Here is a 55,640-nt window from a genome sequence, read left to right as displayed (position 1 = left end):
AACGCGGCCGGCGGCGCACCGGCGTCGGCTTGCGCGGCGCGCGCGAGGCCGAGCGCCGCGGGCGACGCGGACAGCACGCGCGCGAACGGCTTGCCGACCGGTTTCAGCGTGCCCTGGGCATGGAACCAGATCGAATTGACGGCCGGCAGGCCGCGCGCCTCGCGGGCCTCGTTGACCGGGTGCTGGAACCACGCCATCTGCACTTCGTTCTGCAGCTTCATCCACATCCGCGAGCGTTCGCCCGTATGGGCCTCGTGCGGCAGCCAGATCTCGATGTTGCGGCCGCTCGCGCGCAGCGGCGCGGCGCCGGCGAGGCGGGCGAGCTGCTCGCTCGACAGGTACCAGCGTGACGGGTGCGGCGCCTCGAGCCGGACGCCGAGCTCCTCGATCAGCGGCCGCGCGACCGCGAGCAGCGCGGCTGCGTCGCCTTCGTCGAGTGCGAGGGCTGCCGGATCGACGAGCACCAGGTGATCGTGCGCGATTTCGACGTGGACGGGTTCGACGCAGGCCCACGCGTGCGCGCCGGGGGCGCCGCCGTCCGCCAGCAGCATGTAGGGCGCGAGCGGCGCCTCGTCCGCGGCGTTGCCCTGGGTCGCGCCGAACTGGCGGGCCAGCCAGCGCTCGTGCGGCAGGGTGCGCTGGAAGTCCTCGCCGGCCACGCGCTCGACGAGGCTGGCGCGGGCGAGCAACTTTTCGAGCGCGGGGCTGTCCAGCGTGTGCAGGGACGAGGCCGCATCGGCCGCCGACGGCAGCGCGAACGGAACGAGAAAATGGAGGCGTCGGTCGTGCATGATGGTGCGCATTGTATGGCAAACTGCGCGCGTGATCGGGCCGGCTGACGGCCCGTTCGCGTCCGGCGGCCGTTTTCGACCGTGCCCGGGCCGGTGGCCGCCACCGGGCGGCGGTCCGGCCGCGGGGCGCCTCCCCGCCGTAACCAGCAGAAAGGATTCGCTTGAAACTTCCGTACGAATGGCAGATCGGCTGGCGCTACACGCGCGCCGGCAAACGCACGACCGGTAACGGCTTCATTTCCTTCATCGCGCTCGTGTCGATGCTCGGGATCGCGCTCGGCGTCGCGGCGCTGATCGTCGTGCTGTCGGTGATGAACGGCTTCCAGAAGGAAGTGCGCGACCGCATGTTGTCGGTGCTCGCACACGTCGAGGTGTTCTCGCCGACGGGCTCGATGCCCGACTGGCAACTGACCGCGCAGGAAGCGCGCCGCAATCCGTCGGTGATCGGCGCGGCGCCGTACGTCGACGCGCAGGCGCTGCTCACCCGCCAGGACGCGGTGAGCGGCGTGATGCTGCGCGGCGTCGAGCCGACGCTCGAGCCGCAGGTGTCGGACATCGGCAAGGACATGAAGGCGGGCCAGCTCGGCGCGCTCGTGCCGGGCCAGTTCGGCATCGTGCTCGGCGATGCGCTCGCCGGCAACCTCGGCGTGACGGTCGGCGACAAGGTCACGCTGGTCGCGCCCGAAGGGTCGATCACGCCGGCCGGCATGATGCCGCGGCTGAAGCAGTTCACGGTCGTCGGCGTGTTCGAGTCCGGGCACTACGAGTACGACAGCACGCTCGCGATGATCAACATCCGCGACGCCGAGGCGCTGTTCCGGATGTCCGCACCGACCGGCGTGCGGCTGCGGTTGAAGGACATGCAGAAGGCGCCGGACGTGGCGGTCGAGCTGTCGCATACGCTGTCGGGCAGCCTGTACATCCGCGACTGGACCCAGCAGAACAAGACGTGGTTTTCGGCCGTGCAGATCGAAAAGCGGATGATGTTCATCATCCTTACGCTGATCATCGCGGTGGCTGCGTTCAACCTCGTGTCGTCGCTCGTGATGACGGTGACCAACAAGCAGGCCGACATCGCGATCCTGCGCACGCTCGGCGCGCAGCCGGGGTCGATCATGAAGATCTTCGTCGTGCAGGGCGTGACGATCGGCTTCGTCGGCACGGCGTCGGGCGTCGCGCTCGGCTGCCTGATCGCGTGGAGCATCCCGTGGCTGATCCCGATGATCGAGCACCTGTTCGGCGTGCAGTTCCTGCCGCCGTCCGTGTACTTCATCAGCGAACTGCCGTCCGAACTCGTCGCGAGCGACGTGATCCGGATCGGGCTGATCGCATTCGCGCTGTCGGCGATCGCGACGCTCTATCCGAGCTGGCGCGGGGCGAAGGTGAAGCCGGCGGAGGCGCTCCGCTATGAATGATCGCGCGACCGCATTCGCGGATTCACGACAACACAACAGACAGGATTCGGCAGGTATGCAGGATTACGTGCTTCAGGCGCGCGGGGTCACGAAGGCGTTCGTGCAGGGCGGCTTCAACGTGCAGGTGCTCAACAATACCGAGCTGACGGTGCGGCGCGGCGAGAAGCTCGCGGTCGTCGGTGCGTCGGGGTCCGGCAAGAGCACGCTGCTGCATGTGCTGGGCGGGCTCGACGAGCCGAGCGCGGGCGAAGTGTCGCTGCTCGGCAAGCCGTTCACGCAACTCGCCGAGCGCGAGCGCAACGAACTGCGCAACCGCGCGCTCGGCTTCGTCTACCAGTTCCATCACCTGCTGCCCGAGTTCACCGCGCTCGACAACGTCGCGATGCCGCTGCGCATTCGCCGGATGACGACCGAGGACGCGCGCGAGCAGGCCCAGACGATGCTCGAGCGTGTCGGTCTCGGCCAGCGTGCGAAGCACCGTCCGGGCGAGCTGTCGGGCGGCGAGCGGCAGCGCGTCGCGATCGCGCGCGCGCTGGTCACGAAGCCCGCGTGCGTGCTCGCCGACGAGCCGACCGGCAACCTCGACGGCACGACGGCCGATACGGTGTTCAACCTGATGCTCGAACTGTCCGAGACGCTCGAAACGAGCTTCGTGATCGTCACGCACGATCCCGATCTCGCCGCGCGTTGCGATCGCATCATGCGGCTGCGCGACGGCGTGCTGCACGAGGAGCCGGCGCTGCCGGTGTAAGAAGCGAACGCGCTTGGCGTGCTGCCGGGGTCGTCCCGGCGCGGCGCCACGGCGCAGGGCTGCCGCCATGTGGATCGACACGCACTGCCATCTCGATGCCGCCGAATTCGACGCCGACCGCGACGCGGTCGCGCACGCGGCGCGCGCGGCCGGCGTGTCGCGCATCGTGATCCCGAGCGTCGGGCGCGACAACTTCACGACGGTGCGCGAACTCGCGCAACGCACGCCGGGCGCGGTCTATGCGCTCGGCATCCATCCGATGTATACGCCACGCGCACGCGACGAGGATCTCGACCTGCTGCGCATGGAGATCGAGGCGAGCCTCGACGATCCGCGCTTCGTCGCGATCGGCGAGATCGGCCTCGACTATTTCGTGCCGGGGCTCGACGAAGACCGGCAGCAGTTCTTCTACCAGGGGCAGCTGAAGCTGGCGCGGGAATTCGACCTGCCCGTGCTGTGCCACGTGCGCAAGTCGCAGGATCGCGTGCTGGCCGGACTGCGCCGTTTCGGCGTACGGCGCGGCATCGCGCATGCGTTCAACGGCAGTTTCCAGCAGGCGGAAGCGTATCTCGCGCAAGGGCTGCATCTCGGCTTCGGCGGCAACGTGACCTTCACGCGCGCGCTGCAGATCCGCCGGCTCGCCACGGAGTTGCCGCTCGACGCACTCGTCGTCGAGACGGACGCGCCCGACATCGCGCCCGAATGGGCGTACAAATCCCGCAACACGCCCGACCAGGTGCCGCGTATCGGCGACGTGCTCGCCGAGCTGCGCGGCCTCGACGCCGGCGCGGTGTCCCTATGCACTTCGGCTAACGCGCTCGCCGCGCTGCCGCGACTCGCACTTTCGTCCGCATAATCGTTGCCGGAAGGCGCCGCATTCGCAATGGCGGCGCCGGGTCGACGAGGAGGCGGGATGCGCGTGTGGTGGATCGCGTTCGCGCTCGGCGTGGTCGTACTGCAGCGGCAGGCGGCGTTGCCGGGTGCGCTCGCATGGACGATCGGTGCGGCCGTGCTCGCGGGTTGCGTGGTGCTGGGCGCGTGGTGCGTGCGTCGCCGGCGTACGCGTACGACCGCCGCGTTCGGATGGATACTGTGCGCGCTCGCGGCCTGCGTCGTCGGGTTTGGCTACGCGGCCGCGCGGGCCGAATGGCGGCTGGACGACAGCCTGCCCGCCGAGTGGGAAGGGCGCGACATCGTCGTCACCGGCTTGATTCGCGGGCTGCCCGTGGTCGACGAGACGGGTGCGCGGCTGCTGTTCGCGGTCGAGTCGAACGATGCGGGGCTGGCCCGTTTTCCGCCGCTGATCCGGCTGTCGTGGCGCGCATACGGCGCATCGGCGACACGCGATCCACTTCCCGATCTGCGCGCCGCACAGCGCTGGCGTTTCGTCGTGCGCCTGAAGCGGCCGCATGCGGAGGCGAATCCCGGCGTGCGCGACAGCGAGGCGGCGTGGCTGGCCGCAGGCATTCGCGCGATCGGGTATGTCAGCGCGCCCCGGCGGGCGGAATTGCTCGATGCGCGCGCAGCGGGATGGCGTGCATCGATCGATCGGCTGCGTGACGCGCTGCGCGCGCGTATCGGCGAGACGCTCGGCGGTGATGCCGGCCATCGCGGCATCGTCGCCGCGCTGGCGATCGGCGACCAATCGGGCATCGGCGACGACGACTGGCACGCGCTGCGCAGCACGGGCACGAGCCATCTGGTTGCGATTTCCGGCCTGCACGTCGGGCTCGTCGGCGCGATCGCGGGCGGGCTCGTGTCGATGGTCTGGCGCCGCCTGTGCTGGCGCGCCCGGGCCGCAACGCTCGTGTTTCCGGCACCGTACGCGGCCGTGCTCGCCGCGCTGGCGGCCGCGGCCGGCTATGCGGCGCTTGCCGGCTTCAACGTGCCGGCGCAGCGCGCGTGGTGGATGATCGCGGCCGGCGGCATCGCGTACCTGGCCGGGCGCAGCGTACCGACTTCCGCGGTGCTGTGCGCGGCGCTCGGCGGGGTGCTGCTTGCCGATCCGTGGGCCGTGCTGTCGGCCGGGTTCTGGCTGTCGTTCGGGGCGGTCGCCGTGATCCTGCTGGCCGTCGCCGGCTGGCGTGGCGTGCGTGAGGCCGATGCGGAAAACGAGGAGGACGTCGGCGCGGTCGGCTTGTCGAGCCGGTTGCGCGCGTGGCGCGCACGTGCCGGGCGCCGTGTCGCCGAGGCCACGCGCGTGCAGTACGCGGTGACGATCGGTCTCGCACCGCTCACGGCCGCATGGTTCGCGCAGATATCCCTGTCGGGCCCGCTCGGCAATGCGTTCGCGATTCCGTGGGTCAGCTCGGTCGTGACGCCGGTCGTGCTGGCCGGCATCGCGCTGCCTGCACCGCTCGATGCGTACGCGTTCCGGCTTGCGCACGCGGCGCTCGAACCGATGATGACGCTGCTCGGATACCTCGCCGACTGGCCGGCCGGCGTGTTCTGGCTGCGCATGCCCGACTGGCCGGTGATGGTGCTGGCCTGCGTCGGCGTCGCATGGGCGCTGATGCCGCGCGGTTGGCCGTTGCGCTGGGCGGCGCCGCTCACGTGGCTGCCGCTCGTCGCGCCGGCATCCGAGGCACCTCCGCCGGGCGGTTTCCGGCTGACCGTGCTCGACGTCGGGCAGGGCGCGTCGGTGCTGGTGGAGACCGCGCGACGCACCTTGCTGTTCGACGCAGGGCCGGGCGCCGAGTCGACCCACGCCGGCGCGCGGATCGTCGCACCGGCGTTGCGCGCACGCGGCATCGCGGTCATCGATGCGCTCGTGCTCAGTCACGCGGATGCCGATCACGCGGGCGGCGTGCCAGCCGTCTATGCGGCAGCCGACGTACGACAGCTGCTGGCCGGCATTGCGCCGAACAGCCGGCTTTGGCGTGACGCGGCAGCCGCCGGTGTCGCCGACCGGCTGCCGTGCGTGGCCGGGCAGCGCTGGACCTGGGACGGCGTCGCGTTCACGATGCTGTGGCCACGGGGCGGCTGGGGCCCGGGTTCGTCGAACGGGCAGTCGTGCGTGTTGCGCATCGACGCGGGCGGGACGTCCGCGCTGCTGACGGGCGACGTCGAGGCGCGCGCCGAACGCCAGCTCGTGGCCGCCGCGCGCGACGCGCTGGCCGCGCAGATCCTGGTCGTTCCGCACCATGGCAGCCGCACGTCGTCGGTCGAGCCTTTCCTCGATTCGGTCGGGCCGCGCGTCGCGGTATTTCCTGTAGGCTATCGTAATCGTTTCGGGCATCCGCACCGGACGGTTCTCGCCCGTTACGAGGCGCGCGGGATCCCGCTGCCGCGTACCGATCGCGACGGCGCCGTGCGGTTCGACGTCGCGCCGGCCGGCGGCGGGTTTGCGTTCGAACGTCATCGTGACGTTCGGCGACGGTACTGGATGGATCGCTGAGCGCGGTGCAGGCCGGCGTATCGATCAGGATGGAAGGCCCGGGACCCGCGCTCCATGCCGAAGCACGGGCCCGGCAGAACGCGAAGCATGAGATCGGAGCAAGCGCTAAAGCACCAACTCCGGTCGACCGCGAAGCATGGGACGAGAGTAAGTGCTAAAGCACTAACTCTCGTCGACAAAGGAGACATCGGCGTTTGAAGGACATCCTCCACTTCTCGCATGCGAACGGCTTTCCGGCGTCGACGTACCGCACGATCTTCGCCGAACTGGCCGACGACTACGAGCTGCGCTACATCGAACGGATCGGCCACGACCGCCGCTACCCGGTGACGCGCGACTGGCCGCATCTCGTCGAGCAGCTGCTCGACGACATCGGCAGCCGCTACGAGCGTCCCGTCTGGCTCGTCGGCCATTCGCTCGGCGGCTACCTGTCGCTGATGGCCGCGCTGAAGAAGCCGCAATGGGTGCGCGGCGTCGTGATGATCGATTCGCCGATCATCGCGGGCTGGCGCGCCGGCGCATTGCGTGCGAGCCAGTGGGCGGGGCTCGACGAGCGGCTGTCGCCGGCCGCCGCGACGCGCAACCGGCGCACGCGCTGGGTGAGCCGCGACGAAGTCTGGCGGCACTTCCGCGAGAAGCCGGCGTTCGCCCGCTGGGACGAACGGATGCTGGCCGACTACATCGACTACGGGATTCCGCAAGCCGGTGCCGACGGCGAGCGCTCGCTCGCATTCGACCGGCAGGTCGAATACCTGATTTACCGGACGCTGCCGCACACGCTCGGCCCGCGGCTCGCGCACGGCGCGCCGGTGCCGCTCGGTTTTCTCGCCGGCACGCGTTCGCGCGAGGTGCGCCAGGTCGGGCTCGATGCGACGCGGCGCGCGGCGCGCGGCCGCGTCGAATGGCTGGAAGGCAGCCACCTGTTCCCGATGGAGCGGCCGCTCGAGACCGCCCGCGCATTGCAGCGGATGCTGAATTCGCTGAAGGCGGCGGAGGGCGATGTGTCGCAGGGCGCCGCGCCGCTCGCGAAGCGCGCCTGACGCACGATTTGGCGGCCGGGCGCGCGCCCCCGGCACGCGCGGCTGCACCGGCCGGCGGGCGGCTTCGCCCCGGCGCGCATGGCTGGTGCGGGGCGGCGCGAAAGGGCGCGATCATCGAGTCAATTGCTGAGAGAAGGGCGGGCTTTACGGTATAATCCGTTTTTCCCGCGAGCATCCAGCGATGACCAAATATGTTTTCGTCACCGGCGGCGTAGTTTCTTCCCTTGGCAAGGGTATTGCCGCCGCTTCCCTCGCCGCGATCCTCGAATCGCGCGGTCTGAAAGTCACCCTCCTCAAACTCGATCCCTACATCAACGTCGACCCCGGCACGATGAGCCCGTTCCAGCACGGCGAAGTGTTCGTGACGGAAGATGGAGCGGAGACGGACCTCGACCTCGGCCACTATGAGCGCTTCATCAGCACGAAGATGCGCAAGGCCAACAACTTCACGACCGGCCAGATCTACGAATCGGTGATCCGCAAGGAACGCCGCGGCGATTATCTCGGCAAGACCGTGCAGGTCATTCCGCACATCACGAACGAAATCCAGGCGTTCATCGAGCGCGGGGCCGCGTCGGCCACCTGCGGTGAGCCGGATGTCGCGATCGTCGAGATCGGCGGCACGGTCGGCGACATCGAATCGCTGCCGTTCCTCGAAGCCGCGCGCCAGATGAGCCTGCGCCTCGGCCGCAACAGCGCGTGCTTCGTGCACCTGACGCTGGTGCCGTACGTCGCGACGGCCGGCGAGCTGAAGACGAAGCCGACCCAGCACAGCGTGCAGAAGCTGCGCGAGATCGGCATCCTGCCGCACGTGCTGCTGTGCCGTGCGGACCGCCGCATTCCGGACGACGAATCGAAGAAGATCTCGATGTTCTCGAACGTGCCGGAAGATGCCGTGATCTCGGTGTGGGATGCCGACAGCATCTACAAGATTCCGCAGATGCTGCACGACCAGGGCCTCGACCGCATCATCTGCGAGGAACTGAAGCTGTCGCCGAAGGACGCCGACCTGACCATGTGGTCGGAGCTCGTCGAGAAGCTCGAGAACCCGAAGCACGAAGTGACGATCGGCATGGTCGGCAAGTATGTCGACCTGACCGAGTCGTACAAGTCGCTGATCGAGGCGCTGCGCCACGCATCGCTGCACACGTCGACCAAGGTCAACATCGAATACATCGACTCGGAAGAGATCGAGACGAACGGTGTCGACAGCCTGAAGCACCTCGACGCCGTGCTGGTGCCGGGCGGTTTCGGCCGTCGCGGCACGGAAGGCAAGATCGCGGCGATCCGCTATGCGCGTGAAGCCAAGGTGCCGTATCTCGGCATCTGCCTCGGCATGCAGCTCGCGGTGATCGAGTTCGCGCGCGACGTCGTCGGCCTGAAGCAGGCGAACAGCACGGAATTCGAGCCGGACACGCCGGAACGCGTGGTCGCGCTGATCACCGAGTGGTACGACCGCGACGGCAAGGTCGAGACGCGCACCGAGGAATCCGATCTCGGCGGCACGATGCGCCTGGGTTCGCAACGCTGCCCGATCAAGCCCGGCACGATGGCCGAAGAGATCTATGGCAAGGACGTGAACGAGCGCCATCGCCACCGTTATGAAGTCAATAACCGCTTCGTGCCCCAGCTCGAAGCCGGCGGCCTTATCATCAGCGCCCGTACCCCGAGCGAGGATCTGCCGGAAATGATGGAACTGCCGCGTTCGATGCACCCGTGGTTCGTCGGCGTCCAGTTCCACCCGGAATTCACGTCCACGCCGCGTGACGGTCATCCCCTCTTCAAGTCGTTCGTCGAAGCTGCGCTTGTCAACAAGCAAGCGCGCGGAGTGTAAGCATGAAGCTGTGCGATTTCGAGGTCGGTCTCGACAAGCCTTTCTTCCTGATCGCGGGTACCTGCGTCGTCGAATCGGAGCAAATGACGATCGACACGGCGGGCCGCCTGAAGGAGATCTGCGCGAAGCTGAACGTTCCGTTCATCTACAAGTCGTCCTACGACAAGGCAAACCGCAGCTCGGGCAAATCGTTTCGTGGCCTCGGAATGGACGAGGGCCTGCGGATCCTGTCCGAGGTGAAGCGCCAGCTCGGCCTGCCGGTGCTGACCGACGTGCATTCGATCGAGGAGATCGAGCAGGTCGCGTCGGTCGTCGACGTGCTGCAGACGCCGGCGTTCCTGTGCCGCCAGACCGATTTCATCCATGCGTGCGCGCGCTCGGGCAAGCCCGTCAACATCAAGAAGGGCCAGTTCCTCGCGCCGCACGACATGAAGAACGTGATCGACAAGGCGCGCGAAGCGGCCCGTGAAGCGGGGCTGTCGGAAGACCGCTTCATGGCGTGCGAGCGCGGCGTCTCGTTCGGCTACAACAATCTCGTGTCGGACATGCGTTCGCTCGCGATCATGCGCGAGACGAGCGCTCCGGTCGTGTTCGATGCGACCCACTCGGTGCAGTTGCCGGGCGGGCAGGGCACGAGCTCGGGCGGCCAGCGCGAATTCGTGCCGGTGCTCGCACGTGCGGCGGTCGCGACGGGCGTCGCGGGCCTCTTCATGGAAACGCACCCGAATCCGGCCGAGGCAAAGTCGGACGGCCCGAACGCGGTGCCGCTGAACCGGATGGGTGCGCTGCTGGAGACTCTCGTCACGCTCGACCAGGCGGTGAAGCGCAATCCGTTCCTGGAAAACGATTTCAATTAAAGATCGAATGAACCTTGCGACGGTTTCGCGCGTCTGTAGCGAAAGCGGTTCAGGCGCGTGCGCCGTCGCAGTTTGAAGAATCCATCGTCATTCTCAGAGGAAACCCATGAGTGCAATCGTAGATATCATCGGCCGCGAGATTCTGGATTCGCGCGGCAACCCCACCGTCGAATGCGACGTGCTGCTCGAATCGGGCACGATGGGCCGCGCGGCGGTGCCGTCGGGCGCGTCCACCGGCTCGCGTGAAGCGATCGAACTGCGTGACGGCGAAGCCGGCCGCTACAACGGCAAGGGCGTGCTGAAGGCAGTCGAGCATATCAACACCGAAATCTCCGAAGCCATCATGGGCCTCGACGCGTCGGAACAGGCGTTCCTCGACAAGACGCTGCTCGAGCTGGACGGCACCGACAACAAGTCGCGCCTCGGCGCGAACGCGATGCTGGCCGTGTCGATGGCCGTCGCGAAGGCAGCCGCCGAAGAGGCAGGCCTGCCGCTGTACCGCTACTTCGGCGGTTCGGGCGCCATGCAACTGCCGGTGCCGATGATGAACATCGTCAACGGCGGCGCGCACGCGAACAACAGCCTCGACATCCAGGAATTCATGATCGTCCCGGTGAGCCAGCCGACGTTCCGTGAAGCCCTGCGTTGCGGCGCGGAAGTGTTCCACGCACTGAAGAAGATCCTGAGCGACCGCGGCATGAGCACGGCAGTCGGCGACGAAGGCGGCTTCGCGCCGAACTTCGGCAGCAACGACGAGTGCCTGTCGACGATCCTGCAGGCAATCGAGAAGGCCGGCTACCGTGCGGGCGAAGACGTGCTGCTCGCACTCGACTGCGCGGCATCCGAGTTCTACCACGACGGCAAGTACCAGCTCGCGGGCGAAGGCCTGCAACTGTCGTCGGCCGAATTCACCGACTACCTCGCGACGCTCGCCGACAAGTTCCCGATCGTGTCGATCGAGGACGGCATGCACGAAAGCGACTGGGAAGGCTGGAAGCTGCTGACCGATCGCCTCGGCAAGAAGGTGCAGCTGGTCGGCGACGACCTGTTCGTCACGAACACGCGCATCCTGAAGGAAGGCATCGAGAAGGGCATCGCGAACTCGATCCTCATCAAGATCAACCAGATCGGTACGCTGACCGAAACGTTCGCGGCAATCGAAATGGCGAAGCGCGCAGGCTACACGGCCGTGATCTCGCATCGCTCGGGCGAAACGGAAGATTCGACGATCGCGGACATCGCGGTCGGCCTGAACGCCGGTCAGATCAAGACCGGTTCGCTGTCGCGCAGCGACCGTATCTCGAAGTACAACCAGCTGCTGCGCATCGAGGAAGATCTCGGCGACATCGCAAGCTACCCGGGTAAATCGGCTTTCTATAACCTGCGCTAACGCGCTACTATCGGGTTCGTCATCTCGACGCCGCTCTGTGCATGTGCGCGGAGCGGCGCTTCTTATATCTGCGGTTCTTACATGCGGCTTGTCACTGTCGTCCTGATTGCCCTGCTGGCGCTCATTCAGTACCCCCTATGGTGGGGACACGGCGGCTGGCTGCGGGTGCATGAATTGCGTCAGCAGCTCGACGACCAGCTGCAGAAGAACGCGGACGAGAAGCTGCGCAACGAGCGTACTGCAGGCGAAGTGCAGGATCTGCAGAGCGGCACCGCGGCCATCGAGGAGCGCGCACGCTACGAGATGGGCATGGTGAAGGACGGCGAGGTATTCGTGCAGTTCGTGTCGCCGAATGCACCGGCTGCGCCGCTGAACAACACGCCGTCGAATACGTCGACGCGCGGCGCCGTATCCGCGGCACCGGTGCGTGTCGTGCCGAATCCGCAGTCGATCGCGAAGCCGTCGCGGCATCATGGCGGCGACAAGGGCAAGGCCGCGCATCACTGAGCACGGCTACTCGAATCCATTGAAAAAGCGCGGGAAATACCGCGCTTTTTTATTTCCTGCCGGTAGTCAATCGGCTGGGCAATGCACGCTCACCACCACCATCCCGGGTAGCCGTAGCTGATGCCCGAGCCCCAGCGATTGCCCCATCCGCCGTAATACCCGCCGTAGACGGTCACGGGCGGCGGCGAGTAATAGGCCCACGCGCGCGCGGCTGCTTCGGCCGCCATCGCGCTGTTCTGTTCGCGCAGCACCTGCTGGTCGATCTCGTCATAGCGCTTGCGTTCGGCGCTCGACAGCGCAGGCGGCTGGCCGCCCGATGCGCCGGGTTCGGGCAGGCGGCTCAGGATCGTGGAGGTCGGCGGCGGCATCGCGCAGCCGGCAAGCGCCAGCGTGCCGGCGGCAACGCTCGTCAGGACGATGGCGCGGAACGGGCGATGAAACGATCGATGAAGCGGGCGATTCATGTGTTTCTCCTGCAGCGCGCCGACGACGGGAAGCGGCTTGCGCCGAAGTGCGGGACTTCGGCGCGGGAGCCGTGCGTGCGACGCTCGAGCGTCATTATGCGCCCGTGCCCGGATGGCGGGCATCGGGCTGCTGCTCAGTGACGCTGCTCGGTCGCGGGCGCGATGCCCGTCTCGACGCCGGGTGCGGCGAACAGCTGCGCGACGTCGACCGGATCGAATTCATAGCGCTGGTTGCAGAACTCGCAATGGATCTCGACGTGGCCGCGCTCGACGATCACGCTGTCGACTTCTTCGCGGCCGAGCATGCGCAGCATCGCACCGACCTTCTCGCGCGAGCACGAGCACTGGAAGCGCGTACCGGCCGGTTCGAAGTGCTGCACGTTTTCCTGCCAGAACAGCCGGCGGAACACGACTTCCGGTTCGACTTCGAGCAGTTCCTGCGCGGACAGCGTGCCGCCGAGCGTGCAGACACGCTCCCACGTATCGGTATCGGTTTCGGCGTTACGCGGCACGATGCCGCCGTCGCCCGGCAGCTTCTGCAGCAGCATGCCGACCGCGCGGTCGCGATCGGCCGCGAGCCACATGCGCGTATCGAGCTGCTCCGAGTGATGCATGTAATGCTCGAGCACCTGCGAGACGGATTCGTGCGGGCCGTCGACGCCGTTCAGCGGCACGATGCCCTGGTACGGCTGCTGGCCCGGCAGCTTGTCGGCCGGGTCGAGGGTGATCACGCAACGGCCATGACCGCTCGCATTGACGAGCGATGCGAAGCTCGTGTCGTCGCCGATCGTCTGGGCGGAATCGCCGGCGAACTTCGCGGTGGCCCGCATCGACAGATCCGAACCGCACTGGACGACCAGCATCTGGACCGGCCCGTCGCCGAAGATCTGCATGATCAGGGTGCCGTTGAATTTCAGGTTCGCGGACAGCAGCGCGCACGCGGCCATCATCTCGCCGAGCACCGTGCGCACGGGGGCAGGGTAGTCGCGGCGGGAGAGCACTTCCTGCCACGTATTGCGCAGCGAAACGATCTCGCCGCGCACGGGCGCCGCATTGAACATGAATTTCTGTAACTGGTCGCTCACTCTTCTTCCTTGAAATCCGTGCGAATCACCCGATCCGCACGAGTTGCTCCTTGAAATGCGCACGCCGCTCGACGTACGTCTTCGCGTTCGTGCGCAGCCGCGCAATGTCTTCCGCCGACAGCTCGCGCACGACTTTCGCCGGTGCGCCGAGAATCAGCGAGTTGTCCGGGAACGTCTTGCCTTCCGTCACGACAGCGCCGGCACCGACCAGACAGTTGCGGCCGATTACCGCTCCATTCAAGACCACCGCCTGGATACCGACCAGCGAACCTTCGCCGATCGTGCAGCCGTGCAGCATGGCCTGGTGCCCGATCGTCACGTTTTCGGCAATCGTCAGCGGAAAGCCGGGGTCCGTATGCAGGACCGCGCCTTCCTGGACGTTGCTGCCAGCGCCGACGGTGATCGTCTCGTTGTCGCCGCGAATCGTCGCGCCGAACCAGACGCTCGCGTTTTCCTCGAGCACGACCTTGCCGATGATGGCCGCCGTATCGGCGACGAATACGCTTTCGTGGATCGTCGGGGCCGTATCGCCCAGCTTGTAGATCGTCACGGAGTCTCCTTGTCTCTTCGATGATGGGCGCCGGTAGAATGGCGCGTCCGGTTTGCCCGGCGCAGTCGCATTGCATTGCGCCGCGGAACAATCGCCTATTGTAAACCGTCGCGTGCGTGCGCTCCCGCGATGCGCACGCAGGGTGTCCCCGTTTATGAGCATGGAGTCTTCTTCTTTCGGCAATGCGCCCGCCTGCGTGCGCCGCGCCGCGCTGGCCGCGCTGCGTGACGCCGAGCCTGCGGCCAAGGCCGCCCAGGTGCGCGCGCTCTACGATGCGCTGCGGGCCGGGCAGGCGGCGATCGCCCCGTCGCTCCAGTTGGCCGAACCGGCCGATCTGCCCGGGCGCCCGGCGCGCCCGCCGCTCGTCGAACCGCGCCAGCTCGAGCGGCGCAGCATGCGTTCGCCCGAAGGGCGCGCCGTGCTGCTGCACGCGCTTGCCCATATCGAGTTCAATGCGATCAACCTGGCGCTCGACGCGGTCTGGCGCTTCGCGGATCTGCCGGATGCGTTCTATGCGGACTGGCTGAAGGTCGCGGCCGAGGAGGCCTATCACTTCACGCTGCTGTCCGACCGCCTGGCGGCATTCGGGCATGCGTACGGCGATTTTCCCGCGCACAACGGCTTGTGGGAGATGTGCGAGCGGACCAGGGGCGATGTGCTGGCGCGCATGGCACTCGTGCCGCGCACGCTCGAGGCCCGCGGCCTCGACGCGTCGCCGCCGATCCGTGCGCGGCTCGTGCAGGCGGGCGACGAGGCGTCGGCCGCGATCCTCGATGTGATCCTGCGCGATGAAATCGGTCATGTCGCGATCGGTAACCGCTGGTTCCGGCATCTGTGCGACGAAGCCGGCCGCGATCCCGTACCAACCTACCGGCAGCTTGCCGAGCAATATCATGCGCCGCGGCTGCGTGGCCCGTTCAATTTCGATGCGCGCCGCGATGCGGGATTCGAGCAGGCCGAACTCGACGAACTGGCGGCGCAGGACGGGGCGGACGGAAGCGCGCCCCGCTAGCCGGCGCGCGCTCGGGGGCGTTTCGGTTGCTGTCAGCCGTCCCGTGTGCCCGCCAGATGGCACTTCCCGGCGGCCCGTGCGTACTGGGGCCGCTAGAGCGGCGCCTCGACTGTCGGCTGCCGGAAAGAAGGCGTCGTCGCTATAATCGAACGATCATTCTTTTTTTGGCGGCTGCAATGAGTGCCTCGAGTTCTGTTTCCGATTTCGTCACGGTGCGCGGTGTCCAGCTGCATGTCCGGCGCTGGGGCCGGCCCGATGCGCCGACGCTGTTCATGCTGCACGGCTGGATGGACGTCGCGGCGTCGTTCCAGTTCGTCGTCGATGCGCTTGCGGGCGACTGGCAGGTGATCGCGCCCGATGCGCGCGGTTTCGGGCTGTCCGACTGGCCGGTCGCTCGGCAGGGCGGCGGCCACTACTGGTTCCATGAATACCTGGGCGACCTCGATGCGCTCGTCGACCACTATGCGCCGACCGGCGAAGTCAACCTGGTCGGGCACAGCATGGGCGCGAACGTCGTCTGCCTGTATGCCGGTGCGCGGCCGGAGCGCGTGCGGCGCGTGGTCGATCTCGAGGGTTTCGGACTCGCGCCTTCGCGGGCCGAGCAGGCCCCGCGAAGGCTGCGCGGCTGGCTGGACGAATTGCGCGAACCGCCGGCGCTGCGCCCCTATGCGTCACTCGACGACGTGGCGGCGCGCCTGACCAAGACCAATCCGCGGCTCGCCCCGTGCCGCGCGGCGTTCCTTGCCGCGCACTGGTCGAAGCGCGGCGACGACGGCCTCTACCACCTGCTGGCCGACCCCGCGCACAAGATGCCGGGCCCGCTGCTGTACCGGCTCGACGAAGTGATGGCCACCTGGGCGCAGGTGCGCGCGAAGGTGCTGCACGTCGAGGCCGTCAATTCGCCGACGCTGGCCCACATCGCAGGCGACATCCCGCTGCCGGAATTCAAGGCGCGTTTCAACGCGTTCCCCGACTGGCGCGAGAAGCTCGTCGAGGATGCCGGCCACATGGTGCATCACGACCAGCCCGAGCAGATCGCGGCGCTGATCGAGGCGTTCTGCGCGTAGGCGCGCGGCGGCAGCGGCGGGGCAGGCGGGCGGCGCATTGCCGCGTTGCAGTAGAATGAAGCCTTACCTGCCATGCCGACAATGAACGCCGATCTCCACTGCCATTCGAATGTTTCCGACGGGTTGCTGTCGCCTGCCGACGTCGCGCGCCGCGCCCATGCCGGCGGCGTGACCCTGTGGGCGTTGACCGACCACGACGAGATCGGTGGCCAGGCGGCGGCGCGCAGCGAAGCGGAAGCGCTCGGCATGCGCTACCTGAGCGGCGTCGAGATTTCGGTCACGTGGGCATCGCGCACCGTGCACATCGTCGGTCTGAATGTCGATCCCGCGAACCAGGTGCTCGTCGACGGCCTGTACCGTACGCGCCACGGCCGCGCGGCGCGCGCGGTGGCGATCGGCGAGCAGCTCGCCACGCTCGGCATTCCCGGGGCGTACGAAGGCGCGCTGAAGTACGTGTCGAATCCCGACCTGATCTCGCGCACGCACTTCGCGCGCTTTCTCGTCGAGAACGGTCATGCCACGTCGACGTCCGACGTGTTCGATCGCATGCTCGGCGACGGCAAGCCCGGGTTCGTCCCGCACCGCTGGGCGACGCTGCCCGACGCCGTCGCGTGGATTCGGGCGGCCGGCGGCGAAGCCGTGGTCGCGCATCCGGGCCGCTACCGCTATACGCCCGTCGAATTCGACGCGTTCTTCGGCGAGTTCATCGATCTGGGCGGCCGCGCGATCGAGGTCATCACGGGCAGCCACACGCCCGACCAGTACCGCGAGTACGCGGACGTCGCACGCCGCTTCGGTTTCGAAGCGTCGCGCGGCTCGGATTTCCATGCGCCAGGCGAGGGCCGTGTCGAGCTCGGCAGCCTGCCGGCGTTGCCGCCCGACCTGACACCGGTCTGGGAGCGCTGGCTCTGACAACAGGCGGCGGATTGCCGCCCGCGTTGCCGCCGGCAACGCACATTCGACTTTTCTCCCTTTACGACCCCCCATGTCCCAGTTCTTCAGGATTCATCCGGATAATCCGCAGCCGCGCCTGATCAAGCAGGCCGTGGAAATCGTCAGCAAGGGCGGCGTGATCGCGATGCCGACCGATTCGAGCTATGCGCTCGCGTGCCATCTCGACGACAAGGACGCGGTCGAGCGCGTGCGCCGGATTCGCGGCCTCGACGAGAAGCAGCACCTGTCGCTGCTCGTGCGCGACCTGTCGGAGCTCGCCAACTTCGCGATGGTCGACAACCGCCAGTACCGGCAGATCAAGTCGGTCACCCCCGGCCCGTACGTTTTCATCCTGCAGGCCACGAAGGAAGTGCCGCGCCGGCTGTCGCACCCGTCGCGCAAGACGATCGGGCTGCGCGTGCCCGATCACGCGATTACGCTCGCGTTGCTCGAATCGCTCGGCCAGCCGCTGCTCGGCACGACGCTGATCCTGCCGCCGGACGACGAGCCGCTCAATGATCCCGAAGAAATCCGCGAGCGGCTCGAGAAACAGGTCGACCTCGTGATCGACGGCGGTGCATGCCCGCGCGAGCCGTCGACGGTGATCGACCTGAGCGGCGACGAGCCCGAGCTCGTGCGCGCGGGGCGCGGCGCGCTTGAACCGTTCGGACTCTCGGCGGCGTAAGCGCGCCGTTCCATTTTTTGCGCGAGTGCGCTTGTTACAATAACGCGATATGGATGCTTCCCTGATACAGACCATCGCCGTCTACGCACTGCCCGTGATCTTCGCGATCACGTTGCACGAGGCCGCGCACGGCTACGCCGCCCGCCTGCTTGGCGACAACACCGCCTACATGATGGGGCGCGTGTCGTTCAACCCGATGCGTCACATCGATCCGCTCGGCACGATCGCGATCCCGCTCGCGATGTACTTCCTGACGGGCGGCGCATTCCTGTTCGGCTACGCGAAGCCGGTGCCGGTGTCGTTCGGCAACCTGCGCAATCCGCGCTGGGGCAGCCTGTGGGTATCGCTCGCGGGCCCGGCCTGCAACTTCGTGCAGGCGCTGATCTGGGGCGTGCTGACCCTCGTGCTGCCTGCCGTCGGCATCGACGAGCCGTTCTTCACGCGGATGGCGTTTGCCGGCGTCAGCGCGAACCTCGTGCTCGGCGTGCTGAACCTGTTTCCGCTGCCGCCGCTCGACGGCGGTCGCATCCTGGCGGCACTGCTGCCGACGAAGCAATCGATCGCGCTGTCGCGCATCGAGCCATACGGTTTCATCATCGTCCTCGTGCTGGTCACGACGGGCGTGCTGACGAATTTCTGGCTGCGCCCGCTCGTCAACGTCGGCTACGCCGTCCTGAGCGCCATCCTGTCCCCATTCGCCTCGCTCCTCTAACGACAATCATGTTCCCTGAACGTATTTTCTCCGGCATGCGACCCACCGGGTCGCTGCACCTCGGTCATTACCACGGCGTGCTGAAAAACTGGGTGAAGCTGCAGTCCGAGTACCCGTGCTTCTTCTGCGTCGTCGACTGGCATGCGCTGACGACGCACTACGAGACTCCCGAGGTCATCGAGAAGAACGTGTGGGACGTGCTGATCGACTGGCTCGCGTCCGGCATCGATCCGGCGCAGGCCACGCTGTTCATCCAGAGCAAGGTGCCCGAGCACGCCGAACTCGCGCTGCTGCTCGGCATGAGCACGCCGCTCGGCTGGCTCGAACGCGTGCCGACCTACAAGGAGCAGATGGAGAAGCTGAAGGACAAGGACCTGTCGACCTACGGCTTCCTCGGCTACCCGGTGCTGATGGCGGCCGACATCCTGCTGTATCGCGGCTCGCTCGTGCCGGTCGGTGAAGACCAGGTGCCGCACGTCGAGATGACGCGCGAGATCGCGCGCCGCTTCAATTACCTGTACGGCCGCGAGCCGGGCTTCGAGGAGAAGGCGCTCGATGCCGCGAAGAAACTCGGCGGCAAGCGCGCGAAGCTCTATCACGAGCTGCGCAACGCCTATCAGCAGGAGGGCGACGACGAGGCGCTCGAACAGGCGCGCGCGATGCTGCAGGAATCGCAGAGCCTGTCGATGAGCGACCGCGAGCGCCTGTTCGGCTATCTCGAAGGCGCGCGCAAGATCATCCTGGTCGAGCCGCAGGCGCTGCTGACCGAAGCATCGCGGATGCCGGGCCTAGACGGGCAGAAGATGTCCAAGTCGTATGGCAACACGATCGGCCTGCGCGAAGACGCCGAGACGATCACGAAGAAGGTCCGCACGATGCCGACCGATCCCGCACGCGTGCGCCGCACCGATCCGGGCGATCCCGACAAGTGCCCGGTGTGGCAGCTGCACCAGGTGTACACGGACGAAGCGACGCACGACTGGGTGCAGAAGGGCTGCCGCTCGGCAGGCATCGGCTGTCTCGACTGCAAGCAACCGGTCGTCGAAGGCATCCTGCGCGAGCAGCAGCCGATGCTCGAGCGCGCGCAGAAGTACATGGACGATCCGTCGCTGCTGCGCGCGATCGTCGCGGACGGTTGCGACAAGGCGCGCAAGTACGCGACGGAAACGATGCGCGACGTGCGCGACGCGATGGGCCTGTCGTACAACTGATCGTCCGCATGAGCGCATCCGTCATTGCCGCCGCGGGCGGCCACGTCGCCCAGGCCGAGCCGTCGCGCTGGGTCGGGCAATGGTCGCGGCTCGTGCCGCCAGGCGGCGCGGTGCTGGATGTCGCCGCGGGCGGCGGCCGCCATGCACGCTGGTTCGCGTCGCACGGGCATCCGGTCGTCGCGCTCGACCGCAACCCGGACGCACTGGCCGCGTTGCGGGCGATTCCGGGCGTCGACGCCCGCGACGCCGATCTCGAAGGTGCGCCGTGGCCGTTGCCGGCCGGCGAGCGGTTCTCGGCCGTGATCGTCACGAATTACCTGCATCGTCCGCTCTGGCCCCATCTGCTCGATGCGGTGGCGCCGGGCGGCGTGCTCATCTACGAAACCTTCGCGCAAGGAAACGAAACGGTCGGGAAACCGTCCAACCCCGCGTTCCTGCTCGCCCCGGGCGAGCTGCTGGACGCCGTGCACGGCCGCCTGCGGGTGGTCGCGTACGAGGACGGGTTCGTCGCCGCGCCGCGCGAGGCGTTCGTCCAGCGTCTCTGCGCAGTGCGCGAGGGCGCGACCCCGAAGGCGGGGGCGGGAATTCCACGTTACGAACTGCCCGGCTAATCCGCTACAATCTCAACGTTTACCGGTACATACTCTCAATCGCGTTTCATGGCTAACGGCACCCAAGACGGCATTCAAATCCGCGGCAGCATCCCCGCGATCGTCACCCCGATGCTCGAAGACGGCAGTCTCGACCTGCCGGCGTTTCGCAAACTGATCGACTGGCACATCGCGGAAGGCACCGATGCGCTCGTCGTGGTCGGTACGAGCGGCGAGTCGGCAACGCTCAACGTCGAAGAGCACATCCTGATGATCCGCACGGCGGTCGAGCATGCGGCGAAACGCATCCCGATCATCGCGGGTGCGGGCGGCAACTCGACCGCCGAGGCGATCGAGCTGACGAAGCACGCGAAGGCTGTCGGCGCGGACGCGACGCTGCAGGTCGTGCCGTACTACAACAAGCCGACGCAGGAAGGCATGTACCGTCACTTCAAGACGATCGCCGAAGCGGTCGACCTGCCGGTGATCCTGTACAACGTGCCGGGCCGCACGGTCGCCGACATGGCGAACGAGACGACGCTGCGCCTCGCGGAAGTGCCGGGCATCATCGGCGTGAAGGAAGCGACCGGCAACATCGATCGCGCCGCGCACCTGATCAAGGCTGCACCGAAGCATTTCGCGATCTACAGCGGCGACGATCCGACCGCGATCGCACTGATGCTGCTCGGCGGCCACGGCAACATCTCGGTGACGGCGAACGTCGCACCGCGCGCGATGAGCGATCTGTGCCGCGCGGCGCTGGCCGGCGACGTACAGACGGCCCGCGCGCTGCACATGAAGCTGCTGTCGCTGCACAAGAACCTGTTCATCGAAGCGAACCCGATTCCGGTGAAGTGGGCGCTGCAGGCGATGGGCAAGATGCAGGGCGGTATCCGGCTGCCGCTCACGGCGCTCGACGAGCGTTGCCACGAAGCCGTGCGTTCGGCCCTCGTCGAGGCCGGCGTCCTCGCCTGATGCCGAGGCGGCCGCGTCCTGCGGCCGCCGGCTCGAACCCTGATCAACCCGCACCGGCCGGCTCCGTCCGGCGCCGCTCCTGACGAGCGTTCTAGCAAGACGAAGGATTTCATGAAACGTTTCGCCTTTTCCTCTCGCGCCATCCAGATGTCGGTGATGGCGCTGGCGCTGGGCGCGCTCGCCGGCTGCGATACGCTGAACGACTACCTGGCCCCTGACCGGGTCAACTACAAGAACACCGGTTCGGCGCCGCCGCTCGCGGTGCCGAGCGACCTGAAGCCGGTGCCGACGACGCAGCAGTTCATCGCGCCGCCGACCAACGCCGGCCTTGGCACGCTGCCGCCGCGGGTCACGACGCAGGCCGGTAATGCCACCGACGGCATTCCGAGCGCGCAGGATCCGCTCGGCATGCATATCGAGCGCGACGGCGATCGCCGCTGGCTCGTCGTCGATGGCCGGACGCCCGAGCAGCTGTGGCCGATCCTGAAGGAGTTCTGGCAGGAGAACGGCTTCTCGCTGAAGACCGATGCGCCGTCGACGGGCATCATGGCCACCGACTGGGCCGAAAACCGCGCGAACATTCCCGACGACTGGTTCCGCCGCACGATCGGCAAGGTCATCGATTTCGCGTACTCGTCCGGCACGCGCGACCGTTTCCGTACGCTCGTGAACCGCACGTCGGACGGCAACACCGACATCTCGATCACGCACAGCGCGATGGAAGAAATGATGGTCGGCCCGCAGGGCGGCACGTCGTCGCGCTGGGAAGAGCGTCCGCGCAACCCGGTGCTCGAAGCGGTGTTCCTGTCGAAGCTGATGCAGAAGTTCGGTCTGACCGATGCGCAGGCGAAGCAACTGCTGACCGATGCGCGTCCCGCGACGGCACCGGCGCAGGTCAGCGACACGAGCAGCGGCGGGGCGACGCTGCAACTGGCCGAGTCGTTCGATCGCGCATGGCTGCGCGTGGGCCTGGCGCTCGACCGCACCAACTTCGCGGTCGACAATCGCGACCGCGAGAAGGGTGTGTACACCGTGCGCTATGCGAACACGATGGAAGAGCTCAAGCGCGACGGCCTGTTCGGCAAACTGTTCTACGGCGGCCCGTCGGCCGCGAAGCCAGGCAAGGAGTACCTCGTCAACGTGCGCGCGCAGGGCAACGGCAGCACGCAGGTCGCGGTGGTCGGCGCAAACGGCCAGGTCGACAACTCGTCGGACGCGCAGCGGATCATTTCGCTGCTCCACGCGCAGCTGAACTGAGCGCGTGCGATTCGCCAGCCTCGGAAGCGGCAGCGAAGGCAACGCGCTGGTCGTCGAGGCCTCGAGCGGTACGACGACCACCCGCGTGCTGCTCGACTGCGGCTTTTCAGCCAAGGAGGTCGAGCGCCGGCTCGGCCGACTGAATCTCTGCATCGGCGATCTCGATGCGATCCTCATTACCCACGAACACAGCGACCACGTCGGCAGTGCGCTGACGCTCGCCCGCCGCGGATCGCTGCCGCTCTACATGAGCTGGGGTACCGCGCGCGCGGTCGGTGCGGACGAGGCCGATGTCGATCTCCACGTGCTGTGGGGCGACGAGACGGCCGCGATACGCGATCTGGCCGTGATGCCCTATACGGTTCCTCACGACGCGCGTGAGCCCCTCCAGTTCGTGTTTTTGGACGGCGCCAGCCGGCTCGGCGTACTGACGGACGTCGGGATGGCCACGCCGCACATCACGGCCGTCCTGAGCGGCTGTGACGCGCTGGTGCTCGAATCCAACCACGACACCGCGATGCTGGCCTCGAGCCGCTATCCGCAGTCGCTGAAGGCGCGTATCGGCGGCAACCATGGCCACCTGAGCAATGACGCCGCAGCGGACATCCTCGCGTCGCTCGAACGCAGCCGCCTCAAGCACCTGGTCGCGGCGCACCTGAGCCAGCAGAACAACCTGCCGGAACTGGTCCGCCAGGCGTTTGGCGGCGTACTGGGGACGAGCGGGGAAGAAGTGGTCGTGGCCACGCAGGACGCAGGCTTCGACTGGCTGGCGCTCGAATGAGCGGGGAGGGCCGCTGCGGCGGCCCGGCGCGGCGGCCGGACGGCAGGCGCGGAAACGACAGACGTAAAAAAACCGGCCCTCGGGCCGGTTCTTTTTCAGCTGACGCTGAGGCTTACTGGCTTGCGCCCGAAGCCGGAGCAGCCGTCGCTGCCGAAGCAGCCGACGCCACTGCAGCAGCAGCGTCGCTCGCAGCAGCCGTTGCCGACGAAGCAGCAGCAGCTGCGTCGCTCGCAGCACCAGCAACTGCCGAAGCAGCCGTCGAAGCAGCAGCAGCTGCGTCGCTTGCAGCCGACGAAGCAGCTTGATCAGCGCTCTTGTTGCAAGCAGCCAGTGCAACAGCAGCCAACAGGGAAGCTACGAGGAGGGATTTCTTCATGATCACGTCCTTTTATGGTTAAAGGTAAGCAACAGCGCGAAACAATACCGGTAATGTGCTCCAACACCGACCTGGGCCGCTGGTGGAGATGCACTTCTAGAGCGTGAATCTTCCCTACGGCTTGGGCGGAAATTATATGCACTTTCCTATCGACCGTCGACAAATGCGGGGTCAATACGTTGTCTTTCCCATACAGAATTTGATCCGTACGGGCATACGGGGCGACTCACACTAATTCCGGTCTCCGACCCGTATCCAGCCCGCACGATACCACTCGTGCAATAAGGCTGTCATTGAGGGAACCCGGGATAGTGTTACAAACCGTTTCGCCTCCATCTGGCGTTGATTGGCCAGTTCGGGCAGCCATTCGCTGGCCTGCTCGAGCGGTCCTTCTTCACCATTAATGAAGTACGAGCGCGCGTTATACATCAATGCGGCCCTTCTGTCGAGACACACGCCACGACGTGACGCTTGCGTGACGAACGCGTCCTCGGACAGCGGGCGCGCGGGCGGGTCGAAAACGACGTTCGGCTTGGGCTCGCTCAGGTAGCAGCCGAGGAACTCGGCAACGTCCCGCTTGCGCCAGCGGATCGCGTCGACGATCTCGGCAACGCGCTCGACCATCGCCGGAGGCAGCTGCGCGGGCGTGTCGACGGCCGGCTGCTTCGGATCGCGGTAGAGGTCGTCGCCGCATTCGTCACGCAGGCCACCACGCTCCGCGAGATAGTACAGGAACTGGGCGCCCAGTTCGCCGGCGGACGGGGCCCGGAAGCCGATCGAGCAGGTCATGCATTCGCCTTCGGCAACACCGTCGTGCGCGATGTGCGGCGGCAGGTAGAGCATGTCGCCGGGCTCCAGCACCCATTCGTCGCTCGGCTCGAAGTTTTCGAGGATCTTCAGCGGCACGTCCGGCTGCAGCGACAGGTCCTTTTGCGCGCCGACGCGCCAGCGGCGCCGGCCTTCGACCTGCAGCAGGAATACATCATATGAATCGAAATGCGGGCCGACGCCGCCGCCGTCCGTCGCATACGAGATCATCAGGTCGTCCAGGCGCGCATCCGGGATGAAGCGGAAGCGGTCGAGCAGCGCGCGCGCCGCATCGACGTGCAGGTCAAGGCCTTGCACCAGCAGGGTCCAGGCCTTGCGCGTGACGGCCGGCAGCGAGCCGGGTTCGAACGGGCCGTGCGCCAGTTGCCACTTGTTACGAAAATGGGTGATCAGTCGCGATTCCGCGTCATAGTCCGCTGCGAGCTCGAACAGCGCGTCGCGCGAGACCGGCGACGCGATGCCGGGGATCGCCTGACGGATCAGGAGCGGCTTCTTCTGCCAGTAGCCGCGCATGAATTGCGCCGGCGTAAGACCGCCGAGCAGCGGTGTGGGAAGATCGGAAGGCGGCGCGCCGAGCGAGGCGGCAGCGGCATCCCGCGGTTCGGCTTGAGACCGGTTGCGCATCGTATAATGAGACTTGTATTTGGGAGAATTGGATGAAAATCGCAAAAAACACCGTCGTGTCGGTCACTTACAAGCTGTCGGATGCACAGGGCAATCTGATCGAGGAAAGCGACGAGCCGATGGTTTATCTGCACGGCGGCTATGATGGCACGTTCCCCAAGATCGAGGAACAGCTCGACGGGCATGAGCCGGGTTACGAGGCGGAGGTTCAGCTCGAGCCGCAGGACGCGTTCGGCGACTACGATCCCGAGCTCGTGAAGATCGAGCCGCGCGATCGTTTTCCCGAGCCGCTCGAAGTGGGTATGCAGTTCGAAGGCACGCCGGAAGACGGCGACGAGGAAGTCGATTCGCTGATCTACACGGTCACCGACATCGCCGAAGACAAGGTCGTGCTCGACGGCAACCACCCGCTGGCAGGCATGGCGCTGCGTTTCGCACTCGCCGTGAAGGACGTTCGCGAAGCAACCGAAGACGAAATCGAGCATGAGCACGCGCATGGCGCGGAAGGGCTCGAGATCGTCGACGAGGACGAAGACGAAGACGGCGAAGCGCCGTCAGGGCGTACCCTGCACTGAACTCGCAGGCAGGCCGGGTGCCGGCCATGACGCGCCGCCTGGTGCGGCGCTGTCACCCTGCAATGGCGGCGCGACCGACGACGAGTCGGGCAGCGCCGGCAACGCAGGAATTTCCGGCATCTGCGGCAGCGGCACGTCGTCGCGCGGCACGAGCGGCAGCGTGGGCGGCACGGGCAGGTTCTTCGGCACCTCCTGCAGGCTCACGTTGAAGATCGTCTGCCGTGCCGGCGACACGCTCACCTTGATCCACTGATTCGTCGGATGACGCGGTCCGATCGCGACGCGCGTCACATTACCCACCAGTTCACCGTCGTCTGCACGCAGCGGGCGGTCGATCAGAAAACCGTTCGCAAGCGGCTCGCCGCTCGCGTGCATCACGAGTATCGGGCCGCGGAACGTCGCCGCCGCCTTCACCAGCGTTCGTTTCAACTCACGGAAGCCGTCGCGCACGCGCGGCCGGTTGAAACGCAGCCATGCGAAGCGTTCCGCGCGCTCATAGCGTTCGAACTGCGGATCGCCTTCGAACATCACCACCATCGCGCGTGCCTCGCGCCGCTTCGCGTATTCGGCAGCGTGGTCGATCCAGAAACCGTTCGCGATGATGCGGTCCTCGAATTCGCCGTTGCGGCCGCCGGCCGTCAGGTAGTGGTTGTTCGGCGCCGGCGCGTTGAGCGCGACGTAGACGATATCGTCGCGCATCCAGCGTGCGTTCTCCCGATACGGGCGGAACCGTGCAACTTCGCTTTCCCGCGTGATCTGCAGCGCGCCGGGGTCGGGTAGCGCCGAATCGGCGAGCAGCGTCTGCCGCAGGAAGTCGAGCCGCTCGACCGGATCGTAGCCGCCGCCGGCCGCGGTGTTGCACGTTACCCAGTCGTCGTGGCCGGGAATGAACACGAGCGGCACGCGTGCCGCATCCAGGATCGCGCCGCGCTGCGAATACAGCGCATCTCGGCATGCTTCCTTCGAACCCTTGAGATCGCCCGCATAGACGACGAACGCGAGATTGCGCTCGCGCGCGATCGCATCGAGCAGCCGCTGGGCGGCCGGTTCGTCACCCGGGACGTTGATCACACCCGATACGACCGCGAACGAGTAGGGCGCGGCGCTGCGCTTCGGCGGCGCGGCCAGCGCGGCAGCCTGCGCGAGCGCGAGCACGGCCGCCACGAGCGCGGCGGCGGTGCGAGCCGGCAGGCCGCGCGGGATGCGCTTACGCGTGCCCGTCGGCATCGTGCGACCGGACCAGCGTGCGCAGTTCGTACAGCAGGTCGAGCGCCTCGCGCGGCTTGAGATCGTCGGGATCGATGTCGCGCAGTTTTTCGAGCGCCGGATGCGGTGTGTCGGGCAGCGTCGGCGCGTCCGCGTATTCGAGATCGTCGGCGGCCACCGGCGGCGCGCTGAACAGGTCGAGCTGCGGCGTGTGCTGCGACGCCGACTGCTGTTCGAGATACGCGAGGTGCTTGCGCGCGGCGCGGATCACGGGTGCCGGAACGCCTGCGAGCTGCGCGACCTGCAAGCCGTAGCTCTGGTTGGCCGGGCCTTCGTTGACCGCGTGCAGGAACACGATGCCGTGGCCGTGCTCGACGGCCGACAGGTGGACGTTGGCCGCTTGCGGGAATTCGGCCGGCAGCTGCGTCAGCTCGAAGTAGTGCGTCGCGAACAGCGTGTAGCACGCGTTGTGCGCCAGCAGGTGACGCGCGATGGCCCACGCGAGTGCGAGGCCGTCGAACGTCGATGTGCCGCGGCCGATCTCGTCCATCAGCACGAGGCTTTGCGGCGTCGCGTCGTTGAGGATCGCCGCGGCTTCGGTCATCTCGACCATGAACGTCGAGCGGCCGCCCGCGAGATCGTCCGCCGCGCCGATACGCGTGAAGATCCGGTCGATCGGGCCGAAGCATGCCGACTTGGCCGGTACGTAGCTGCCCACGTAAGCCATCAGCGCGATCAGCGCGGTCTGCCGCATGAACGTCGACTTACCGCCCATGTTCGGGCCGGTGATCAGCAGCAGCTTGCGCTCGGTGCCGAAGCGGCAGTCGTTCGCGATGAACTGTTCGACCTGCGCTTCGACGACCGGGTGGCGGCCCTGTTCGATTTCGATGCCGATCTCGTCGGTGAAGGTCGGTGCGACCCAGTCGAGCGCGCGGGCGCGTTCGGCGAATGCGGCGAGCAGGTCGAGTTCGGCGAGCGCCGACGCGACGCGCTGGCACTCGGGGATGAACGGCAGCAACGCCTGCAGCACCGCGTCGTACAGCGCGCGCTCGCGCGCCAGCGCGCGTTCCTGTGCGGACAGCGCCTTGTCCTCGAAGGTTTTCAGTTCGGGCGTGATGTAGCGCTCGGCGTTCTTCAGCGTCTGGCGACGACGGTAATCGTCGGGCACCTTGTCGGTCTGGCCGCGCGTGACCTCGATGTAGAAGCCGTGCACCTTGTTGTATTCGACGCGCAGGTTCGCGATGCCGGTGCGCGTGCGCTCGCGCGCTTCGAGATCGATCAGGAACTGCCCGCAGTTCTCCGAGATGTCGCGCAGCTCGTCGAGTTCGGCGTCGTAGCCGCGCGCGATCACGCCACCGTCGCGCACCATCGCGGCCGGCTCGGGCGCAATTGCGCTCGTCAGCAGGTCGAGGCATTCGGCGGGTGGTGCGAGCGCTGCGTCGACGCGGGTGAGGGCGTCCGCGTTCGCGACGATCGCGCTGATGCGCTCGCGCAGTGCCGGCAGCGCGGCAAACGTGTCGCGCAGGCTCGACAGGTCGCGTGGGCGTGCTGACAGCAGTGCGAGACGCCCGGTGATCCGTTCGACGTCGGCGATCTGGCGCAGCGCGCTGCGCAGCGCATCGAGGCTGGCGTTGGCCGGCGCATCGAGTAGCGCACCGATCGCCTGCTGGCGCGACTGCGCGGCGACCGACGCGCGCGGCGGGTGATGCAGCCAGTGACGCAGCAGGCGGCTGCCCATCGTCGTGCAGCAGGTGTCGAGCAATGAATACAGCGTCGGCGACTCGGTGCCGCGCAGCGTCTCGGTCAGTTCGAGGTTGCGGCGCGTGGCCGGATCGAGCCCGATGTACTCGGTCTCGTTCTCGACCTTCAGGCTGCGCACGTGCCGCAGCTGCTGGCCCTGCGTGGCCGCCGCATAGAGCAGCAGCGCGCCGGCCGCGCCGCATGCGCTCGTCAGCGAATGCGCACCGAAGCCGTCGAGGCTCGCGACATCGAGCTGGTCGCACAGGCGCTGCGTGCCCGACGCGATGTCGAAGTGCCAGGCCGGCACGCGCTTGCTGGCGCCCGCGCCTGCGGGCACGGCGTCGGCCGCGCCGTCCGGCGTCAGGATCTCGGCCGGCCGGATGCGCTCGAGCGCGGCAGCGAGCTGCTCGGGCTCGATTTCGGCGAGCCGCAGTGCGCCGCTCGCGAGGTTCAGCCACGCGAGGCCGATGTTCACCGCGACGCCGCGCTTGTTGTGGCCTGTGCACATCGCGAGCAGGTAGACGTCGTTCTTGTCGGACAGCAGCGCGGCGTCGGTCAGCGTGCCGGGTGTGACGACGCGCACGACCTTGCGCTCGACGGGGCCCTTCGACGTGGCCGGATCGCCGATCTGCTCGCAGATCGCCACCGATTCGCCCATCTTCACGAGCTTCGCGAGATATTGCTCGACCGCGTGATGCGGTACGCCGGCCATCTTGATTGGCGTGCCGGCGGAGGCACCGCGTTGTGTGAGGGTCAGGTCGAGCAGGCGCGCGGCTTTCTCCGCGTCTTCGAAGAACAGCTCGTAGAAGTCGCCCATCCGGTAGAAGACAAGCGTGTCGGGATGGTCGGCCTTGATGCGCAGGTACTGCTGCATCATCGGAGTGTGGCCGGCGAAGGCGTCGGGCGACAGCGTGGTCATAAGTCAGGCGTGAAGTTGTTGCTTTGGTTGCCCGAGTTTACCAGTGGCTTCACGTGCGGGCGCGAAGTTGGCCGTTTGGCCGGTTGCCGTTGATGACGAGCGGCCGCTATCGGCCGATCGAGGCGGTTCGACATCGCGGTTCACTTCGTCAACAATTGCGTCTTAGCGTCCGCACGACGTCGACGGGTACCCCAATGCGAACCACTGAAATGCCGGAGCCCCGCCATGGGACCATCGTCGTACTCAACGGTCCGAGCAGCGCCGGCAAAAGCACGCTGGCCAGGTATCTGCGCGATAACCTCGACGAACGCCATTTGCACGTCGAGCTGGATGTCTTTCGAAACATGGAGCCGCCCGACTACTGGGCGGTCGAGAAGCCGTTGGTGCAGATTCGTGTGGCGGCTCTGTGTCGAGCGATCAATGCCACCGCGGCCACCTTTTCCCGGCATGGCCAGGGGGCGATAGTCGATCACGTCTTGTCGTCCGACGCGTGGCGCTACATGCTGGAAGATCTTGTCGGCTTGCCGGTATTCATCGTCGGCGTGTTCTGTTCGCTCGACGTTCTGATCGATCGCGAACGTCTTCGTGGTGACCGCAAGATCGGACTGGCCGAGTCCCAATACGGCACGATTCACGCCGGCCGTCATTACGATTACGTCGTGGACACATCGTCGGCAAACGAAACCGATTGCGGTCAGTCCGTTCTGAACTGGCTGCAAAGCGGGCCGGTTCCTGCAGCCTTCTCGAAAATGCGCGGGGAGTTTTTCGGTAACTCGGATGACGCTGGTGCTCGCCGGTAACGGCCGACCCTCAAAGGGCGAGGGTCGGTCCTGGCGCAGGTTTCGGTGCGGTACTTCGTCGGAAAAGGTGCAGGTACGGCTGCATCATCCCGGTGTGGTTGGCTAAGGCCCGGCCTTACCCGGCGCGCGAACCTCCGCGCGCCGATCCTGCCCGGCACCTCAGGCCGCTTGCGCCGATGCCATGCTGAGCGCGACCGCTTGCGCGACTTCGATCCCGTCGATGGCTGCCGAATAGATGCCACCCGCATAACCTGCACCTTCACCGGCCGGATACAGGCCTTCGACGTTCATGCTCTGGTAATCGTCCTTGCGTCGAATCCGGATCGGCGAAGAAGTGCGCGTCTCGACCCCGGTGAGCACCGCATCGTGCATCGCGAAGCCGGCGATCTTCTTGTCGATCTCGGGGAGAGCTTCGCGGATCGCTTCGATCACGTAGTCCGGCAGTGCGGTGCTGAGATCGGTCGGGTTCACGCCCGGCTTGTACGACGGCTCGACGGAGCCGAGCGACGTCGACGGCCGGCCTGCGATGAAATCGCCGACCAGCTGGCCCGGTGCGCGGTAATCGCCGCCGCCGAGTTCGAACGCGCGCTCTTCCCATTTGCGCTGGAACGCGATGCCCGCCAGCGGGCCGCCGGGATAATCGTCCGGCGTGATGCCGACGACGATGCCCGCATTCGCGTTGCGCTCGGCGCGCGAATACTGGCTCATGCCGTTGGTGACCACGCGGCCCGGCTCGGAGGTTGCCGCGACCACCGTGCCGCCGGGGCACATGCAGAAGCTGTAGACGGCCCGGCCATTGCTGCAGTGGTGGACCACCTTGTAGTCCGCCGCACCGAGCTGCTTGTGGCCCGCGAACTTGCCGAAGCGGCTACGATCGATCAACCCCTGCGGATGTTCGATGCGAAAACCCAGCGAGAACGGCTTGGCTTCGACGTAGACGCCGCGATCGTGCAGCATCTGGAAGGTGTCGCGCGCGCTGTGGCCCACGGCCAGCACCACGTGGTCGCACCGCAGCGTTTCGCCGTTCGAGAGCGTCAGCGAGCGCACCTTGCCCTGATCGATCTCGATGTCGTCGACCCGCGTTTCGAAACGCACTTCGCCACCCAGTTCGTGAATGGACGCGCGCATCTTTTCCACCATGCTGACGAGGCGGAACGTGCCGATGTGCGGCCGGCTCAGGTACAGGATGTCTTCCGGTGCGCCGGCCTTGACGAATTCGTCCAGCACCTTGCGGCCGTAGTGGTTCGGATCCTTGATCTGGCTGTACAGCTTGCCGTCGGAAAACGTCCCGGCCCCGCCTTCGCCGAACTGCACGTTGGATTCGGGGTTGAGCACGCTCTTGCGCCACAGGCCGAAGGTGTCCTTGGTGCGCTCGCGCACGGCCTTGCCGCGTTCGAGGATGATGGGACGGAAACCCATCTGCGCGAGGATCAGCCCCGCGAACAGGCCGCACGGCCCCATGCCGATCACGACCGGGCGCAGGAAATCGCCGTGCTCGGGCGCCTTCGTGACGAAGTGGTACGCCATGTCGGGCGTCACGCCGCAATGCGGCTTGCCGGCGAGGCGCTTGATCGCGGCCGCTTCGTCCGTGACTTCGACATCGACGATATACGTGAGCTTGATGTCGGCGCGCTTGCGCGCATCGTGCGCACGGCGGAACACGGTGTAACGGAGGAGCCCGTCTGCGTCCACGCCAAGCTCCGCGAGGCGCTCGCGAATCGCGGCCTCGAGCGCGCTTTCGGGGTGGTCGAGGGGGAGTTTAATTTCGCTTAGCCGTAACATGGGGACTCGGATGCGATTGCCACGGCGTCGTGGCGGTGTTGATACGGTCGGGGGCCGGCAGGCCGGCGGGGTTGTCCGCCGTGCGGGCATGCCGGACGCAAACCAATCATTGTCATTGCGGGAAGGGCAGTGCAAGCGGCAGTCCGCTGACTGGCCCGAACAACTCAAGCAACTTCAGGATAGGCGCACGAAGCGACCCTTGTGCGGGAAGATTGTCCCGCCTCCCGACAACCGGGAGGCGAACGGTGCGCCGTCATGACGATGCCCGCGAGCGGAGGTGCGCGCAAGCCGCGCCATGCGGCCGCGGCCGGGGCTTATTCCGCCGCCGGATGCACGCGCGTGTAACCCTTCAGGATCGGGATCATCTGCGCGTAGATCTTCGGGTTCGCCGCGACGATTTCATGGCGATGCAGGAAATCGGCGTCGCCCGTGTAGTTGCCGACGAGGCCGCCGGCCTCGGTGATCAGCAGGCTGCCCGCTGCCATGTCCCACACGTTGATGCCCTGTTCGAAGAACGCGTCGAGGCGGCCGGCCGCGACGTTCGCGAGATCGAGTGCGGCCGCGCCCGGACGGCGCAGGCCCGTGCAGGCCTGCGTCATTTCGGTGAAGAGGCGCGCGTAGGCATCGAGGCCATCCTTTTCGCGGAACGGGAAGCCCGTGCCGACCAGCGCGTCCGACAGCCGGTCACGGCGGCCGACGCGGATGCGGCGGTCGTTCAGGTACGCGCCGCGGCCGCGGGTGGCCGTGAACAGGTCGTTCTTGTTCGGGTCGTAGACGACAGCCTGCGTGACGACGCCCTTGTGCTCGAGCGCGATCGATACGCAGTAGTACGGGAAGCCGTGGATGAAGTTGGTCGTGCCGTCGAGCGGATCGATGATCCACTTGAATTCGGATTCGTTCTCCGACTCGCCCGATTCTTCCGCGAGGATCGCGTGGTCGGGGTAGGCGGTCTTCAGCGTCTCGATGATCGCGTCTTCGGCGGCCTTGTCCACTTCGGTGACGAAGTCGTTCTGCTGCTTCTTGCGGATCTCGATCAGGTCGAGATCGAGGGACGCGCGATTGATGATCTGTCCGGCGCGGCGCGCAGCCTTGACAGCGATGTTGAGCATGGGATGCATGAGCCTGGATCCTGTAGCCGGCGGCACGGGCCGCCACGAAGTGGAACAACCGCCCGGCACGGCGCAAGCGTGGCAGGCGAGGTGAGACGCGAATTGACAAAGAACGGGGTACGACCCGCGCCGCACGGAGTGCGACGCGTAAAGGCATGATTTTACCCGATTTTTGGCGGTTTCAGGCGACCGGAATACGGGGAAACCCCCACTATCCGTCCGGACGAGTGGGTTTGCTGCGGCGATGGCGATACCATACTGCCATTCTGATGAACCGAGTCGTATCGTAGTGGAAACCCCGCAGATCACCGCCGCGCCGTCCGAGCCGGGCGCGGCCTCGTCCCGGCCGCCGTCCGGCGGCTTTACGTCCACCCGCTTCGTGCTCGTCGAGCCGAGCCATCCCGGCAATGTCGGGGCGGCTGCCCGCGCGCTGAAAACGATGGGCTTCTCGCGTCTCGTGCTGGTCGCGCCGCGCGTGCCGCACGTGCAGAGCGATCCCGAGGCCATCGCGATGGCCAGCGGCGCGGACGACGTCCTCGCGTCCGCGCATGTCGTGCCGACGCTCGGCGACGCGCTGTCCGGCGTTCACTGGTCGATCGCGTTGACCGCGCGCACGCGCGAATACGGGCCGCCGCGCCTGGCGCCGCGTGCCGCAGCGACGCAGGCGTGCGCGCAGGTCGGCACGGGCGACATCGCGCTCGTGTTCGGCAACGAGCGCACGGGCCTCGCGAACGAGCATGTGGAGCAATGCAGCGCGCTCGCGCATATCCCGGCGAACCCGGCCTACAGTTCGCTGAATCTCGCACAGGCCGTGCAGGTGCTCGCGTACGAGCTGCGCGTCGCGTTTCTCGAGCAGGCGAGCGAACCGTCCGCGCAATCGTCGGCCGAAGTTGGCACGCTGGCGCAGAGCGACGAGATCGAGCGGATGTACGTACACCTCGAGAACGCATTGATCGCGCTCGATTTCCTCGATCCGCGCAACCCGAAGAAGCTGATGCCGCGGCTGCGGCGCCTGTTCGCGCGCACGGGCCTCGAACGCGAGGAGGTCAACATCCTGCGCGGCGTCGCGAAGCACATCCTGCTGAAATCGGGCAAACCCGACGGCGACGCGTAAGCGGCCGGCGCACCGGCTGTCCGTGGTCTCGGCGCGCGGGAGGCGCCCGCGGTCGGGCCGCGGTTACGTCGGCCGCCGGTCGCGCCGAGCCGGGCTGCTCCACCCGGTCGCCCCCCGCAAACGCTGCAGCAGCAAGCGTTCCGCCCGAATACCCGCGCCGGTGGCGGGGTGAACTGGCGGGCTCGTGCGGCCGTTCGCGACTCGCCCTACAATCGCCAAACGTCATAAGTAAATTACCCGGCGCGATAACGGCCGGTCATTGCCGGCGATGCGCGCCGGCCTTTTCCCAGGCCACATCATGTTCACGAGACTGCGCGAAGACGTTGCAACGATTCGCGAGCGGGATCCCGCCGCTCGCAGTGCATGGGAAGTGCTGACCTGTTATCCGGGGTTGCATGCGCTCGTGCTGCATCGTTTCGCACACGCATGCTGGCGCGCGAAGCGCTACTGGCTCGCGCGTTTCGCGTCGCAGGCCGGCCGGTTCCTGACCGGGATCGAGATTCACCCCGGCGCGACGATTGGCCGGCGCGTGTTCATCGATCACGGGATGGGTGTCGTGATCGGCGAGACGGCGATCGTCGGCGACGACTGCACGATCTATCAGGGCGTGACGCTGGGCGGCACGTCGCTTACGCGCGGCGCCAAGCGCCACCCGACGCTCGAGGTCGGCGTGATCGTCGGCGCGGGCGCGAAGGTGCTCGGCGGTTTCACCGTCGGGGCGGGCGCGAAGATCGGCTCGAACGCGGTCGTCGTGAAGCCGGTGCCGGCGGGCGGCACGGCGGTCGGCAATCCGGCGCGCATCGTGATGCCGGCACAGCCGAAGCCGCAGCCCGAACGCGCGGCATTCTGTGCGTACGGGATCACGCCGAATGCCGACGATCCGATGTCGCTCGCGATTCACGGGTTGATCGATCACGCGGCGAAGGAAAGCCGCCGCGTCGACGAGATCGTCGCGGCGCTCGAACGGCTCGGCACGCATCTGGAAACGCTGCAGGGCGCCGACGCGGCGCGTCTCGATCTGCGCCGGCTGTCGGCCGTGCTGGAAGGCAAGTCGGTCGAACGCCAGGCGTAATTCAGCGGATGCCCGCGGCCGCCGCTGGGCGCGATGGCGGCGGCGTCAGTCGAGCGGCATCGCGTGGATGCCTTCCGCATCGACGCGCAGGTAGCCGCCGCGCGGCTTGCCGTGGTCGAGATCCCAGTCGGGCAGTACCCAGCGGATGCCGCCCGGCTCTGCGTGGCTCGCAGGGCGGTGCGTGTGGCCGTGAATGATCACGCTCGCGCGGCTTTTCCGGAACAGCGCGGCCACCCCTTCACGCGTGACATCGTAAATCGCCGAGGCAGGGCGCATCCGGCCCGCTTCGCTGTTCGAGCGCATGCGCTGCGCGAGCGCGCGGCGCCAGCGGAACGGCCAGGCGAGAAACAGCCATTGCGCGATGCGGTTGCGTGCGAAGCGGCGGAACAGCTGGTAGCCGCGGTCGGCCGTGCATTGCGCGTCGCCGTGCGCGAGCACGATGCGCTGGCCGAACGCCATGATCAGCGAAGGGTCGGGCAGCAGCATGGCGCCGGCTGCTTTCATGAAGCGTCGGCCAAGCAGGAAATCGCGGTTGCCGTGCATCACGTAGAGCGCAATGCCGCGCTCCGAGAACGTATGCATCAGCGCGGCCATGCGTGCCGCGAACGGATCGTCGTCGAGGATGTCGTCGCCGATCCAGTATTCGAACAGGTCGCCGAGGATGAACACCGAGTCGGCGCTGTCGGCGGTGTATTTCACGAAATGCTCGAACGCGGCGACCGTCTTCGGGATCGCTTCGCTCAGGTGCAGATCGGAGAGAAACAGGAACGGGCGTGCGGCTTGCGCGTATTCGCGCTCGCCCGGCACGCCCGCGGAGACGCTTCGCGGCGGACTCTCCTGCAACATCGAAGTGCCTCCGTTTAACTGCGCGTCAGACCACGACGGCCTTCTCGATCACGACGTCGTCGGCCGGCACGTCCTGGTGGAAACCAGCGTTACCCGTCTTGACGCCCTTGATCTTGTCGACCACGTCCTGGCCTTCGACGACCTTGCCGAACACGGCGTAGCCCCAGCCTTGCGGCGTCGGCGACGAGTGGTTCAGGAAGTCGTTGTCGTTCACGTTGATGAAGAACTGGGCGGTCGCCGAGTGCGGATCGTTCGTGCGCGCCATCGCGACCGTGTAGTTGTCGTTCTTCAGGCCGTTGTTCGCCTCGTTGTCGATCGGCGCATCGGTCGGCTTCTGCTTCAGGCCCGGCTCGAAGCCGCCGCCCTGGATCATGAAGCCGTTGATCACGCGATGGAACACGGTGCCGTCGTAGTGGCCCTTCTTCACGTAGTTCAGGAAGTTCTCGACCGTCTTCGGTGCCTTCGCGGCGTCGAGCTCGAGCTTGATCACGCCGTGGTTCGTATGCAGTTCAACCATGATGAATTCCTTCGGTGAGGCGGTTTAAATGGCACGCGGCCGGTCGTGCGACGCGGCCGCGTGAGGCGCCGGACGTGCCGGCAGGTTCTTACTTCGAGACGATGCTGGCCGATTCGATCACGATCGGTTGCGCGGGCACGTCCTGCATCGGGCCGCGCGAGGTCGTCGCCACGCCTTCGATCTTCTTCACGACGTCGAGACCCGACACGACCTTGCCGAACACCGCATAGCCATTGCCGTCCGGGTTCGGGTAGTCGAGGCCGCTGTTGTCGACCGTGTTGATGAAGAACTGCGCGGTGGCCGAGTTCGGATCGCTGGTGCGTGCCATCGCGATCGTGCCCGTCAGGTTCTTCAGACCATTGCGGCTTTCCAGCGGGATCGGCGCGCGGGTCGGCTTCTCCTCGAAGTTGGTCTTGTAGCCGCCGCCCTGGATCATGAAGCCCTTGATCACGCGATGAAAGATCGTGCCGTTGTACTGGCCGGCCTTCACGTAATCGAGGAAGTTGGCGACGGACTTCGGCGCCTTCTCCGGGTAGAGCTCGACGCGGATGTCGCCCTGCGAGGTCTTCAGCTGCACGACGGGGTGCGCGGTAGCCGATTGCGCGAACGCAGGTGCGGTCGCGGTCGCGAGAAGGGCGGCGCCGCCAAGCGCCAGCAACAGACGTTTCATTGCGATCCTCAGGTTGGGAGGGAAATAAGATCGCGCCGCTTATTGCGACGGCGCGACGTACGGCGCCGCCAGTGCGCCCGACGGACCGCTGAACTGGAACGTCGGCGACATCGGCAGCGTGGTGGTGCCCACGTTCGCGGCAGCGCGGTCGGAGTAGTCGCGCGTGGCCGGTGCGGCTGCACGGACGTTCGGCGCGGCCTTCTGCGGCGACACGATCTTCTGGAGATCGGCGAGGCGCTGCGCGGTCGCGCCGCTCGTGCGGCCGAGCGATTGCGCGCGCTTGTACGACTCGGCCGCGAGGCGCAGGTAGAGGTCGCCGAGGTTCTCGTACGCGAGCGAGTAGCTCGGGTTCGATTGCGTCGCCGTGACGAGCGCGGTGCGCGCTTCGTCGTAACGGCCATGCTTCGCGTAGAGCGCCGCAAGGTTGTTGTACGGCTCGGGCAGTTCGGGGTACGCCTGCGTGATCGCGACGAACTGCTGGATCGCGTCGTCATCGCGGTTCAGGCGTGCCAGAACGGTGCCGCGCTTGAACTGCGCCTGCACGTCGTGCGGGTTCGATGCGATGCGAGCGTCGAGCTGCGCGAGCGCCTGCTTCCACTGCTTGCCGGCGATCGATGCGTCGATTTCGGGGGTGCCGTCGGCGGTGGCCGGGGCCTTCTGCGCATGCGCCGCGGGAGCCGCGAAAAGCGTCAGCGCGACGCCCATGACGGTGGTCGCAACGAGGGTCGCAGCGCTCTGCGCGCGGCCGCGATGAGGTTTCATAGGCGTAAATCGGAATGTTATACTCCGAGCCATTCTAACAAAACGTCTGCGCGTTCCGGCGAGCGGCAGACAGTCTTTCTTAGCCTCTCGTGGCCGTCACCGCTGTGCTTGCAGCCTGACCGCCCCATGTGATACGTGGACGCTCGGCCTGGTGCCGCAGCAGATGGTCCGTCCGTTTCGCATGCTGGGCGAGCTTCGCCAGGGCGGTTTCCTTCGGCTCACGGTTCATCTCTATGGAATCACTGCGCATCTACAACACGCTCGCGCGTGACAAGCAAGTTTTCGTGCCGCGCCAGTCCGGCGAAGTGCGGATGTACGTATGCGGAATCACCGTATACGACTATTGTCACGTGGGCCACGCGCGGATGCTGGTCGTGTTCGACCTCGTCCAGCGCTGGTTGCGTGCGATCGGCTACCGGGTCACGTATGTGCGCAACATCACCGACATCGACGACAAGATCATCCGCCGCGCGGTCGAGAACGGCGAGACGATCAAGTCGCTGACCGACCGCTTCATCGGCGCGATGCACGACGACGAAAGCGCGCTCGGCATCCAGCGGCCCGACATCGAGCCGCGCGCGACCGAGTTCATTCCGCAGATGCTCGGCATGATCGAGACGCTCGAGACGAACGGCTACGCGTACCAGGCGACCGACGGCGACGTCAATTACTCGGTCCGCAAGTTCGCGAACTACGGAAAGCTGTCGGGCAAGTCGCTCGACGATCTGCGCGCGGGCGAGCGCGTCGCCGCGAACGACGCGAAGGAAGATCCGCTCGATTTCGTGCTGTGGAAACGCGCGAAGCCGGAAGATCCGGAAGGCACGTCGTGGGCGTCGAAGTACGGGATGGGGCGCCCGGGCTGGCACATCGAGTGCTCGGCGATGGGCTGCACGCTGCTCGGCGAGCATTTCGACATCCACGGCGGCGGGCAGGATCTGCAGTTCCCGCACCACGAGAACGAGATCGCGCAGAGCGAAGGCGCGACCGGCCAGACGTTCGTCAATTACTGGATGCACAACGGCTTCGTGCAGGTCGACAACGAGAAGATGTCGAAATCGCTCGGCAACTTCTTCACGATCCGCGAAGTCCTCGAGCGCTATGACGCGGAAGTCATGCGCTTCTTCATCGTGCGCACGCACTACCGTTCGCCGCTCAACTACAGCGACGTGCATCTCGACGATGCGCGCGCCTCGCTCACGCGTCTCTACACCGCGCTGAAGGATGTCGAGGCCGACACGCTCGCGCTCGACTGGAGCGAGCCGCACGCGCAGCGTTTCGCGGCCGCGATGAACGACGACTTCAACACGCCGGTCGCGGTGGCGACGCTGTTCGAGCTCGCGGGCGAAGTGAATCGCACGCGCGACGCGTCGCTCGCACGGCAACTGAAACAACTGGCGGGCCTGCTTGGCCTGCTGGGCCGCGAACCGCGCGCGTTCCTGCAGCAGGCGTCCGGCGCCGCGCAGGCGGGCGGGCTCGCCGCCGACGAGATCGAAGCGAAGATCGCCGCGCGTGTCGCGGCGAAGCAAGCGAAGGACTATGCCGAAGCGGACCGGATCCGGGCGGAACTGCTCGAGACCGGTATCGCACTTGAAGACAAACCGGGCGGATCGACCGAATGGCGTCGCGTATGAGCGCGGTGCGTTCCACTGACCGATCCGTCAGGTAGGAGGCAAGATGGCAACGGCCAGAAAAGCGCCGGTCAGGCGCGCGACCCCGGTCGCCGCGCGTCCGGCAGCCAAGCGCGTGCCGGCGGCGAAGACGGACGCGACGCGCGCCGTGCCGAACGGCGCGCTCAACGGTCACGCGCAGCCGGCGGCCGCGCAGCCGGCCGCCGATGCGGCCCGCAAGTCCCGTGGGTCCGAAGCGGACGGCGAGGAGGTCGTCGTGCGTCCTGCATACTGGGATAAAGCGTGCGCCGACCTCGTCAAGCGCGACCGGATCATGAAGAAACTGATTCCGAAGTTCGGTCCCGCGCATCTCGTGAAGCGCGGCGACCCGTTCGTCACGCTCGCACGCTCGGTCGTCGGCCAGCAGATTTCGGTGCCGTCGGCGCAGTCGCTGTGGGCGCGCATCGGGGATGCCTGTCCGAAACTCGCGCCGCAGCCGGTGATCCGGCTCGGCGCGGACAAGCTGATCGCGTGCGGGCTGTCGAAGCGCAAGACGGAATACATCCTCGATCTCGCGCAGCATTTCGTGTCGGGCGCGCTGCACGTCGACAAATGGACGTCGATGGACGACGAGGACGTGATCGCGGAACTTACGCAGATCCGCGGCATAAGCCGCTGGACGGCCGAGATGTTCCTGATCTTCAACCTGTCGCGACCGGACGTCCTGCCGCTCGACGACCCGGGCCTGATCCGCGCGATCAGCGTCAATTACTTCAGCGGGGAACCCGTCACGCGCAGCGAAGCGCGCGAGGTTGCCGCCAACTGGGAACCGTGGCGCACCGTCGCGACCTGGTACATGTGGCGCAGCCTCGATGCACCCGATACCGACGCCTGAGTGGCGGCTATCGGGTTTTAAACATCAATAGTTGAGAGCCGGTTTTGAGCGTCGCCCGCGCGGGTAGAATACGCGCTGCCGCAAGACCCAAGGATTCGAACACATGAAGACCACGTTTCTGGATTTCGAACAGTCGATCGCCGAACTCGAGGCCAAGATCGAAGAGCTGCGATTCGTGCAGGACGACTCGGCTGTCGACATTTCGGAAGAAATCGAGCGGCTGTCGAAGAAAAGCCAGCAACTGACGAAAGACCTCTACGCGAACCTGTCGCCGTGGCAGGTTTCGCAGATCGCGCGGCATCCGCAGCGTCCGTACACGCTCGATTACGTTGCGGAGCTGTTTACCGATTTTCACGAACTGCACGGCGACCGCGCATTCGCGGACGACGTGTCGATCGTCGGCGGTCTCGCACGCTTCGGCGGTCATCCGTGCATGGTGATCGGTCACCAGAAGGGCCGTGACACGAAGGAGCGCGCCGCGCGCAACTTCGGGATGCCGCGTCCGGAAGGCTATCGCAAGGCCGAACGCCTGATGCGTCTCGCCGAGAAGTTCGGTCTGCCGATCTTCACGTTCGTCGACACGCCGGGCGCGTACCCGGGCATCGGCGCGGAAGAGCGCGGCCAGTCGGAGGCGATCGGCCGCAACCTGTACGTGATGGCCGAGCTGAAGACGCCGATCATCACGACGGTGATCGGCGAGGGCGGTTCGGGCGGCGCGCTCGCGATCGCGGTGGCCGACACGGTGATGATGCTGCAATTCTCGACCTACTCGGTGATCTCGCCGGAAGGCTGCGCGTCGATCCTGTGGAAGAGCGCAGCGAAGGCGCCGGAAGCAGCGGAAGCGCTGGGCCTGACCGCGCACCGCCTGAAGGCGCTGGGCCTGATCGACAAGATCATCAACGAGCCGCTCGGCGGCGCGCATCGCGATCCGAAGGGCATGGCTGCGCTGCTGCGCCGTGCGCTCGCCGATTCGCTGCGCCAGTTCCAGGGCATGAGCATCGATGCGCTGCGCGAGCGTCGCTTCGAGCGCCTGATGGCCTACGGCAAGTTCAAGGAAACCACGCCGGGCGCATGACCGGCTGCGTCTTCCATTCGCGCGCCGCTGCGCGCGCGTTCCCCTCGTGATTCCGCCCACCGAATACTCCGCCGACCGCGTCGTCCTCGACGCGGTCGGCGTTGCGCTTTCCGGCATGCCGCCCGATGCACGCATCGCGATCGCTTACAGCGGCGGCCTCGACTCGACGGTGCTGCTCGACGCGGCGGTGCGCTGCGCGGGCGCGTCGCGTTGCGTCGCGCTGCACGTGCATCACGGGCTGAGTGCGAATGCCGACGCGTGGGTGGCGCATGCCGAGGCGAGCGCAGCCGGGCTCGGCGTCGCGTTCGAATCGATGCGCGTCGACGTGCCGCGCGACAGCGGCCTCGGTGTCGAGGCGACGGCGCGCGAGCGGCGCTATGCGGCGCTCGACGAAATGTGCGAACGCCATGGCGTGGCCGCGCTGTGGCTCGCGCAGCATGCGGACGACCAGGCCGAGACCGTGCTGCTGCAGTTGTTGCGCGGCGCGGGGATCGCGGGCCTTGCCGCGATGGCGCCGCGTTACCGCCCGGACGGCGTGAGCGTCGAGCGTGTGCGCCCGCTGCTGCGATTGTTGCGGGCGCAACTCGAGCGCTATGCGACGCAGCACGACCTGGCATGGATCGACGACGAATCGAACAACGACACGCGTTATGCGCGCAATGCGCTGCGCATCGATGTGCTGCCGGCGCTGGCCGTGCATTTTCCGGGCTTTCGCGACGCGCTCGGTCGCGCGGCCCAGCATGCGGCCGCCGCGCAGCGACTGCTCGACGATCTGGCTGAACTCGACTTCGCCGTTGCCGCGCGCGATGACGGGCGTGCGTTGTCGCGCGACGCGCTGGTCGCGTTCGACGACACGCGCGGCGCGAACCTGCTGCGCTTCTGGATGCGCCGGCTCGGTTTGCCGGGCGCGTCCGCCGCTCGGCTCGCCAACATGATGCGGCAGTTGCGTGCCACCCATGTCGCCCACGCGCTGCGTGTCGATCACGCGGGGCAATGCCTGCGCCTGTATCGCGATGTCGTCTACTGGGAAGCGGGCGACAGCAGCGAGCCGGCGGACGACGGCGCCGGGACGCCGCACCCCGAATCGGTGCTTGCATGGGACGGTCAGGAAGTCTGGCACCTGCCGGGATGGCGCGGCACGTTCGTATTCGCAGCGGCCGATGCGGGAAGCGCCGATGCGGTGCCGGAGGCGCTGCTGCGCGGCGCACGGCTGGCCGCGCGCGCCCGTGCGGGCGGAGAGCGGATGCGCACGTCGCCGGGCGGGCCCGGCCGCACGCTGAAGAACCTGTTCCAGGAGCGCGGCGTGCCCGCATGGCAGCGCGACGTGCCGTTGCTGTTCGCCGGCGACCGGCTGATCTACGTGCCGCGCCTCGGCGTGAACCGCGATGTCGGCTTGTCCGACAGCGGGGCGTCCGGTGACGGCGCGTGGCGCCGGATCGAGTGGCGTCCCGACCTGCTGATCGCATAACGGCGGCAGGCCGCCCGGCGGCGCGATGGCGCGCGGTTTTTCACCATTTGGTAAACAGCGCCGGAACGGCCTCGGGCCCGGCGAGCGGCTTGTCAAGCGGGCCTCTATCGGGTACGCTCGGTCGTTTGCTCGGCTCGATTTTTGAGCGATTTGTGCAGGTTTTCCGCGTGACGTACCCGGTTTGCGCGGCCTGATCGGCCTTCCGGGCAAAATCCGTCACGCTTGCGTGTTGCGTCCCAGCCGTCCCCCTCGTCGTCCGTCCACAGCCACAAGCCGCGTGACCGAACGGCTACGCGGCCTGCCCAGCGCGCCCGTGCGGTTTCTCCTCCAGTTCAGAACGACAATGGCACTCATCGTACACAAATACGGCGGCACTTCGATGGGCTCGGTCGAGCGCATCAAGAACGTCGCGAAACGCGTCGCAAAATGGCATCAGGCCGGGCACCAGATGGTGGTCGTGCCTTCGGCGATGTCCGGCGAAACCAACCGTCTGCTCGGTCTTGCGAAAGAGATTTCGAGCCAGCCGAGCCCGCGCGAGCTCGACATGATCGCGTCGACCGGCGAGCAGGTCAGCGTCGGCCTGCTGTCGATCGCGCTGCAGGAAATCGGCGTCGAGGCCGTGAGCTACGCCGGCTGGCAAGTGCCGATCAAGACCGACAGCGCGTTCACGAAAGCGCGCATTCACTCGATCGACGACGAACGCGTGAAGGCCGATCTGAATGCAGGCAAGGTCGTGATCATCACAGGCTTCCAGGGCGTCGATCCGGACGGTCACATCACGACGCTGGGCCGTGGCGGCTCGGATACGTCGGCGGTGGCGGTCGCGGCTGCGCTGAGTGCCGAAGAGTGCCTGATTTATACGGACGTCGACGGCGTCTACACGACCGATCCGCGCGTCGTCGAAGAGGCGCGACGCCTCGATCGCGTGACGTTCGAGGAAATGCTGGAAATGGCCAGCCTCGGCTCGAAGGTCCTGCAGATCCGCTCGGTCGAATTCGCCGGCAAATACCAGGTGAAGACGCGTGTGCTGTCGAGCCTGACCGATCCGCTGATTGCGCTCGACGAAGAAATGCGCTCGGGCACCCTGATTACTTTTGAAGAAGACGAGACCATGGAAAAGGCAGTCATTTCCGGCATCGCGTTCCAGCGCGACGAAGCACGCATTGCTGTGATGGGCGTGCCCGACAAGCCGGGCATCGCGTATCAGATCCTCGGCCCGGTCGCGGATGCGAACGTCGACGTCGACATGATCATCCAGAACCAGAGCGTCCAGGGCAAGACCGACTTCACGTTCACGGTCGGCCGTGGCGACTACCAGAAGGCGATGGACATCCTCACCAACCAGGTGAAGGGCCACGTGAATGCCGAGCAGGTGCAGGGCGACCCGAAGGTGTCGAAGGTGTCGGTCGTCGGCGTCGGCATGCGTTCGCACGTCGGTGTCGCGAGCAAGATGTTCCGCACGCTGTCGGAAGAGGGCATCAACATCCAGATGATCTCGACGTCCGAAATCAAGATTTCGGTGCTGATCGACGAGAAATACATGGAGCTGGCCGTCCGCGCGTTGCACAAGGCATTCGAACTCGACCAGGCATCGTGAATTTTTCGTGATGCATTGAAGAAAATGCATCACGGAAATTGACGCGCGGTTCGAAACCCTATACTATTTCGTTCTCGTCGCACTGCCTCCCTGGTGCGAGCGAAAGTTTGGGAGACGTGGCCGAGAGGTCGAAGGCACTCCCCTGCTAAGGGAGCATCTGGGCCAAAACCTGGATCGAGGGTTCGAATCCCTCCGTCTCCGCCAAAAGCGGTGACAAAGCCCCGCAAGTTCTCGGACTTGCGGGGCTTTTTCTTTTTCCGGGCCGGCGAGCATGCGATACGCGATGCGGCTGGATCTCTTCCGCGGGTGGATTAGGGCGGGGCAGGTGGTGATCCAGTACGCGTCGAACTCGAGCGGCGAGGTGTGCTCCATGTCACGAATCGTCTGGCGCGGTTCAAGATGACGCTCCTGGCAAGCGTGCAGTCCGTTCTGACAGCTCTCTCTTATCGGCCTGTCGACGGATCCGTCGACCATCACGCGTGTTACGCACGGCTGCACGGTGACCGGTATGCGACGGTCGACAGCTTGCGCGTGTCGCGCGACCGCCAGCAGAGCCTGCACAAGTGCGACGCGAACATCGCGAAGCGCATTGCGATGGAGCAGCGCGCATTGCTGCTCGTGCTCGATCCATTCTCCGTCGTGTTCGACCCGCGCTCGCCGCGGGATGTCGCAGCACGACTGCGCCCGCATCGAAGTCGCCACTGCCCGCCGCAAGCGACATGGCCGACACGCACCGTATCGTCGATACGATGACGCTTGCGTTGTCGCTGGTCTACGCCACGCGTGACAGTCGCTTTTGTCCATGTTCCCGCGCAACACGACCGCTATCGTGCGGTGACGATGCGCATACGGGGCCGCCTGGGTCATCGGCGATAACGTTTCGGACCACGAAGGGTGCCGTTGGCGCGACCATTTGCACCGCCTGTGCCGCACAAGACAAAACGAAATGAAAATGAAAGTATGTTTGTAAGGATCGAGCGTCGCACGCTCGCCGCCCTGACAGGCATCAATTAGCTGATTCCGACCCTCCGAAATAACTCATTGGCGTCAAAAATGCGGCGCTGCATCGATTTTCGCGATCCACGTCGTCGCGCAATACAAAAGATTACTTAGAAAAATCAGCGGCATAGGGTGGCCACAAAAATCGATGTTCTGCTGCGCTGCAGAAAATAATCAATCGCCTTATGCTGGTTAACCCGATCGCGTTTGAGCGGCGTCAAGTTTTCCGGTGATGCCGCTTTACATTTTGCCAACACTGGCGATTCACGAAATCTATCTGTCGATTTGATTTCGTTCCTTTCGTCTCGCCTGTCCCCGATGCAGTGCGCGACTTCATCAAGGCCTTGTTGACATGCATGATTTCCCCTTCCTGAGCCTGGCCATCTGGGCTCCGATCCTGTTCGGCGCATGCCTGTTGCGCGCCGGTTCCGACCATCATCCACGTCGCACGCGAGTGATCGCGCTCGTCGGCGCGCTGGTGGGGCTTGCGGCCGTCGTGCCGCTGGTCGCCGGTTTCGAAGCGCACTCGTCTGCGATGCAGTTCGTCGAAAGCCGCAACTGGCTGGCGGCATTCAATTCCGGATGGCGGGTCGGCATCGACGGTGCGTCGCTGTGGCTCGTCGTGCTGACCGCATTCACGACGCTCGTGGTGGTGGTGGCGTCGTGGGAGTCGGTCACAGTGCGCGTCGCGCAGTACTACGCGTCGTTCCTGATCCTGTCGGGGCTGATGGTCGGCGTGTTCGTCGCACAGGACGGGCTGCTGTTCTTCATCTTCTTCGAGGCGACGCTGATCCCGCTTTACCTGCTGATCGGCACGTGGGGGCGGGAACGTCGCGTGTACGCGGCCGTGAAGTTCTTCTTCATCTCGTTTGCCGGCTCGCTGTTGCTGCTGATGGCGATGCTGTACCTGTACGCGCAGTCGCATACGTTCGACATGGCCGTGTGGCGCACGCTGCAGCTCGGCTTCGCACCGCAGTTGCTGGTGTTCCTCGGCTTCTTCGCGGCATTCGCGGTCAAGGTGCCGATGTGGCCGGTCCACACGTGGCTGAGCGACGTCTACACCGACGGCCCGACCGGCGCCGCACTGATGCTCGCGATGCTCAAGCTCGGCGGCTACGGGTTCCTGCGCTTCGCGCTGCCGGTCACGCCCGATGCGAGCCACTTCTTCGCACCGGCCGTGATCGCGCTGTCGCTGTTCGCGATCGTCTATGCGAGCCTGATCGCGCTCGCGCAGACCGATCTCGGCAAGCTGCTCGCGTATTCGACGGTTGCGCACATGGGGATCGTCACGCTCGGGCTGTTCCTGTTCAACCGGATCGGCGTCGAAGGCGCGATCGTGCAGCTCGTGTCGTACGGTTTCGTCGCGGGTGCGATGCTGTTGTGCGTGAACGTGCTGGTCGATCGCACGAAGCAACGCGAGATCGCCGCGTACGGTGGGGTGGCGGGTGTGATGCCGCGTTTCGCGACCTTCACCGTGCTGTTCGCGATGGCCAACGTCGGCCTGCCGGGCACGTCGGGGTTCGTCGGCGAGTTCATGGTCATCATGGGCGCGATCCGCTTCAACTTCTGGATCGGCGCCATTGCGGCGCTGACGCTGATCCTGAGCGCGTCGTACACGCTGTGGATGCTAAAGCGCGTCGTGTTCGGCAAGGTCGCAAGCCAGCGGATCGCGAAGCTCGCCGACCTGAACCGTCGCGAGATCGTGATGTTCGCGTCGCTCGCACTGGTCGTGCTGGCGGTCGGCATCGATCCGAAGCCGTTCACCGACGCGATCGATCCGACCGTCGGAAGGCTGATCGAAGAGGCGAGCCATTCGAAGCTGCCGACAGGGGACGGCCCTGCGCAGCCGCAGCCGTCGTACATGGCGTCGACGCGCGGCTGATCGCGGCACGTCGCGCGAGCGGGGCGCATCGCACGGCGGTGCGGTCGTTGCACACACATCGATCAGGTCTCGGTCCGGCGCCGGCAGCGCCGGGCCGGCTCTCGGCTGCGTGAAATTGCCCCGCGACAATCTGTCTCACAGCAGATTCTGCAATGATGATTTGCCGCATTAGCTGGTTTTTCATCGCACTCGCGCGACGTATGATTCGGCCACTTTCGTGGATCGAATGCGCATCGGGCATACGCAAACGGATTCAATGACCCTCGGGCTGTGTGATGAAAAGAAAAGCTTCAAAAGGCGGGGTGGCGCTGATGTCGATCGGCGCGGCTTTGAGCCTGTCAGGCTGTAATTTAGATGTACTAAATCCGAAAGGAAGTGTGGGCGCTGCCGAAAAGGCGCTGATCGCGACGTCCACCTGGGCGATGCTGATCGTCGTCGTGCCGGTGATCCTGCTCACGCTGTGGTTCGCGTGGCGTTACCGCGCATCGAACCGCAACGCCACCTATGCGCCGAACTGGTCGCACTCGACCGCGATCGAGGTCGTGATCTGGACGGTGCCGACGCTGATCATCCTGTTCCTCGGCGTGCTCACGTGGAAGACCACGCACGAGCTCGACCCGTACAAGCCGCTGGAGTCGTCGGTGAAGCCGATCGACGTCGAGGTCGTCGCACTCGACTGGAAGTGGCTGTTCATCTATCCGGAACTCGGCATCGCGTCGGTGAACCAGCTCGCGATTCCCGTCGGCACGCCGGTGAACTTCCGCATCACGTCGGATTCGGTGATGAACTCGTTCTTCATCCCGCAGCTCGGCGGCCAGGTCTACGCGATGGCCGGCATGCAGACGCGCCTGCACCTGATCGCCGACGAGCCCGGCAACTACGCGGGCACGTCCGCCAACTTCAGCGGCCGCGGCTTCTCCGACATGAAGTTCCGCACGCTCGCCGAGCCGCGCGAACAGTTCGATGCATGGGTGCAGAAGGTGAAGGCGTCGCCGGACCGGCTCGACGCGACCGTGTACGGCACCGTCGCGCAGCCGAGCGAGAAGGCGCCCGTGCGCTACTTCTCGTCGGTCGATCCGCGGCTCTTCCACAACATCATCGCGAAATACAACGATGGCCACGTCCTCGACCTGAAGGACGCCGCCTGCGGCACGAAGGGGTAACGCATGTTCGGCAAACTCACACTATCGGCGATCCCGTTCGATCAGCCCATCATCATGGTGGCCGGCGCCTTCATGGGGCTGGCCGTGCTGGGCATTCTCGCCGCACTGACGATCACCGGCCGGTGGAAATGGCTGTGGACGGAATGGCTGACCACGGTCGACCACAAGCGACTCGGCGTGATGTACATCATCGTCGCGCTGATCATGCTGCTGCGCGGCTTCGCGGACGCGATCATGATGCGCATGCAGCTCGCGCTCGCGTACAACGCGCCCGGCTACCTGCCGCCGCACCACTATGACCAGATCTTCACGGCTCACGGCGTGATCATGATCTTCTTCATGGCGATGGTGTTCATGGTCGGCCTGATGAACCTCGTCGTGCCGCTGCAGATCGGCGCGCGCGACGTCGCGTTCCCGTTCATCAACTCGCTCTCGTTCTGGATGACGGCTGTCAGCGCGATCCTGATCAACATCTCGCTCGTGATCGGTGAATTCGCACAGACGGGCTGGCTCGCGTATCCGCCGCTGTCGGAGCTGCAGTTCAGTCCGGGGGTAGGGGTCGACTACTACCTGTGGGCGCTGCAGATCTCGGGCGTCGGCACGTTGCTAACCGGCGTGAATTTCTTCGTGACGATCATCAAGATGCGCGCGCCCGGCATGACGCTGATGAAGATGCCGGTGTTCACGTGGACCGCGCTCTGCACGAACGTGCTGATCATGGCGTCGTTCCCGATCCTGACCGCGACGCTCGCGCTGCTCGGCCTCGACCGTTACCTCGGCATGCACTTCTTCACGAACGAAGCCGGCGGCAACGCGATGCTGTACCTGAACCTGATCTGGGCATGGGGTCACCCCGAGGTGTACATCCTGATCCTGCCGGCGTTCGGGATCTTCTCGGAAGTCATCGCGACGTTCGCGAAGAAGCCGCTGTTTGGCTACAAGACGATGGTGTATGCGACCTGCGCGATCATGGTGCTGTCGTTCCTTGTGTGGCTGCACCACTTCTTCACGATGGGTTCGGGTGCGAACGTGAACGCGTTCTTCGGCATCATGACCATGATCATCGCGATCCCGACCGGCGTGAAGGTGTTCAACTGGCTGTTCACGATGTACCGCGGCCGGATCGAATTCACGACGCCCGTGCTGTGGACGATCGGCTTCATGGTCACGTTCACGCTCGGCGGCATGACCGGCGTGATGATGGCGATTCCCGGCGCGGACTTCGTGCTGCACAACAGCCTGTTCCTGATTGCTCACTTCCACAACGTGATCATCGGCGGCGTGCTGTTCGGCTATCTCGCGGGCTTCAACTACTGGTTCCCGAAGGCGTTCGGCTTCAAGCTGAACGAGAAGCTCGGCAAGGCGGCGTTCTGGTTCTGGCAGATCGGCTTCTATGTCGCGTTCGTGCCGCTCTACGTGCTCGGCTTCATGGGCATGACGCGCCGCCTGAACCACTACGACAACCCGGCCTGGCATCCGTGGCTGCTGGTCGCAGCATTCGGCGCCGTGCTGATCGCGATCGGCATTGCATGCCAGCTGCTGCAACTGGTGGTCAGCATCCGCAACCGCAACCTGCCCGAGTATCGCGACACGACGGGCGATCCGTGGGGCGGCCGTACGCTGGAGTGGGCGACCTCGTCGCCGCCGGCCGATTACAACTTCGCGGTGATCCCGCAGGTGCGCACGCTCGACGCATATGCCGACATGAAGGCACGCGGCGACGGCCGGCCGAACCCGGCGGAAATTCGCGACATCCACATGCCGTCGAATACCTGCGCGGGCCTTGTGATTGCGATCTTCAGTCTGGTGCTCGGCTTCGCGCTGGTATGGCACATCTGGTGGATGGCGATCGGCGGCCTGGTCGGCATCATCGCGACGCTCGTGATCTACAGCTCGCGTGACAACGACGGCTACTACATCCCGGCGTCGAAGGTGCGCAAGATCGAAGAGAAGCAACCGCCGGCACGCGTGGCCACGCGGGTCGACGACGTGGAACTGGAGGCCAACTGATGTTGCAGAAAACCTTGAGCGCAACCCTGCTCGAGCACGACGACCATCCGCCGTCGCATTCGGTGTTCGGGTTCTGGCTGTACTTGATGACCGACTGCGTGATCTTCGCGGCGCTGTTCGCGACGTTCGCGGTGCTCGGCCAGCAGCATGCGGGCGGGCCGACCGCGAAAGACCTGTTCGACATTCCGGGCGTCGCGGTGGAAACCGCCGCGCTGTTGCTGTCGAGCATCACGTACGGTTTCGCGATGCTTGCCGCGTACAAGCAGCGGCGCGGCGCGCTGCTCGCGTGGCTCGCGGTGACGTTCGTGCTCGGCGCGGCGTTTCTCGTGATGGAACTGCGCGAGTTCTCGCACCTGATCGCGGAAGGCGCGGGCCCGCAGCGCAGCGCGTTCCTGTCGGCGTTCTTCACGCTGGTCGGCACGCACGGGCTGCACGTGACGTTCGGCCTGCTGTGGATGATCGTACTCGCCGGGCAGATCGTGTTCCGCGGCGGCGACCTGACCGATCGCGACCTGCGGCGCCTGACGTGCCTGAGCCTCTTCTGGCACTTCCTCGACATCGTGTGGATCTGCGTGTTTTCCTTTGTCTATCTCGCGAGCGTGATCTAAATGGCCCATTCGCATTCGTCTCAACTCGAAGAAGGGCACGGCAGTGTCGGCGGCTACGTCGCCGGTTTCATCCTGTCGGTGCTGCTCACGGCCGCATCGTTCGGCCTCGTGATGGGCGGCGTGCTGTCGCCGCACGCGTCGCTGATCGCGCTTGCCGTGCTCGCGTTCGTGCAGATCGTCGTGCACCTCGTGTACTTCCTGCACATGAACGGGTCGTCGGGCCAGCGCTGGAACGTGATGGCGTTCAGCTACACGGTGCTGACCGCGGCGATCCTGATCGTCGGCACGCTGTGGGTGATGCACAACGTCAGCATGAACATGATGTCGCGCTGAGCGGCAGCAAAGCGCAGCGGTAGAAATCCATGCGCGTTCATGAAAAAAAGGCGGCACGCGAGTGCCGCCTTTTTGTTTTTCCCGGCCGCGTTGCGCCGGGCAGCGGGATCAGTGCCGGGTACCCGCATCGGCGGTCAGCGCATGCGTGCAGTCGGCGCGGTATTCGGCGGCGAGCCGCTGTTTCGCACCGTCGAGATCGTCGGGGTAGTACGGGCTTGCATGCGCCGGCTCGTAGCCGACCTGCTCGAGTTCGGTCAGCTCGCGCACGAGGTCCGCATGCGTGACGTCATGGCCGGTGTGGACGAACGGATAGGCGTTGCACTCCTGCGGGGTCAGGTGAGGTGCCGCGAACGCGGCGGTGCTGGCGCATGCGAGCAGCATGCAGGCGACGGTAGTCGACAGTTTCATCCGGTAGCTCCTGGTTTCGCGGCCCGATGCCGCATGACGTCAGCGTAGGCGGCGTGCACGACGGGGCGGACGACGCACGGATGAAACATGTTTCACCCGTTCGCCGCGGCGCCGGATGAAGCAATTTTCATGTAACGCAGGACGGCGACCGGGTCGTCTACGATAGTTGCGGGCGCATCGTATGCGCCTGTCATGACGTTCATTGCGAGGGCAACCATGCGGGTACTGACGGTCGAGGACGATGCGGTGACCGCGAACGAAATCGTCGGCGAGCTGACCGCGCGCGGGTTCGAGGTCGACTGGATCGACAACGGCCGCGAAGGCATGCTGCGCGCGATGAGTGCTTCGTACGACGCGATCACGCTCGACCGGATGCTGCCGGGCGCGGACGGCCTCGCGATCCTCACCGCGATGCGCACGGTCGGCATCGATACGCCGGTGCTGATGCTGAGCGCGCTCGGCGATGTCGACGAGCGCATCCGCGGGCTGCGCGCGGGCGGCGACGATTACCTGACGAAGCCGTTCGATTCCGGCGAACTGAGCGCGCGCATCGAGGTGCTGCTGCGTCGCCGGCAGGCGTCGGGCGTGCCGCAGCAGACGCTGTTGAAGGTCGGCGCGCTCGAGCTCGACCTCATTTCGCGCTGCGCGCGTCGCGGGGGCGACGAGATTCCGCTGTTGCCGACCGAGTTCCGCGTGCTCGAGTTCATGATGCGTAATGCGGGCCAGACGATCACGCGCACGATGCTGTTCGAGACCGTATGGGGCTATCACTTCGATCCCGGCACCAACCTGATCGACGTCCACATGGGCCGGTTGCGCAAGAAGATCGATCCGCCCGGCGCGAACCCGATGATCCAGACGGTGCGCGGCTCGGGCTACATGCTCGCGTGACGGAGGCCCGAATGGATGCGGCTCGCGCGGCGAACTTCACGCGCCGCTGGCACACGACGACGTTTCGCTGGCTGTGCGCGTATGCGGCGATCTTCTCGGTTTCGCTGCTCGTGCTCGCGGGCGTGATCAGCGTGGCCGCGACGCACACGATGACGCGCGACACCGACGAGGTGCTCGCGTGGCAGCTGATCTATTTCGATTCGATTCCCGATGCCGAGCTGCCGCTCGCGATCCACCGGCGGCTCGAGCATGAGCACATGCATACCAGTTTCTACGGGCTGTTCGACGCGAACGGGCGCCGCGTGGCCGGTGACATCGCGACGCCGCCCGTGCTGCGCACGGATCGCCACGGACGTACGCTGAACCGCACGCTCGAGCCGCTCGACGGCCAGCCCGCGCCGATCACGCGTGCGATGGCCGTGCGCCGCGACAACGGGATGACGCTGGTCGTCGCGCGCGACCTGTCGCATTTCATCCAGATCCGCGATGTCGCGATCCGCGGGCTCGTGATCGGTGGCGTGATGATCCTGATCGCGGGCATCGCGGGCGGCAGCATGCTCGGCATGCGGCAGATGCGCCGCGTCGCCGCGATCCGGCGCGTGACACGGCAGATCGCCGAGGGCGATCTCGGCAAGCGGCTACCGGTCGGACGTTATGACGAACTCGACCTGCTTGCGCATCTCGTGAACCACATGCTCGACGAAGTCGAGCGGCTGATGGGCGAGGTGCGTCATACCTGCGACGGTATCGCGCACGATCTTCGCACGCCGCTCGCACGTGTACATACGATGCTGGCGCGGCTTGCGGAGCAGCCGTTTTGCGCGGACGACCCCGCGTCGTCGGCACTGCTGGCGTCGGCGCGCGACGAAACCGACCGGCTGCTCGAGCGCTTTCGCGCGATGCTGCGCATCTCCGAGATCGGCACGCTGAGCCGGCGTGGCGGGTTTGCCGCGGTCGACGTCGCGGCCTTGCTGCGCGACGTTTGCGAGCTTTATGAACCGCTGGCCGAAGCCGTCGACGTGTCGTTCGAACTCGCTGCGACGTCGGTCGATCGCATTCATGGCGACCGCGCGCTGCTGTTCGAGGCATTCAGCAATCTCGCGGACAACGCGATCAAGTTCACGCCGCCGGGCGGCCGCGTGCGCGTCGCGCTCCATGCGACGCCGAGCGGGCCGCTCGTGCGGATCGAGGACACCGGGCCCGGCATCCCGCCCGGCGAACGCGACGCGGTGCTCGAGCGCTTCTATCGTGGCGAGCGCACGCGCCATGTGAGCGGCTCGGGGCTCGGGCTGAGCATCGTCTCGGCGGTGATGCACGTGCACGGCTTCGCGCTGCGGATCGGCGATGCACCCCTGGCCGGCGCGGCGATCACGGTCGAATGCTGGCCGCGCTCGCTCGCGTGACGGCGTCGGGGAACGATCGATGCGCATCCTGCTGATATCCCCGCTGAGCGCCGAGGCGGCGCGGCTCGACAAGGCATTTCGCGAGAGCACGCATGGCGTCGAGCGCGTCGACGGATGGCGCGACGGCTGCTTCGTGGCGACGCAGGAGCGGTTCGATGCCATCGTGATCGTTGCGTCCGACACGGTTGCCGGCCCGGCCATCCTCGACGCATTGCCGCGACTCGCCGCATCGGCCGGCGGTGCGACGATTGCCGCGATCGTTGCCGGCGCGACAGCCGCGCAACGTGCGCAGATGCTGCAGGCCGGTTGCGACGTGTGTCTTGTCCATCCATGTTCGTTCGTGGAACTGCACGAGCGGCTGCGCGCGTTGTGGCGCCGCACGGGCGTCATCGCGACGCGCGAGTCGGTCCGGCTCGATGCGGCCACGCGCGCACTCGAAGAGCGTGGCCGGAGGCTGGCGCTCAGCACACGGGAATTCCGTCTCGTCGAATGCCTGTTGCGCGAATCGGGGCGGCCGGTCGGGCGCGATACCGTGTTGCGTTATGCGTGGGGCGATGCCGATGTCGAACCCGAGACGGTCAACGCGCTGGTCGTGCGGTTGCGGCGCAAGCTTGCCGAGCACGCCTTTTCCGCGCGCATTGAAACGGTTGCGCGATTCGGGTTCAGGTTCGACGCGGGCGGGTGACGCCGCGGTATCGCACCGCGCTTGCGGATGGCACGCATGCCGCGCGTTGCGCGGCATGTTCGATTGCGTGCGCTCAGTGCGAATAGAGTTCGCGGTTGAGTTGCGCGAGCTGGCCGTCGCGTTCGGCGTGGACGAGTTCGCGATAGACCTGCGCGCGAGTCAGTGGCGTTGTCGGCCGCGCGTTCCATGCCGGTTGCGACGACAACGGTGCGGTCGCGGTCGCGGCGAACGTCTGCGGCGCAGTCGTGGCATCGGGCTGCGTTGCGCTGGCCCGGCCGGGCAGCGCGACGCAGAGCGCGGAGAGGGCGGTGGCGAACATCAATGTCTTCATGGCGTGATCCTTGTCGAAGGTCGGAGGCCGGTGTCGCGGAT

The 55,640-nt window shown here is 66.3% G+C and carries 54 protein-coding genes and 1 tRNA gene; 38 read left to right on the top strand and 17 right to left on the bottom strand.

Annotated elements, in window-relative coordinates; translation table 11 throughout:
* A partial coding sequence (locus BDI24065_RS28695) for a regulator (RefSeq protein WP_175034086.1) occupies positions 1-803 on the bottom strand: 803 nt, incomplete at its 3' end.
* A gap of 149 nt (positions 804-952) precedes the next feature.
* On the opposite strand from BDI24065_RS28695, the gene BDI24065_RS28690 reads away from it, so the two are divergent.
* From BDI24065_RS28690 to ftsB, 9 genes are all read left to right on the top strand, one after another.
* A complete protein-coding gene (locus BDI24065_RS28690) occupies positions 953-2,206 on the top strand; it encodes a lipoprotein-releasing ABC transporter permease subunit (protein ID WP_011352551.1) in 1,254 nt (417 codons plus the stop codon).
* Complete coding sequence (gene lolD, locus BDI24065_RS28685) at positions 2,199-2,957, top strand: lipoprotein-releasing ABC transporter ATP-binding protein LolD (protein WP_438820038.1); 759 nt, start codon at positions 2,199-2,201, stop codon at positions 2,955-2,957. The genes BDI24065_RS28690 and lolD overlap by 8 nt, the downstream gene beginning before the upstream one ends.
* A 67-nt stretch (positions 2,958-3,024) precedes the next feature.
* Positions 3,025-3,813 carry a TatD family hydrolase gene (locus BDI24065_RS28680; RefSeq protein ID WP_043190311.1) on the top strand — a complete coding sequence of 263 codons (789 nt, stop codon included), beginning with the start codon at positions 3,025-3,027 and terminating at the stop codon, positions 3,811-3,813.
* 57 nt (positions 3,814-3,870) lie between these two features.
* A complete protein-coding gene (locus BDI24065_RS28675) occupies positions 3,871-6,354 on the top strand; it encodes a DNA internalization-related competence protein ComEC/Rec2 (protein WP_175034084.1) in 2,484 nt (827 codons plus the stop codon).
* A gap of 194 nt (positions 6,355-6,548) precedes the next feature.
* Positions 6,549-7,394 carry an alpha/beta fold hydrolase gene (locus tag BDI24065_RS28670; protein WP_122945777.1) on the top strand — a complete coding sequence of 282 codons (846 nt, stop codon included), beginning with the start codon at positions 6,549-6,551 and terminating at the stop codon, positions 7,392-7,394.
* Positions 7,395-7,575: 181 nt separating this feature from the next.
* Positions 7,576-9,228, top strand: coding sequence for a CTP synthase (locus BDI24065_RS28665; protein WP_046546046.1), 1,653 nt, complete (start codon positions 7,576-7,578; stop codon positions 9,226-9,228).
* A 2-nt stretch (positions 9,229-9,230) separates the two neighbouring features.
* Entirely contained in the window at positions 9,231-10,085 is an 855-nt protein-coding gene (kdsA, locus tag BDI24065_RS28660; protein ID WP_085039266.1) for a 3-deoxy-8-phosphooctulonate synthase, read from the top strand.
* Between the two features lie 106 nt (positions 10,086-10,191).
* The gene (eno, locus tag BDI24065_RS28655) at positions 10,192-11,475 is read left to right on the top strand and encodes a phosphopyruvate hydratase (RefSeq protein ID WP_011352544.1); all 1,284 of its coding nucleotides are present in this window, start codon (positions 10,192-10,194) and stop codon (positions 11,473-11,475) included.
* An 81-nt stretch (positions 11,476-11,556) separates the two neighbouring features.
* Positions 11,557-11,982, top strand: coding sequence for a cell division protein FtsB (ftsB, locus tag BDI24065_RS28650; RefSeq protein ID WP_043190303.1), 426 nt, complete (start codon positions 11,557-11,559; stop codon positions 11,980-11,982).
* Positions 11,983-12,071: 89 nt separating this feature from the next.
* Here ftsB and BDI24065_RS28645 read toward each other — a convergent pair whose 3' ends face one another.
* The 3 genes from BDI24065_RS28645 to BDI24065_RS28635 form a co-directional block, all read right to left on the bottom strand.
* Positions 12,072-12,446 carry a hypothetical protein gene (locus BDI24065_RS28645; protein WP_175034083.1) on the bottom strand — a complete coding sequence of 125 codons (375 nt, stop codon included), beginning with the start codon at positions 12,444-12,446 and terminating at the stop codon, positions 12,072-12,074.
* Between the two features lie 134 nt (positions 12,447-12,580).
* A complete protein-coding gene (gene hslO / locus BDI24065_RS28640; protein WP_175034082.1) occupies positions 12,581-13,531 on the bottom strand; it encodes an Hsp33 family molecular chaperone HslO in 951 nt (316 codons plus the stop codon).
* Positions 13,532-13,556: 25 nt separating this feature from the next.
* Entirely contained in the window at positions 13,557-14,081 is a 525-nt protein-coding gene (locus BDI24065_RS28635; RefSeq protein WP_071334714.1) for a gamma carbonic anhydrase family protein, read from the bottom strand.
* Between the two features lie 154 nt (positions 14,082-14,235).
* Between BDI24065_RS28635 and BDI24065_RS28630 the strand changes: the two genes are divergently transcribed.
* The 10 genes from BDI24065_RS28630 to BDI24065_RS28585 all read left to right on the top strand — a co-directional run bounded on the left by BDI24065_RS28630 (position 14,236) and on the right by BDI24065_RS28585 (position 23,304).
* Complete coding sequence (locus BDI24065_RS28630; protein ID WP_175034081.1) at positions 14,236-15,093, top strand: ferritin-like domain-containing protein; 858 nt, start codon at positions 14,236-14,238, stop codon at positions 15,091-15,093.
* A 176-nt stretch (positions 15,094-15,269) separates the two neighbouring features.
* Positions 15,270-16,160, top strand: a complete 891-nt coding sequence (locus BDI24065_RS28625) for an alpha/beta fold hydrolase (protein WP_175034080.1) — start codon at positions 15,270-15,272, stop codon at positions 16,158-16,160.
* 81 nt (positions 16,161-16,241) lie between these two features.
* Positions 16,242-17,072, top strand: a complete 831-nt coding sequence (locus BDI24065_RS28620; protein WP_175034089.1) for a 3',5'-nucleoside bisphosphate phosphatase — start codon at positions 16,242-16,244, stop codon at positions 17,070-17,072.
* Positions 17,073-17,145: 73 nt separating this feature from the next.
* Positions 17,146-17,778 carry an L-threonylcarbamoyladenylate synthase gene (locus BDI24065_RS28615; RefSeq protein WP_175034079.1) on the top strand — a complete coding sequence of 211 codons (633 nt, stop codon included), beginning with the start codon at positions 17,146-17,148 and terminating at the stop codon, positions 17,776-17,778.
* 49 nt (positions 17,779-17,827) lie between these two features.
* The gene (locus BDI24065_RS28610) at positions 17,828-18,490 is read left to right on the top strand and encodes a site-2 protease family protein (protein ID WP_174918547.1); all 663 of its coding nucleotides are present in this window, start codon (positions 17,828-17,830) and stop codon (positions 18,488-18,490) included.
* A gap of 8 nt (positions 18,491-18,498) precedes the next feature.
* Positions 18,499-19,701 (top strand): tryptophan--tRNA ligase, encoded by a 1,203-nt coding sequence (locus BDI24065_RS28605; RefSeq protein WP_011352534.1) that lies wholly within the window; start codon positions 18,499-18,501, stop codon positions 19,699-19,701.
* A gap of 8 nt (positions 19,702-19,709) precedes the next feature.
* Positions 19,710-20,312 (top strand): class I SAM-dependent methyltransferase, encoded by a 603-nt coding sequence (locus BDI24065_RS28600; protein WP_175034078.1) that lies wholly within the window; start codon positions 19,710-19,712, stop codon positions 20,310-20,312.
* A gap of 48 nt (positions 20,313-20,360) precedes the next feature.
* Positions 20,361-21,266, top strand: coding sequence for a 4-hydroxy-tetrahydrodipicolinate synthase (dapA, locus tag BDI24065_RS28595; RefSeq protein ID WP_011352532.1), 906 nt, complete (start codon positions 20,361-20,363; stop codon positions 21,264-21,266).
* Positions 21,267-21,377: 111 nt separating this feature from the next.
* A complete protein-coding gene (gene bamC, locus BDI24065_RS28590; RefSeq protein ID WP_175034077.1) occupies positions 21,378-22,523 on the top strand; it encodes an outer membrane protein assembly factor BamC in 1,146 nt (381 codons plus the stop codon).
* 4 nt (positions 22,524-22,527) lie between these two features.
* Positions 22,528-23,304: an MBL fold metallo-hydrolase gene (locus BDI24065_RS28585; RefSeq protein WP_175034076.1), complete on the top strand. Its 777-nt coding sequence runs from the start codon at positions 22,528-22,530 to the stop codon at positions 23,302-23,304.
* Between the two features lie 112 nt (positions 23,305-23,416).
* On the opposite strand, the gene BDI24065_RS28580 is transcribed toward BDI24065_RS28585, so the two are convergent.
* The 3 genes from BDI24065_RS28580 to BDI24065_RS28575 are packed head-to-tail and all read right to left on the bottom strand — an operon-like array spanning position 23,417 to position 25,132.
* Positions 23,417-23,680 carry a hypothetical protein gene (locus BDI24065_RS28580; RefSeq protein WP_034195863.1) on the bottom strand — a complete coding sequence of 88 codons (264 nt, stop codon included), beginning with the start codon at positions 23,678-23,680 and terminating at the stop codon, positions 23,417-23,419.
* Positions 23,610-23,855: a hypothetical protein gene (locus tag BDI24065_RS41555; protein WP_075122947.1), complete on the bottom strand. Its 246-nt coding sequence runs from the start codon at positions 23,853-23,855 to the stop codon at positions 23,610-23,612. The genes BDI24065_RS28580 and BDI24065_RS41555 overlap by 71 nt, the downstream gene beginning before the upstream one ends.
* A gap of 56 nt (positions 23,856-23,911) precedes the next feature.
* Positions 23,912-25,132 (bottom strand): cupin domain-containing protein, encoded by a 1,221-nt coding sequence (locus tag BDI24065_RS28575; RefSeq protein ID WP_175034075.1) that lies wholly within the window; start codon positions 25,130-25,132, stop codon positions 23,912-23,914.
* 32 nt (positions 25,133-25,164) lie between these two features.
* Here BDI24065_RS28575 and BDI24065_RS28570 point away from each other — a divergent pair, with 32 nt between their 5' ends.
* Positions 25,165-25,707 carry an FKBP-type peptidyl-prolyl cis-trans isomerase gene (locus BDI24065_RS28570; protein WP_174954702.1) on the top strand — a complete coding sequence of 181 codons (543 nt, stop codon included), beginning with the start codon at positions 25,165-25,167 and terminating at the stop codon, positions 25,705-25,707.
* Here BDI24065_RS28570 and BDI24065_RS28565 read toward each other — a convergent pair.
* Entirely contained in the window at positions 25,687-26,934 is a 1,248-nt protein-coding gene (locus BDI24065_RS28565; protein ID WP_175034074.1) for a hypothetical protein, read from the bottom strand. The genes BDI24065_RS28570 and BDI24065_RS28565 overlap by 21 nt on opposite strands.
* Positions 26,915-29,572, bottom strand: coding sequence for a DNA mismatch repair protein MutS (mutS, locus tag BDI24065_RS28560; protein ID WP_175034073.1), 2,658 nt, complete (start codon positions 29,570-29,572; stop codon positions 26,915-26,917). The genes BDI24065_RS28565 and mutS overlap by 20 nt, the downstream gene beginning before the upstream one ends.
* A 194-nt stretch (positions 29,573-29,766) precedes the next feature.
* Here mutS and BDI24065_RS28555 point away from each other — a divergent pair, with 194 nt between their 5' ends.
* Positions 29,767-30,372, top strand: a complete 606-nt coding sequence (locus BDI24065_RS28555) for a chloramphenicol phosphotransferase CPT family protein (RefSeq protein ID WP_175034072.1) — start codon at positions 29,767-29,769, stop codon at positions 30,370-30,372.
* A 159-nt stretch (positions 30,373-30,531) separates the two neighbouring features.
* Here the strand turns inward: BDI24065_RS28555 and BDI24065_RS28550 are convergent, their stop codons facing one another.
* Together BDI24065_RS28550 and BDI24065_RS28545 are read right to left on the bottom strand one after the other, a co-directional pair.
* A complete protein-coding gene (locus BDI24065_RS28550; protein WP_175034071.1) occupies positions 30,532-32,154 on the bottom strand; it encodes an NAD(P)/FAD-dependent oxidoreductase in 1,623 nt (540 codons plus the stop codon).
* A gap of 314 nt (positions 32,155-32,468) precedes the next feature.
* On the bottom strand, positions 32,469-33,272 hold the full coding sequence (locus tag BDI24065_RS28545) for an inositol monophosphatase family protein (protein ID WP_011352522.1): 804 nt from the start codon (positions 33,270-33,272) through the stop codon (positions 32,469-32,471).
* Positions 33,273-33,552: 280 nt separating this feature from the next.
* Between BDI24065_RS28545 and BDI24065_RS28540 the strand changes: the two genes are divergently transcribed.
* Together BDI24065_RS28540 and cysE are read left to right on the top strand one after the other, a co-directional pair.
* Positions 33,553-34,377: an RNA methyltransferase gene (locus tag BDI24065_RS28540; RefSeq protein ID WP_175034070.1), complete on the top strand. Its 825-nt coding sequence runs from the start codon at positions 33,553-33,555 to the stop codon at positions 34,375-34,377.
* Positions 34,378-34,645: 268 nt separating this feature from the next.
* The gene (gene cysE / locus BDI24065_RS28535) at positions 34,646-35,449 is read left to right on the top strand and encodes a serine O-acetyltransferase (RefSeq protein WP_175034069.1); all 804 of its coding nucleotides are present in this window, start codon (positions 34,646-34,648) and stop codon (positions 35,447-35,449) included.
* Between the two features lie 45 nt (positions 35,450-35,494).
* Here the strand turns inward: cysE and BDI24065_RS28530 are convergent, their stop codons facing one another.
* From BDI24065_RS28530 to BDI24065_RS28515, 4 genes are all read right to left on the bottom strand, one after another.
* Positions 35,495-36,295, bottom strand: a complete 801-nt coding sequence (locus BDI24065_RS28530) for a UDP-2,3-diacylglucosamine diphosphatase (protein ID WP_175034068.1) — start codon at positions 36,293-36,295, stop codon at positions 35,495-35,497.
* Positions 36,296-36,320: 25 nt separating this feature from the next.
* On the bottom strand, positions 36,321-36,812 hold the full coding sequence (locus tag BDI24065_RS28525; protein WP_011352518.1) for a peptidylprolyl isomerase: 492 nt from the start codon (positions 36,810-36,812) through the stop codon (positions 36,321-36,323).
* Between the two features lie 88 nt (positions 36,813-36,900).
* On the bottom strand, positions 36,901-37,482 hold the full coding sequence (locus BDI24065_RS28520; RefSeq protein WP_011352517.1) for a peptidylprolyl isomerase: 582 nt from the start codon (positions 37,480-37,482) through the stop codon (positions 36,901-36,903).
* 39 nt (positions 37,483-37,521) lie between these two features.
* Positions 37,522-38,244: a tetratricopeptide repeat protein gene (locus tag BDI24065_RS28515; RefSeq protein WP_175034067.1), complete on the bottom strand. Its 723-nt coding sequence runs from the start codon at positions 38,242-38,244 to the stop codon at positions 37,522-37,524.
* Positions 38,245-38,477: 233 nt separating this feature from the next.
* Between BDI24065_RS28515 and cysS the strand changes: the two genes are divergently transcribed.
* The 12 genes from cysS (at position 38,478) to cyoD (ending at position 51,881) form a co-directional block, all read left to right on the top strand.
* Positions 38,478-39,875, top strand: a complete 1,398-nt coding sequence (gene cysS, locus BDI24065_RS28510) for a cysteine--tRNA ligase (protein WP_175034066.1) — start codon at positions 38,478-38,480, stop codon at positions 39,873-39,875.
* Positions 39,876-39,918: 43 nt separating this feature from the next.
* On the top strand, positions 39,919-40,746 hold the full coding sequence (locus tag BDI24065_RS28505) for a DNA-3-methyladenine glycosylase family protein (RefSeq protein WP_175034065.1): 828 nt from the start codon (positions 39,919-39,921) through the stop codon (positions 40,744-40,746).
* 103 nt (positions 40,747-40,849) lie between these two features.
* On the top strand, positions 40,850-41,821 hold the full coding sequence (locus BDI24065_RS28500) for an acetyl-CoA carboxylase carboxyltransferase subunit alpha (protein ID WP_175034064.1): 972 nt from the start codon (positions 40,850-40,852) through the stop codon (positions 41,819-41,821).
* A 46-nt stretch (positions 41,822-41,867) separates the two neighbouring features.
* Positions 41,868-43,289, top strand: coding sequence for a tRNA lysidine(34) synthetase TilS (gene tilS, locus BDI24065_RS28495; RefSeq protein ID WP_175034063.1), 1,422 nt, complete (start codon positions 41,868-41,870; stop codon positions 43,287-43,289).
* Between the two features lie 343 nt (positions 43,290-43,632).
* Positions 43,633-44,886 carry an aspartate kinase gene (locus BDI24065_RS28490; RefSeq protein WP_175034062.1) on the top strand — a complete coding sequence of 418 codons (1,254 nt, stop codon included), beginning with the start codon at positions 43,633-43,635 and terminating at the stop codon, positions 44,884-44,886.
* Positions 44,887-44,996: 110 nt separating this feature from the next.
* Positions 44,997-45,090 (top strand) — tRNA-Ser (locus BDI24065_RS28485).
* A gap of 195 nt (positions 45,091-45,285) precedes the next feature.
* Positions 45,286-45,639 (top strand): hypothetical protein, encoded by a 354-nt coding sequence (locus tag BDI24065_RS28480; protein WP_175034061.1) that lies wholly within the window; start codon positions 45,286-45,288, stop codon positions 45,637-45,639.
* A gap of 598 nt (positions 45,640-46,237) precedes the next feature.
* Positions 46,238-47,767 carry a complex I subunit 4 family protein gene (locus BDI24065_RS28475; RefSeq protein WP_175034060.1) on the top strand — a complete coding sequence of 510 codons (1,530 nt, stop codon included), beginning with the start codon at positions 46,238-46,240 and terminating at the stop codon, positions 47,765-47,767.
* Positions 47,768-48,042: 275 nt separating this feature from the next.
* Positions 48,043-48,930: a ubiquinol oxidase subunit II gene (gene cyoA / locus BDI24065_RS28470; protein WP_039342567.1), complete on the top strand. Its 888-nt coding sequence runs from the start codon at positions 48,043-48,045 to the stop codon at positions 48,928-48,930.
* A gap of 3 nt (positions 48,931-48,933) precedes the next feature.
* Positions 48,934-50,940: a cytochrome o ubiquinol oxidase subunit I gene (cyoB, locus tag BDI24065_RS28465; RefSeq protein ID WP_175034059.1), complete on the top strand. Its 2,007-nt coding sequence runs from the start codon at positions 48,934-48,936 to the stop codon at positions 50,938-50,940.
* A complete protein-coding gene (gene cyoC, locus BDI24065_RS28460; protein ID WP_175034058.1) occupies positions 50,940-51,548 on the top strand; it encodes a cytochrome o ubiquinol oxidase subunit III in 609 nt (202 codons plus the stop codon). The genes cyoB and cyoC overlap by 1 nt, the downstream gene beginning before the upstream one ends.
* Positions 51,549-51,881, top strand: coding sequence for a cytochrome o ubiquinol oxidase subunit IV (gene cyoD / locus BDI24065_RS28455; RefSeq protein WP_011352504.1), 333 nt, complete (start codon positions 51,549-51,551; stop codon positions 51,879-51,881).
* Between the two features lie 108 nt (positions 51,882-51,989).
* On the opposite strand, the gene BDI24065_RS28450 is transcribed toward cyoD, so the two are convergent.
* Complete coding sequence (locus BDI24065_RS28450; protein WP_175034057.1) at positions 51,990-52,289, bottom strand: DUF4148 domain-containing protein; 300 nt, start codon at positions 52,287-52,289, stop codon at positions 51,990-51,992.
* Positions 52,290-52,505: 216 nt separating this feature from the next.
* Here BDI24065_RS28450 and BDI24065_RS28445 point away from each other — a divergent pair, with 216 nt between their 5' ends.
* The 3 genes from BDI24065_RS28445 to BDI24065_RS28435 are packed head-to-tail and all read left to right on the top strand — an operon-like array spanning position 52,506 to position 55,268.
* Positions 52,506-53,180 carry a response regulator transcription factor gene (locus BDI24065_RS28445; protein WP_174933625.1) on the top strand — a complete coding sequence of 225 codons (675 nt, stop codon included), beginning with the start codon at positions 52,506-52,508 and terminating at the stop codon, positions 53,178-53,180.
* A gap of 11 nt (positions 53,181-53,191) precedes the next feature.
* Positions 53,192-54,583, top strand: coding sequence for a sensor histidine kinase (locus tag BDI24065_RS28440; protein WP_175034056.1), 1,392 nt, complete (start codon positions 53,192-53,194; stop codon positions 54,581-54,583).
* 19 nt (positions 54,584-54,602) lie between these two features.
* Positions 54,603-55,268, top strand: coding sequence for a response regulator transcription factor (locus tag BDI24065_RS28435; protein WP_175034055.1), 666 nt, complete (start codon positions 54,603-54,605; stop codon positions 55,266-55,268).
* A 73-nt stretch (positions 55,269-55,341) separates the two neighbouring features.
* On the opposite strand, the gene BDI24065_RS28430 is transcribed toward BDI24065_RS28435, so the two are convergent.
* The gene (locus BDI24065_RS28430) at positions 55,342-55,599 is read right to left on the bottom strand and encodes a DUF4148 domain-containing protein (RefSeq protein WP_175034054.1); all 258 of its coding nucleotides are present in this window, start codon (positions 55,597-55,599) and stop codon (positions 55,342-55,344) included.
* Positions 55,600-55,640: the final 41 nt, after the last annotated feature.

Origin of the sequence: Burkholderia lata, from assembly GCF_902499025.1 — a bacterium.
Lineage (GTDB): Bacteria > Pseudomonadota > Gammaproteobacteria > Burkholderiales > Burkholderiaceae > Burkholderia > Burkholderia lata_C.
Note: the sequence above shows the minus strand (reverse complement) of the source record. Positions and strands in the feature narration are given on the sequence as shown.

What these genes read in the sequence shown, in the direction of transcription:
- lolD (WP_438820038.1), top strand. Translation starts at nt 2,199, where the DNA reads ATGAATGATCGCGCGACCGCATTCGCGGATTCACGACAACACAACAGA.
- BDI24065_RS28680 (WP_043190311.1), top strand. Translation starts at nt 3,025, where the DNA reads ATGTGGATCGACACGCACTGCCATCTCGATGCCGCCGAATTCGACGCC.
- BDI24065_RS28675 (WP_175034084.1), top strand. Translation starts at nt 3,871, where the DNA reads ATGCGCGTGTGGTGGATCGCGTTCGCGCTCGGCGTGGTCGTACTGCAG.
- BDI24065_RS28665 (WP_046546046.1), top strand. Translation starts at nt 7,576, where the DNA reads ATGACCAAATATGTTTTCGTCACCGGCGGCGTAGTTTCTTCCCTTGGC.
- kdsA (WP_085039266.1), top strand. Translation starts at nt 9,231, where the DNA reads ATGAAGCTGTGCGATTTCGAGGTCGGTCTCGACAAGCCTTTCTTCCTG.
- eno (WP_011352544.1), top strand. Translation starts at nt 10,192, where the DNA reads ATGAGTGCAATCGTAGATATCATCGGCCGCGAGATTCTGGATTCGCGC.
- ftsB (WP_043190303.1), top strand. Translation starts at nt 11,557, where the DNA reads ATGCGGCTTGTCACTGTCGTCCTGATTGCCCTGCTGGCGCTCATTCAG.
- BDI24065_RS28645 (WP_175034083.1), bottom strand. Translation starts at nt 12,446, where the DNA reads ATGAATCGCCCGCTTCATCGATCGTTTCATCGCCCGTTCCGCGCCATC.
- BDI24065_RS28630 (WP_175034081.1), top strand. Translation starts at nt 14,236, where the DNA reads ATGAGCATGGAGTCTTCTTCTTTCGGCAATGCGCCCGCCTGCGTGCGC.
- BDI24065_RS28625 (WP_175034080.1), top strand. Translation starts at nt 15,270, where the DNA reads ATGAGTGCCTCGAGTTCTGTTTCCGATTTCGTCACGGTGCGCGGTGTC.
- BDI24065_RS28620 (WP_175034089.1), top strand. Translation starts at nt 16,242, where the DNA reads ATGAACGCCGATCTCCACTGCCATTCGAATGTTTCCGACGGGTTGCTG.
- BDI24065_RS28615 (WP_175034079.1), top strand. Translation starts at nt 17,146, where the DNA reads ATGTCCCAGTTCTTCAGGATTCATCCGGATAATCCGCAGCCGCGCCTG.
- BDI24065_RS28610 (WP_174918547.1), top strand. Translation starts at nt 17,828, where the DNA reads ATGGATGCTTCCCTGATACAGACCATCGCCGTCTACGCACTGCCCGTG.
- BDI24065_RS28605 (WP_011352534.1), top strand. Translation starts at nt 18,499, where the DNA reads ATGTTCCCTGAACGTATTTTCTCCGGCATGCGACCCACCGGGTCGCTG.
- BDI24065_RS28600 (WP_175034078.1), top strand. Translation starts at nt 19,710, where the DNA reads ATGAGCGCATCCGTCATTGCCGCCGCGGGCGGCCACGTCGCCCAGGCC.
- dapA (WP_011352532.1), top strand. Translation starts at nt 20,361, where the DNA reads ATGGCTAACGGCACCCAAGACGGCATTCAAATCCGCGGCAGCATCCCC.
- bamC (WP_175034077.1), top strand. Translation starts at nt 21,378, where the DNA reads ATGAAACGTTTCGCCTTTTCCTCTCGCGCCATCCAGATGTCGGTGATG.
- BDI24065_RS28580 (WP_034195863.1), bottom strand. Translation starts at nt 23,680, where the DNA reads ATGAAGAAATCCCTCCTCGTAGCTTCCCTGTTGGCTGCTGTTGCACTG.
- BDI24065_RS28575 (WP_175034075.1), bottom strand. Translation starts at nt 25,132, where the DNA reads ATGCGCAACCGGTCTCAAGCCGAACCGCGGGATGCCGCTGCCGCCTCG.
- BDI24065_RS28570 (WP_174954702.1), top strand. Translation starts at nt 25,165, where the DNA reads ATGAAAATCGCAAAAAACACCGTCGTGTCGGTCACTTACAAGCTGTCG.
- BDI24065_RS28565 (WP_175034074.1), bottom strand. Translation starts at nt 26,934, where the DNA reads ATGCCGACGGGCACGCGTAAGCGCATCCCGCGCGGCCTGCCGGCTCGC.
- mutS (WP_175034073.1), bottom strand. Translation starts at nt 29,572, where the DNA reads ATGACCACGCTGTCGCCCGACGCCTTCGCCGGCCACACTCCGATGATG.
- BDI24065_RS28555 (WP_175034072.1), top strand. Translation starts at nt 29,767, where the DNA reads ATGCGAACCACTGAAATGCCGGAGCCCCGCCATGGGACCATCGTCGTA.
- BDI24065_RS28550 (WP_175034071.1), bottom strand. Translation starts at nt 32,154, where the DNA reads ATGTTACGGCTAAGCGAAATTAAACTCCCCCTCGACCACCCCGAAAGC.
- BDI24065_RS28545 (WP_011352522.1), bottom strand. Translation starts at nt 33,272, where the DNA reads ATGCATCCCATGCTCAACATCGCTGTCAAGGCTGCGCGCCGCGCCGGA.
- cysE (WP_175034069.1), top strand. Translation starts at nt 34,646, where the DNA reads ATGCGCGCCGGCCTTTTCCCAGGCCACATCATGTTCACGAGACTGCGC.
- BDI24065_RS28530 (WP_175034068.1), bottom strand. Translation starts at nt 36,295, where the DNA reads ATGTTGCAGGAGAGTCCGCCGCGAAGCGTCTCCGCGGGCGTGCCGGGC.
- BDI24065_RS28525 (WP_011352518.1), bottom strand. Translation starts at nt 36,812, where the DNA reads ATGGTTGAACTGCATACGAACCACGGCGTGATCAAGCTCGAGCTCGAC.
- BDI24065_RS28520 (WP_011352517.1), bottom strand. Translation starts at nt 37,482, where the DNA reads ATGAAACGTCTGTTGCTGGCGCTTGGCGGCGCCGCCCTTCTCGCGACC.
- BDI24065_RS28515 (WP_175034067.1), bottom strand. Translation starts at nt 38,244, where the DNA reads ATGAAACCTCATCGCGGCCGCGCGCAGAGCGCTGCGACCCTCGTTGCG.
- cysS (WP_175034066.1), top strand. Translation starts at nt 38,478, where the DNA reads ATGGAATCACTGCGCATCTACAACACGCTCGCGCGTGACAAGCAAGTT.
- BDI24065_RS28505 (WP_175034065.1), top strand. Translation starts at nt 39,919, where the DNA reads ATGGCAACGGCCAGAAAAGCGCCGGTCAGGCGCGCGACCCCGGTCGCC.
- BDI24065_RS28500 (WP_175034064.1), top strand. Translation starts at nt 40,850, where the DNA reads ATGAAGACCACGTTTCTGGATTTCGAACAGTCGATCGCCGAACTCGAG.
- BDI24065_RS28490 (WP_175034062.1), top strand. Translation starts at nt 43,633, where the DNA reads ATGGCACTCATCGTACACAAATACGGCGGCACTTCGATGGGCTCGGTC.
- BDI24065_RS28480 (WP_175034061.1), top strand. Translation starts at nt 45,286, where the DNA reads ATGACGCTCCTGGCAAGCGTGCAGTCCGTTCTGACAGCTCTCTCTTAT.
- BDI24065_RS28475 (WP_175034060.1), top strand. Translation starts at nt 46,238, where the DNA reads ATGCATGATTTCCCCTTCCTGAGCCTGGCCATCTGGGCTCCGATCCTG.
- cyoA (WP_039342567.1), top strand. Translation starts at nt 48,043, where the DNA reads ATGAAAAGAAAAGCTTCAAAAGGCGGGGTGGCGCTGATGTCGATCGGC.
- cyoB (WP_175034059.1), top strand. Translation starts at nt 48,934, where the DNA reads ATGTTCGGCAAACTCACACTATCGGCGATCCCGTTCGATCAGCCCATC.
- cyoC (WP_175034058.1), top strand. Translation starts at nt 50,940, where the DNA reads ATGTTGCAGAAAACCTTGAGCGCAACCCTGCTCGAGCACGACGACCAT.
- cyoD (WP_011352504.1), top strand. Translation starts at nt 51,549, where the DNA reads ATGGCCCATTCGCATTCGTCTCAACTCGAAGAAGGGCACGGCAGTGTC.
- BDI24065_RS28450 (WP_175034057.1), bottom strand. Translation starts at nt 52,289, where the DNA reads ATGAAACTGTCGACTACCGTCGCCTGCATGCTGCTCGCATGCGCCAGC.
- BDI24065_RS28445 (WP_174933625.1), top strand. Translation starts at nt 52,506, where the DNA reads ATGCGGGTACTGACGGTCGAGGACGATGCGGTGACCGCGAACGAAATC.
- BDI24065_RS28440 (WP_175034056.1), top strand. Translation starts at nt 53,192, where the DNA reads ATGGATGCGGCTCGCGCGGCGAACTTCACGCGCCGCTGGCACACGACG.
- BDI24065_RS28435 (WP_175034055.1), top strand. Translation starts at nt 54,603, where the DNA reads ATGCGCATCCTGCTGATATCCCCGCTGAGCGCCGAGGCGGCGCGGCTC.
- BDI24065_RS28430 (WP_175034054.1), bottom strand. Translation starts at nt 55,599, where the DNA reads ATGAAGACATTGATGTTCGCCACCGCCCTCTCCGCGCTCTGCGTCGCG.